Annotated in this window: 61 protein-coding genes (2 of these 61 running past the window's edge); 35 read left to right on the top strand and 26 right to left on the bottom strand. The window is 65.8% G+C overall.

Annotated features, from left to right (window positions below):
* Positions 1 to 375: the 3' portion of an NfeD family protein gene (locus CAL19_RS08770; protein ID WP_026638605.1), read on the top strand. Its footprint begins 57 nt before the window's first position; 375 of the gene's 432 nt are visible here — the last part of the coding sequence; its start codon lies off the left edge, out of view; the stop codon is at positions 373 to 375.
* 35 nt (positions 376 to 410) lie between these two features.
* A complete protein-coding gene (locus CAL19_RS08765) occupies positions 411 to 1,337 on the top strand; it encodes an SPFH domain-containing protein (RefSeq protein ID WP_026638604.1) in 927 nt (308 codons plus the stop codon).
* A gap of 35 nt (positions 1,338 to 1,372) precedes the next feature.
* Here the strand turns inward: CAL19_RS08765 and smpB are convergent, their stop codons facing one another.
* Positions 1,373 to 1,840: an SsrA-binding protein SmpB gene (gene smpB, locus CAL19_RS08760; RefSeq protein WP_026638603.1), complete on the bottom strand. Its 468-nt coding sequence runs from the start codon at positions 1,838 to 1,840 to the stop codon at positions 1,373 to 1,375.
* Between the two features lie 69 nt (positions 1,841 to 1,909).
* Between smpB and CAL19_RS08755 the strand changes: the two genes are divergently transcribed.
* From CAL19_RS08755 to CAL19_RS08725, 7 genes are all read left to right on the top strand, one after another.
* A complete protein-coding gene (locus CAL19_RS08755; protein WP_026638602.1) occupies positions 1,910 to 2,344 on the top strand; it encodes a type II toxin-antitoxin system RatA family toxin in 435 nt (144 codons plus the stop codon).
* Positions 2,334 to 2,675, top strand: coding sequence for an RnfH family protein (locus CAL19_RS08750; RefSeq protein WP_026638601.1), 342 nt, complete (start codon positions 2,334 to 2,336; stop codon positions 2,673 to 2,675). The genes CAL19_RS08755 and CAL19_RS08750 overlap by 11 nt, the downstream gene beginning before the upstream one ends.
* Positions 2,676 to 2,859: 184 nt before the next feature.
* Positions 2,860 to 4,014: an acyl-CoA dehydrogenase family protein gene (locus tag CAL19_RS08745; RefSeq protein ID WP_026638600.1), complete on the top strand. Its 1,155-nt coding sequence runs from the start codon at positions 2,860 to 2,862 to the stop codon at positions 4,012 to 4,014.
* On the top strand, positions 4,011 to 5,186 hold the full coding sequence (locus tag CAL19_RS08740; RefSeq protein WP_026638599.1) for an enoyl-CoA hydratase/isomerase family protein: 1,176 nt from the start codon (positions 4,011 to 4,013) through the stop codon (positions 5,184 to 5,186). The genes CAL19_RS08745 and CAL19_RS08740 overlap by 4 nt, the downstream gene beginning before the upstream one ends.
* A gap of 78 nt (positions 5,187 to 5,264) precedes the next feature.
* Entirely contained in the window at positions 5,265 to 6,155 is an 891-nt protein-coding gene (mmsB, locus tag CAL19_RS08735; protein ID WP_026638598.1) for a 3-hydroxyisobutyrate dehydrogenase, read from the top strand.
* Positions 6,152 to 6,586, top strand: a complete 435-nt coding sequence (locus tag CAL19_RS08730; protein WP_026638597.1) for a PaaI family thioesterase — start codon at positions 6,152 to 6,154, stop codon at positions 6,584 to 6,586. The genes mmsB and CAL19_RS08730 overlap by 4 nt, the downstream gene beginning before the upstream one ends.
* Positions 6,587 to 6,622: 36 nt before the next feature.
* Positions 6,623 to 7,312, top strand: coding sequence for a VIT1/CCC1 transporter family protein (locus CAL19_RS08725; RefSeq protein ID WP_026638596.1), 690 nt, complete (start codon positions 6,623 to 6,625; stop codon positions 7,310 to 7,312).
* Between the two features lie 14 nt (positions 7,313 to 7,326).
* On the opposite strand, the gene CAL19_RS08720 is transcribed toward CAL19_RS08725, so the two are convergent.
* Complete coding sequence (locus CAL19_RS08720; RefSeq protein ID WP_094796758.1) at positions 7,327 to 8,343, bottom strand: YgfZ/GcvT domain-containing protein; 1,017 nt, start codon at positions 8,341 to 8,343, stop codon at positions 7,327 to 7,329.
* A gap of 155 nt (positions 8,344 to 8,498) precedes the next feature.
* On the opposite strand from CAL19_RS08720, the gene mltG reads away from it, so the two are divergent.
* From mltG to CAL19_RS08695, 5 genes are all read left to right on the top strand, one after another.
* Positions 8,499 to 9,506, top strand: a complete 1,008-nt coding sequence (mltG, locus tag CAL19_RS08715) for an endolytic transglycosylase MltG (protein ID WP_038852010.1) — start codon at positions 8,499 to 8,501, stop codon at positions 9,504 to 9,506.
* A complete protein-coding gene (gene tmk / locus CAL19_RS08710; RefSeq protein ID WP_094796579.1) occupies positions 9,506 to 10,129 on the top strand; it encodes a dTMP kinase in 624 nt (207 codons plus the stop codon). The genes mltG and tmk overlap by 1 nt, the downstream gene beginning before the upstream one ends.
* The gene (gene holB, locus CAL19_RS08705) at positions 10,126 to 11,178 is read left to right on the top strand and encodes a DNA polymerase III subunit delta' (protein WP_094796578.1); all 1,053 of its coding nucleotides are present in this window, start codon (positions 10,126 to 10,128) and stop codon (positions 11,176 to 11,178) included. The genes tmk and holB overlap by 4 nt, the downstream gene beginning before the upstream one ends.
* Before the next feature lie 51 nt (positions 11,179 to 11,229).
* Complete coding sequence (locus tag CAL19_RS08700; protein WP_026638591.1) at positions 11,230 to 12,000, top strand: TatD family hydrolase; 771 nt, start codon at positions 11,230 to 11,232, stop codon at positions 11,998 to 12,000.
* Positions 12,001 to 12,071: 71 nt separating this feature from the next.
* Positions 12,072 to 12,917, top strand: coding sequence for an ankyrin repeat domain-containing protein (locus tag CAL19_RS08695; RefSeq protein WP_094796757.1), 846 nt, complete (start codon positions 12,072 to 12,074; stop codon positions 12,915 to 12,917).
* A gap of 59 nt (positions 12,918 to 12,976) precedes the next feature.
* Here CAL19_RS08695 and CAL19_RS08690 read toward each other — a convergent pair whose 3' ends face one another.
* The gene (locus tag CAL19_RS08690; protein ID WP_026638589.1) at positions 12,977 to 13,654 is read right to left on the bottom strand and encodes a hypothetical protein; all 678 of its coding nucleotides are present in this window, start codon (positions 13,652 to 13,654) and stop codon (positions 12,977 to 12,979) included.
* A 425-nt stretch (positions 13,655 to 14,079) separates the two neighbouring features.
* Here CAL19_RS08690 and CAL19_RS08685 point away from each other — a divergent pair, with 425 nt between their 5' ends.
* Positions 14,080 to 15,369 carry a Glu/Leu/Phe/Val family dehydrogenase gene (locus CAL19_RS08685; RefSeq protein WP_094796577.1) on the top strand — a complete coding sequence of 430 codons (1,290 nt, stop codon included), beginning with the start codon at positions 14,080 to 14,082 and terminating at the stop codon, positions 15,367 to 15,369.
* A gap of 54 nt (positions 15,370 to 15,423) precedes the next feature.
* Here CAL19_RS08685 and CAL19_RS08680 read toward each other — a convergent pair whose 3' ends face one another.
* From CAL19_RS08680 to CAL19_RS08655, 6 genes are all read right to left on the bottom strand, one after another.
* Complete coding sequence (locus CAL19_RS08680) at positions 15,424 to 16,251, bottom strand: DUF3298 domain-containing protein (protein WP_094796576.1); 828 nt, start codon at positions 16,249 to 16,251, stop codon at positions 15,424 to 15,426.
* Entirely contained in the window at positions 16,251 to 17,030 is a 780-nt protein-coding gene (locus CAL19_RS08675) for a lipoate--protein ligase family protein (protein ID WP_094796575.1), read from the bottom strand. The genes CAL19_RS08680 and CAL19_RS08675 overlap by 1 nt, the downstream gene beginning before the upstream one ends.
* Positions 17,027 to 17,302, bottom strand: coding sequence for a lipoate protein ligase C-terminal domain-containing protein (locus CAL19_RS08670; protein WP_038852006.1), 276 nt, complete (start codon positions 17,300 to 17,302; stop codon positions 17,027 to 17,029). Before CAL19_RS08670 ends, CAL19_RS08675 begins: the two co-directional genes overlap by 4 nt.
* A gap of 17 nt (positions 17,303 to 17,319) precedes the next feature.
* Complete coding sequence (locus CAL19_RS08665) at positions 17,320 to 17,793, bottom strand: GNAT family N-acetyltransferase (protein ID WP_094796574.1); 474 nt, start codon at positions 17,791 to 17,793, stop codon at positions 17,320 to 17,322.
* Between the two features lie 33 nt (positions 17,794 to 17,826).
* Positions 17,827 to 18,525 (bottom strand): glutathione binding-like protein, encoded by a 699-nt coding sequence (locus CAL19_RS08660; RefSeq protein ID WP_026638583.1) that lies wholly within the window; start codon positions 18,523 to 18,525, stop codon positions 17,827 to 17,829.
* Positions 18,526 to 18,645: 120 nt separating this feature from the next.
* The gene (locus CAL19_RS08655; protein ID WP_094796573.1) at positions 18,646 to 19,563 is read right to left on the bottom strand and encodes a DMT family transporter; all 918 of its coding nucleotides are present in this window, start codon (positions 19,561 to 19,563) and stop codon (positions 18,646 to 18,648) included.
* A 131-nt stretch (positions 19,564 to 19,694) separates the two neighbouring features.
* Here CAL19_RS08655 and CAL19_RS08650 point away from each other — a divergent pair, with 131 nt between their 5' ends.
* A complete protein-coding gene (locus CAL19_RS08650; RefSeq protein WP_094796572.1) occupies positions 19,695 to 20,168 on the top strand; it encodes an Lrp/AsnC family transcriptional regulator in 474 nt (157 codons plus the stop codon).
* A 15-nt stretch (positions 20,169 to 20,183) separates the two neighbouring features.
* Here CAL19_RS08650 and CAL19_RS08645 read toward each other — a convergent pair whose 3' ends face one another.
* From CAL19_RS08645 to CAL19_RS08635, 3 genes are all read right to left on the bottom strand, one after another.
* A complete protein-coding gene (locus CAL19_RS08645; RefSeq protein ID WP_026638581.1) occupies positions 20,184 to 20,675 on the bottom strand; it encodes a glutathione peroxidase in 492 nt (163 codons plus the stop codon).
* A 73-nt stretch (positions 20,676 to 20,748) separates the two neighbouring features.
* The gene (locus CAL19_RS08640) at positions 20,749 to 21,942 is read right to left on the bottom strand and encodes a DUF1501 domain-containing protein (protein WP_094796756.1); all 1,194 of its coding nucleotides are present in this window, start codon (positions 21,940 to 21,942) and stop codon (positions 20,749 to 20,751) included.
* Positions 21,943 to 21,961: 19 nt separating this feature from the next.
* Entirely contained in the window at positions 21,962 to 23,509 is a 1,548-nt protein-coding gene (locus tag CAL19_RS08635; protein ID WP_249276279.1) for a DUF1800 domain-containing protein, read from the bottom strand.
* A 148-nt stretch (positions 23,510 to 23,657) separates the two neighbouring features.
* Between CAL19_RS08635 and CAL19_RS08630 the strand changes: the two genes are divergently transcribed.
* From CAL19_RS08630 to arsC, 3 genes are all read left to right on the top strand, one after another.
* A complete protein-coding gene (locus CAL19_RS08630) occupies positions 23,658 to 23,984 on the top strand; it encodes a tetratricopeptide repeat protein (RefSeq protein WP_094796570.1) in 327 nt (108 codons plus the stop codon).
* A 106-nt stretch (positions 23,985 to 24,090) separates the two neighbouring features.
* Positions 24,091 to 25,527: a CoA transferase gene (locus tag CAL19_RS08625; protein ID WP_094796569.1), complete on the top strand. Its 1,437-nt coding sequence runs from the start codon at positions 24,091 to 24,093 to the stop codon at positions 25,525 to 25,527.
* Between the two features lie 63 nt (positions 25,528 to 25,590).
* Positions 25,591 to 25,953, top strand: a complete 363-nt coding sequence (arsC, locus tag CAL19_RS08620; RefSeq protein ID WP_094796568.1) for an arsenate reductase (glutaredoxin) — start codon at positions 25,591 to 25,593, stop codon at positions 25,951 to 25,953.
* A 19-nt stretch (positions 25,954 to 25,972) separates the two neighbouring features.
* Here the strand turns inward: arsC and CAL19_RS08615 are convergent, their stop codons facing one another.
* Both CAL19_RS08615 and CAL19_RS08610 read right to left on the bottom strand, forming a co-directional pair.
* Entirely contained in the window at positions 25,973 to 26,527 is a 555-nt protein-coding gene (locus tag CAL19_RS08615) for a peroxiredoxin (RefSeq protein WP_094796567.1), read from the bottom strand.
* Between the two features lie 144 nt (positions 26,528 to 26,671).
* Entirely contained in the window at positions 26,672 to 27,076 is a 405-nt protein-coding gene (locus CAL19_RS08610) for a DoxX family protein (RefSeq protein ID WP_026638574.1), read from the bottom strand.
* 206 nt (positions 27,077 to 27,282) lie between these two features.
* Between CAL19_RS08610 and CAL19_RS08605 the strand changes: the two genes are divergently transcribed.
* Positions 27,283 to 28,341: a M4 family metallopeptidase gene (locus tag CAL19_RS08605; protein WP_094796566.1), complete on the top strand. Its 1,059-nt coding sequence runs from the start codon at positions 27,283 to 27,285 to the stop codon at positions 28,339 to 28,341.
* Positions 28,338 to 28,649, top strand: a complete 312-nt coding sequence (locus tag CAL19_RS08600) for a protealysin inhibitor emfourin (protein WP_094796565.1) — start codon at positions 28,338 to 28,340, stop codon at positions 28,647 to 28,649. Before CAL19_RS08605 ends, CAL19_RS08600 begins: the two co-directional genes overlap by 4 nt.
* Before the next feature lie 18 nt (positions 28,650 to 28,667).
* Here CAL19_RS08600 and CAL19_RS08595 read toward each other — a convergent pair whose 3' ends face one another.
* From CAL19_RS08595 to CAL19_RS08570, 6 genes are all read right to left on the bottom strand, one after another.
* A complete protein-coding gene (locus tag CAL19_RS08595; RefSeq protein WP_026638571.1) occupies positions 28,668 to 29,093 on the bottom strand; it encodes a universal stress protein in 426 nt (141 codons plus the stop codon).
* An 89-nt stretch (positions 29,094 to 29,182) separates the two neighbouring features.
* The gene (locus CAL19_RS08590; RefSeq protein ID WP_094796564.1) at positions 29,183 to 30,202 is read right to left on the bottom strand and encodes an XdhC family protein; all 1,020 of its coding nucleotides are present in this window, start codon (positions 30,200 to 30,202) and stop codon (positions 29,183 to 29,185) included.
* Positions 30,199 to 30,810, bottom strand: coding sequence for a nucleotidyltransferase family protein (locus tag CAL19_RS08585; RefSeq protein WP_249276278.1), 612 nt, complete (start codon positions 30,808 to 30,810; stop codon positions 30,199 to 30,201). The genes CAL19_RS08590 and CAL19_RS08585 overlap by 4 nt, the downstream gene beginning before the upstream one ends.
* Before the next feature lie 129 nt (positions 30,811 to 30,939).
* On the bottom strand, positions 30,940 to 31,857 hold the full coding sequence (locus tag CAL19_RS08580) for a DUF72 domain-containing protein (protein ID WP_094796562.1): 918 nt from the start codon (positions 31,855 to 31,857) through the stop codon (positions 30,940 to 30,942).
* Positions 31,858 to 31,904: 47 nt separating this feature from the next.
* Positions 31,905 to 34,241, bottom strand: a complete 2,337-nt coding sequence (locus CAL19_RS08575) for a cytochrome P450/oxidoreductase (protein ID WP_094796561.1) — start codon at positions 34,239 to 34,241, stop codon at positions 31,905 to 31,907.
* A 12-nt stretch (positions 34,242 to 34,253) separates the two neighbouring features.
* Positions 34,254 to 35,213: a Bug family tripartite tricarboxylate transporter substrate binding protein gene (locus CAL19_RS08570; protein ID WP_249276290.1), complete on the bottom strand. Its 960-nt coding sequence runs from the start codon at positions 35,211 to 35,213 to the stop codon at positions 34,254 to 34,256.
* A gap of 144 nt (positions 35,214 to 35,357) precedes the next feature.
* On the opposite strand from CAL19_RS08570, the gene CAL19_RS08565 reads away from it, so the two are divergent.
* From CAL19_RS08565 to CAL19_RS08535, 7 genes are all read left to right on the top strand, one after another.
* Positions 35,358 to 36,209 (top strand): IclR family transcriptional regulator, encoded by an 852-nt coding sequence (locus CAL19_RS08565; RefSeq protein ID WP_094796755.1) that lies wholly within the window; start codon positions 35,358 to 35,360, stop codon positions 36,207 to 36,209.
* Positions 36,210 to 36,344: 135 nt separating this feature from the next.
* Positions 36,345 to 37,343, top strand: a complete 999-nt coding sequence (gene dctP, locus CAL19_RS08560) for a TRAP transporter substrate-binding protein DctP (protein WP_094796559.1) — start codon at positions 36,345 to 36,347, stop codon at positions 37,341 to 37,343.
* Between the two features lie 2 nt (positions 37,344 to 37,345).
* Positions 37,346 to 37,957: a TRAP transporter small permease gene (locus CAL19_RS08555; RefSeq protein WP_094796558.1), complete on the top strand. Its 612-nt coding sequence runs from the start codon at positions 37,346 to 37,348 to the stop codon at positions 37,955 to 37,957.
* A 36-nt stretch (positions 37,958 to 37,993) separates the two neighbouring features.
* Positions 37,994 to 39,298 (top strand): TRAP transporter large permease, encoded by a 1,305-nt coding sequence (locus tag CAL19_RS08550; protein ID WP_094796557.1) that lies wholly within the window; start codon positions 37,994 to 37,996, stop codon positions 39,296 to 39,298.
* Positions 39,299 to 39,316: 18 nt separating this feature from the next.
* Positions 39,317 to 40,237 carry an SMP-30/gluconolactonase/LRE family protein gene (locus CAL19_RS08545; RefSeq protein ID WP_094796556.1) on the top strand — a complete coding sequence of 307 codons (921 nt, stop codon included), beginning with the start codon at positions 39,317 to 39,319 and terminating at the stop codon, positions 40,235 to 40,237.
* Between the two features lie 45 nt (positions 40,238 to 40,282).
* On the top strand, positions 40,283 to 41,098 hold the full coding sequence (locus tag CAL19_RS08540; protein ID WP_094796555.1) for an IclR family transcriptional regulator: 816 nt from the start codon (positions 40,283 to 40,285) through the stop codon (positions 41,096 to 41,098).
* Positions 41,099 to 41,180: 82 nt separating this feature from the next.
* A complete protein-coding gene (locus CAL19_RS08535; protein ID WP_170941511.1) occupies positions 41,181 to 42,386 on the top strand; it encodes an alpha-hydroxy acid oxidase in 1,206 nt (401 codons plus the stop codon).
* Between the two features lie 137 nt (positions 42,387 to 42,523).
* Here the strand turns inward: CAL19_RS08535 and CAL19_RS08530 are convergent, their stop codons facing one another.
* Genes CAL19_RS08530 through CAL19_RS08520 form a run of 3 tightly spaced genes read right to left on the bottom strand, consistent with a single transcriptional unit; the run spans position 42,524 to position 46,404 of the window.
* Positions 42,524 to 44,635: a TonB-dependent receptor family protein gene (locus tag CAL19_RS08530; RefSeq protein WP_432759135.1), complete on the bottom strand. Its 2,112-nt coding sequence runs from the start codon at positions 44,633 to 44,635 to the stop codon at positions 42,524 to 42,526.
* Positions 44,636 to 44,644: 9 nt separating this feature from the next.
* The gene (locus tag CAL19_RS08525) at positions 44,645 to 45,979 is read right to left on the bottom strand and encodes a PQQ-dependent sugar dehydrogenase (protein ID WP_094796554.1); all 1,335 of its coding nucleotides are present in this window, start codon (positions 45,977 to 45,979) and stop codon (positions 44,645 to 44,647) included.
* A complete protein-coding gene (locus CAL19_RS08520; RefSeq protein WP_094796553.1) occupies positions 45,976 to 46,404 on the bottom strand; it encodes a DUF2231 domain-containing protein in 429 nt (142 codons plus the stop codon). Before CAL19_RS08520 ends, CAL19_RS08525 begins: the two co-directional genes overlap by 4 nt.
* Positions 46,405 to 46,553: 149 nt before the next feature.
* Here CAL19_RS08520 and CAL19_RS08515 point away from each other — a divergent pair, with 149 nt between their 5' ends.
* Positions 46,554 to 46,790 (top strand): hypothetical protein, encoded by a 237-nt coding sequence (locus CAL19_RS08515; protein WP_026638554.1) that lies wholly within the window; start codon positions 46,554 to 46,556, stop codon positions 46,788 to 46,790.
* 100 nt (positions 46,791 to 46,890) lie between these two features.
* On the top strand, positions 46,891 to 47,535 hold the full coding sequence (locus tag CAL19_RS08510; RefSeq protein ID WP_094796552.1) for a glutathione S-transferase family protein: 645 nt from the start codon (positions 46,891 to 46,893) through the stop codon (positions 47,533 to 47,535).
* Positions 47,536 to 47,582: 47 nt separating this feature from the next.
* Here CAL19_RS08510 and CAL19_RS08505 read toward each other — a convergent pair whose 3' ends face one another.
* Positions 47,583 to 48,770 (bottom strand): zinc-dependent alcohol dehydrogenase, encoded by a 1,188-nt coding sequence (locus CAL19_RS08505; protein WP_094796551.1) that lies wholly within the window; start codon positions 48,768 to 48,770, stop codon positions 47,583 to 47,585.
* 11 nt (positions 48,771 to 48,781) lie between these two features.
* A complete protein-coding gene (locus CAL19_RS08500) occupies positions 48,782 to 49,666 on the bottom strand; it encodes an SRPBCC family protein (RefSeq protein WP_212589894.1) in 885 nt (294 codons plus the stop codon).
* A 107-nt stretch (positions 49,667 to 49,773) separates the two neighbouring features.
* On the opposite strand from CAL19_RS08500, the gene CAL19_RS08495 reads away from it, so the two are divergent.
* The 5 genes from CAL19_RS08495 to CAL19_RS08475 all read left to right on the top strand — a co-directional run bounded on the left by CAL19_RS08495 (position 49,774) and on the right by CAL19_RS08475 (position 53,579).
* On the top strand, positions 49,774 to 50,949 hold the full coding sequence (locus tag CAL19_RS08495; protein ID WP_094796550.1) for a hypothetical protein: 1,176 nt from the start codon (positions 49,774 to 49,776) through the stop codon (positions 50,947 to 50,949).
* 35 nt (positions 50,950 to 50,984) lie between these two features.
* A complete protein-coding gene (locus CAL19_RS08490) occupies positions 50,985 to 51,683 on the top strand; it encodes a ferritin-like domain-containing protein (protein WP_249276277.1) in 699 nt (232 codons plus the stop codon).
* 95 nt (positions 51,684 to 51,778) lie between these two features.
* A complete protein-coding gene (locus tag CAL19_RS08485; protein WP_094796548.1) occupies positions 51,779 to 52,063 on the top strand; it encodes a hypothetical protein in 285 nt (94 codons plus the stop codon).
* Positions 52,060 to 52,884, top strand: a complete 825-nt coding sequence (locus CAL19_RS08480) for a DUF2243 domain-containing protein (protein ID WP_094796547.1) — start codon at positions 52,060 to 52,062, stop codon at positions 52,882 to 52,884. Before CAL19_RS08485 ends, CAL19_RS08480 begins: the two co-directional genes overlap by 4 nt.
* 119 nt (positions 52,885 to 53,003) lie before the next feature.
* Positions 53,004 to 53,579 carry a YSC84-related protein gene (locus CAL19_RS08475; RefSeq protein ID WP_094796546.1) on the top strand — a complete coding sequence of 192 codons (576 nt, stop codon included), beginning with the start codon at positions 53,004 to 53,006 and terminating at the stop codon, positions 53,577 to 53,579.
* A 214-nt stretch (positions 53,580 to 53,793) separates the two neighbouring features.
* Here CAL19_RS08475 and CAL19_RS08470 read toward each other — a convergent pair whose 3' ends face one another.
* Positions 53,794 to 54,428, bottom strand: partial view of an aldo/keto reductase gene (locus CAL19_RS08470; RefSeq protein ID WP_094796545.1) — the 3' portion only. 280 nt of this gene lie beyond the right edge of the window; 635 of the gene's 915 nt are visible here — the last part of the coding sequence; the start codon falls outside the window, past its right edge — the gene reads right to left on this strand; the stop codon is at positions 53,794 to 53,796.

Raw genomic sequence — 54,428 nt, 5'->3', positions numbered from 1 at the left:
ACCTTCTACCTGCTGCTGGTTGCCTTGGGGCTGGTCGGGGGCGGCATTGCCGCGTGGCTGGCCGCGGGCTTCGAATGGCAGCTGGCCGCGTGCGCGCTGGTAGCGCTGCTGGGGCTGCTGGTGTTGCGCCGCGCCGGCGTCTTGAAAAAGCGCGAGGTCAACGCTGCGCGCAACGCCGATGTCAACATGGATATCGGCCAGACCGTACAAGTAGAAGCCTGGTCCGACGCCGGGGCGGCCCGGGTGTGGTATCGCGGCGCGCACTGGCAGGCCGAACTGGCCGCCGGCCACCCGCGCATGGCGGGCGCCCATGTCATCGCCGAAGTGCGCGGCAATTGCCTGGTGCTGGCGCCCAAGAGCGCGGCGCATGGCTGACATGCTTATTCACTACCACCCAGGGAACTTCCATGATGTTTGACACTTCCACCATCACCCTGATCGTACTGGTCATCCTGGCCTTGCTGGTCATCATCAAGGCCATTGCCATCGTTCCGCAGCAACATGCCTGGGTGGTCGAGCGCCTGGGCAAATTCGATCGGGTGCTCTCGCCCGGCGCGGGCTTTGTCATCCCGTTCATCGAGCGGGTGTCGTACAAGCACTCGCTGAAGGAAATTCCGCTGGATGTGCCCAGCCAGGTCTGCATCACCCGCGACAACACCCAGCTGCAGGTCGACGGCGTGCTGTATTTCCAGGTAACCGACGCCATGCGCGCATCGTACGGGTCGTCCAACTATATTTCGGCCATTACCCAGCTGGCCCAGACCACGCTGCGTTCGGTGATCGGCAAAATGGAACTCGACCGCACGTTCGAAGAACGCGAGTTCATCAACAGCACCATCGTCAGCGCGCTGGACGAGGCCGCCCTGAATTGGGGCGTGAAGGTGTTGCGCTACGAAATCAAGGATCTGACTCCGCCCAACGAAATCCTGCGCGCCATGCAGGCGCAGATCACGGCCGAGCGCGAAAAGCGGGCGCTTATCGCCGCTTCGGAAGGCCGTCGCCAGGAGCAGATCAACATCGCTACCGGCGAACGGGAAGCCGCCATCGCGCGCTCCGAAGGCGAAAAGCAGGCGCAGATCAACCAGGCGCAGGGCGAGGCAGCGGCCGTGCTGGCCATTGCCGAAGCGACGGCCAAGGCCATCACGCAGGTCGGCGAGGCCGTGCGCCAGCCGGGTGGCATGGAAGCGGTGAACCTGCAGGTGGCCGAACGCTACGTGGATGCGTTCAGCAATGTGGCCAAGGAAGGCAATACGCTGATCCTGCCGTCGAACCTGGCAGACGTGGGCGGGTTGATCGCCTCGGCCATGACGATCGTGAAGTCCGGCAAGACGGCCTGACAGGCCGGACGCGCCAGGCGGGCCCAGGGGCCCGCCTAGTCGCCCTTGCGCGCATTGCGCGTGTCGTGCTTCATCATGCGTTCTTTCTCGCGCTGCCAGTCTTTTTCGCGCGCCGTGTCGCGCTTGTCGTACAGTTTCTTGCCGCGGCCCAGCGCGAAATCAAGCTTGATGCGCCCATTCTTGTAGTGCAGGTTCAGCGGCACCAGGGTATAGCCGCGTTGCTCGACCTTGCCGATCAGCTTGCTGATTTCTTCGGCCTTGAGCAGCAGCTTGCGCGTGCGCATGGCGTCGGGGTGGATGTGCGTGGACGCGGTCGGCAATGGGCTGACATGCATGCCCAGCAGATAGAGTTCGCCGTCGCGCACGATGACGTAGCTTTCTTTCAGTTGCACGCGGCCTTCGCGGATCGCCTTGACTTCCCAGCCCTGCAGAACCAGGCCGGCTTCGTAGCGGTCTTCGATGAAATAGTCGTGCGAGGCCTTGCGGTTGTCGATGATGCTCATGAGGCGGAAAATCCGGAGGTAGCGGCGCTACCGGTAAAATCTGATCATTCTAGCCATTTGCGATAGCCGATGCACAAAGTACAGCGATCCGTCCTGGTTCCCTACAGCGCCGCGCAGATGTTCGATCTGGTGGCCGACGTGGAGAAGTATCCCGAATTCATGCCCTGGTGCGGCGGCGCCGAGGTGCAGTCGCGCACCGAGCACGGCATGCAGGCATCGATCCAGATCAGTTTTGCCGGCATGAAGCAGCGGTTCACCACGCGCAACACGCACAATTATCCCGAGCGCATCGAGCTCGAACTGGTCGACGGCCCGTTTTCGATGCTGGTGGGGCACTGGGAGTTCCATGCCCTGGCCCCGGACGCCTGCAAGGTGCTGTTCACTCTGGAATACGCCTTTTCCAACCGGGCGCTCGAGATGGTGGTGGGGCCGGTTTTCAACCGCATTGCCACGAGCTTCATCGATTCGTTCACCAAGCGGGCGCAGGCAGTGTATGGCGAATGAAGCGGGCACGCTGCAGGTGTGCGTATGCTTTGCCGAATCTGCAACCTCGGCATGGCAGCGCACGGTGCGCCTGCCGGCTTCGGCCACGGCCGCCGACGCGGTGCGCGCCAGCGGGTTTGCAACCCAGTACCCTGGCCGCGATGCCTGGGAGCACGGGGTGGGAATCTACGGCAAGTCCTGCCAGCCCGGCACGCCGCTGTCTGACGGCGATCGCCTGGAAATCTACCGGCCCCTGACCTTCGACCCCAAGATATCGCGCCGGCGCCGCGCCGAGCACCGGCGCGCCAAGGCGGCGCGACAGGGGCGCGAGCGCCCCCCAGGGCTGCTCTAGCCCGCCGGCCGGCCCATGCGGGCTCCATTGTCGCCGGCCTGACAAAATCCGCCTGCCCATCGGGCGTAATATCAGGTTCAAAAGGTTTACGTTTACGTTAACGTCATGCAAAATCGGCGCTTGACCGGCGTGGCGGCCCACAAGGCAGCCACGGCGCATCAAGACCGATCAACAGGAGACAACCGTGGATCTGGAACTGACCGACGAGCAGCAGGCCTTCGCCCAGGCCGCGCGCGATTTCGCCGAAGGAGAGCTCGCGCCCCATGCGGCGCACTGGGACGCCGAAGGCATTTTTCCGCGCGAAGCCCTGGGGCGCGCGGGCGAACTGGGGTTCTGCGCCATCTATGCCGCCGAAGACATCGGCGGGTTGGGGCTGCCCAGGCTGGACGCCACCCTGGTGTTCGAGGAAATGGCCGCCGTCGACCCTTCGACCACGGCATTCCTCACCATTCACAATATGGCCACCTGGATGATCGGCCAATGGGCCACGCCCGCCGTGCGCGAAGCGTGGGGGCCATTGCTGGCCAGCGGGCAGAAGCTGGCTTCGTATTGTCTGACCGAGCCGGGGGCGGGCTCGGACGCCGGATCGCTGGCCACCCGCGCGGAGCTCGATGGCGGCGAATATGTGCTGAACGGCGCCAAGGCTTTTATTTCGGGCGGCGGCGATACGGACTTGCTGGTCGTCATGGCGCGCACGGGAGCCGGCGGGCCGGGCGGCGTCAGCGCGTTCGCGGTGCCGGCCGACAGCCCGGGAATCAGCTACGGTCGTAAAGAAGAAAAAATGGGGTGGAACAGCCAGTCGACCCGACCCATCACTTTCGAGAACGTCCGGGTGCCGGCCGAAAACCTGCTGGGCCGGGAAGGCGAAGGCTTCAAGATCGCCATGAAAGGCCTGGATGGCGGCCGCATCAACATCGGCACATGTTCGGTGGGGGCGGCACAGGGCGCGCTGGATGCCGCGCGGCGCTATATGCACGAGCGCAGCCAGTTCGGACGGCGGCTGGCCGAGTTCCAGGCCCTGCAGTTCAAGCTGGCCGACATGGCCACGCATCTGGTCGCCGCGCGCCAGATGGTGCGGCTGGCAGCCTGCAAGCTCGACGCCGGTTCGCCCGACGCCGGCACCTACTGCGCGATGGCCAAGCGCTTTGCCACCGACATGGGGTTCCAGATCTGCCTTGATGCGCAGCAGATCCACGGCGGCTATGGGTACTTGCGCGACTATCCTCTGGAGCGCCTGGTGCGCGATACTCGGGTTCACCAGATACTCGAGGGCACCAACGAAATCATGCGTGTCATCGTGGCCCGTCAATTGCTCGAAAAGGGAGCCGATATCAGATGAACCCGCCGGTGCTGTTCGAAGAAAAGGCCGCGTCCAACGGTATGCGCGTGGGCATTGCGACGCTGAACGCGCCGCAGACGCTCAACGGGTTGTCGCTCGAAATGGTCGATCTGCTTGCCGAGCGCCTGGATGTATGGGCGCGCGACGCCGGGCTGGCCATTGTGGTGCTGCAGGGGGCGGGCGACAAGGCATTCAGCGCCGGCGGCGACCTGCATGGCCTGTATCGCAGCATGCAGCAGCATCGCGGGCAGGGCGCCTGGGCCAACCGGCTGGCGCGCGATTTCTTCGAACGCGAATATCGCCTGGACTACCGCATTCATACCTACCCCAAGCCGCTGCTGTGCTGGGGGCATGGCATCGTGATGGGCGGCGGCGTGGGGCTCATGATGGGAGCCAGCCATCGCGTGGTCAGCGAAACATCGCGCATCGCCATGCCCGAAATTTCCATCGGCCTGTTTCCCGACGTAGGGGGAAGCTGGCTGCTCAACCGCATGCCGGGTCGCACGGGCCTGTTCCTGGCCCTGACGGGCGCGCACCTGAACACCTCCGATGCCTTCTACGCGGGGGTGGCCGATTTCCGCCTCGATTCGGCAGACTGGCCGCGTTTCATGCAAACCCTGCTCGACACCCCATGGGCAGGCCAGGCCGGCGGGCCCGGCAATGGCGCACCGCCGCCGCGCTCCATCAACGATGGGCTGTTGCGTCGCGCGCTGCTGGCGCACGAGCCGCCCGCGCCCCTGCCGCCGGGGCCGCTGCGCCAGCATGCCTTCCAGATCAACAGCCTGTGCAGCGGCAACGACCTGGGCGCCATCCACCAGGCCATCGCGGCCCTTGAAGAACATGCCGATCCCTGGCTGGCACGCGCGGCGGCCACCATGCTGGCCGGCTCTCCCGGTTCGGCGCGGCTGGCTTTTACCCTGCAGCAGCGCACCCGCCTGTGCTCGCTGGCCGACGTGTTTCGCACCGAGTACATCGCCGCGCTGGCTTGCGCGGCCCATGGCGATTTCGCCGAAGGCATACGGGCCCTGCTTATCGATAAAGACAAGCAGCCCAAATGGAATCCGGCCACCCTTGACGACGCGAGCGAAGCCTGGGTGCAGCGCTTTTTCGAGCCGCCCTGGCCCGAAGGCGAGCCGCATCCGCTTGCCGATCTCGGGCCGCCCGAAAACTGACTGCCTCGGCCCCGCGCCCGGTTCAGGCGCCCGGCCGGGCATTACCGTTGTCATCAATAAAAACCAAGGAGACCCAACATGAGCAGTATCGCGTTCATCGGCCTGGGCAACATGGGCGCGCCCATGGCGCACAACCTGATCAAGGCCGGCCATCAACTCACCGTATTCGATCTGGTGCCGCAGGCCGTGCAGGGCCTGGCGGCGGCGGGCGCGCGCGCCGCAGCCGACGCAACCGAGGCCGTCAAGGGCGCCGAAGTCGTGGTAACCATGCTGCCGGCCAGCAAGCATGTCGAAGCGCTCTATCTTGCCGACGACCTGCTTGCCGCCATCGATGCCGCCGCGCTCGTCATCGACTGCAGCACCATCGCGCCAGATTCCGCCCGCAAGGTGGCGGCGGCCGCCAAGGCCCGCGGGCTGGCCATGATAGACGCGCCGGTGTCCGGCGGAACGGGCGGCGCAGTGGCCGGCACGCTGACCTTCATCGTCGGCGGCGAAGCCGACGCGCTGCAACGCGCAATGCCCGTGTTGCAATGCATGGGCAAGAACATCTTCCATGCGGGGGCGGCCGGGGCAGGGCAGGTTGCCAAGATCTGCAACAACATGCTGCTCGGCATCCTGATGGCAGGCACGTCCGAGGCCCTGGCGCTGGGTGTGGCCAATGGCCTGGATCCCAAAGTGTTGTCCGACATCATTGCAAAAAGCTCGGGGCGCAACTGGGCCACCGAGCTCTACAATCCGTGGCCGGGCGTCATGGATCATGCGCCGGCATCCAAGGGCTATGCGGGTGGGTTTGGCGTGGATCTCATGCTCAAGGACCTGGGCCTGGCGGCAGAATCCGCCCTGTCCACGCGCTCGTCTATTCCGCTGGGCGAACTGGCGCGCAACCTGTATTCATTGCATAGCGCGGCGGGCACTGGCAAGCTCGATTTCTCCAGTATCGTGAAGCTCTACACGGACAAGGCCGCATGAACGCCGCCGCAGTTGCCGAGGCGGCCCAACGGGTGCGCAGCAGTTTCGCCCGCCAGACCGTCATGTCGGCATTCGGCGCAACGCTGGCCCGCGTCGAACCGGGGCAGGTGGATATCGAACTTGCCTACCAGCCCCAGCTTTGCCAGCAGAACGGCTACCTGCATGCCGGCATTTCCACCACCATCGCCGACACTGCGGGCGGGTACGCGGCACTGACCCTGTTCGAACCGGGCGAAGACGTACTGACCTCGGAATTCAAGATGAACTTCCTGGCCCCCGCCGACGGCGAACGCTTCGTGGCCAGCGGCCGCGTCGTCAAGCCCGGCAGACGCCTGAGCATTTGCCAGGTCGAGGTGCGCGCTTATCGAGACGACGAGCCCACGCTCTGCCTGATCGGGCTGATGACGGCCGTGCGTGTGGCGCCGCGTTAAGATTGCGGCTCGCCCACTCTGTTTCTTTCGCCGCACATGCCCGCCAAAGAGCATCACCGCATTTTCCGCTCAGGATGGCTGCGCGCGGCCGTGCTGGGCGCCAACGACGGCATCGTGTCCACGGCCAGCCTTATTGCGGGCGTGGCGGCGGCGGGCGCTTCTCACCAGGCTGTGCTGACCTCCGGGTTGGCCGGGCTGGTGGCGGGCGCGCTTTCCATGGCGGCGGGCGAATACGTATCCGTGCGAACGCAAGCCGACACCGAGGCCGCCGACCTGCGGCTGGAACAACGCGCGCTTACGGGCAATTCGGCCCAGGAACTGCAAGAACTCGCCGATATCTATGTCGGCCGCGGCGTGGCGCCCGCGCTTGCCCGGCAGGTGGCCGAACAGCTTACCCGTCACGATGCGCTTGACGCCCACGCCCGCGACGAACTCGGCATCCTGATGCATAACCGGGCGCGTCCGGTGCAGGCGGCTCTGGCGTCTGCCATATCGTTTGCCAGCGGCGCGGCGCTGCCTCTGGTCACGGCGGTTTTTACACCCGTGGAGCAGGCCGTCGGGGTGGTCACCGCGACGTCGGTGGCGTCGCTGGCGCTGCTGGGCGCAATGGCAGCGCATGCAGGCGGCGCCCCCGTGCTGCCCGCCGCGCTACGCGTCACGCTACTGGGCGCGGCCGCCATGCTGCTGACCGCCGGTATCGGCGCATTGTTCGGCGTGGCGGTATAGCGCGCCGCCGGCGTTCAGTCGCCTGGCCCTTCCATCAAGGCGTACGGCAACGGCGCTACGGCGATATGCGGGCCGTCGGGGCTGCCGATGCGCAGTTCGCCCGCGGCAAGCGCCGACAGGGCAATTTCGAACAACACGCCGTCGCGCGATGCATCGATGACTCGCCCGCACGGCTCTTGCGGCTGGCCTGCGTCGTAGATGTCTGTGCCGGGCGCAGGGGCATCCCCCTGGCTGGCCAGGCGGCCATAGGCGGCCCGACGCTTCACCGTGCCCCGGTAATGGCTGCGCGCCACCACCTCTTGGCCGGGATAGCAGCCCTTGGTAAAGTTCACCCCCCCGATGAGGTCGAGGTTCAGCGTCTGAGGTATGAACAGGTCTTGCGTAGCCGCGCTGATCCAGGGCAGGCCGGCAGCCAGGTCGGCGCTGCGCCACTGGTCCGGGTCGCACGCGGCGAATTCGTTTGCCAGGCCGGCAGCCTGCGCCCGCGCGAGTTGCTCGTCGCTCGCGATCCACCACCAGCGCGGGGCCGCGCCCGCAGACGGCGCCGCAATCCAGGTGCCGCTGGGCAGTTCGACGCGCTGCCAGGGTGTAACGGGCAGATCGCCGCCCAGGGCGGCCTGCAGGGCGGGCAGGGCCGCCGGTTCGCACCGTACGCCCGCGGCATGCAGCGGGGCGATGGCCAGCTTGGCCTTGGCCCGCAGTACAAACATCGACAGGCGCTTGACCAGGGCATCGGCCAGATCGCGCCGCACCAGGGCGTACGCGCGGCTGGCATCGGGTGCGGCGGCTGCATCCACGGCGGGCTGGGCAAGCCAGAGCACCATCGTGGCCAACAGCCGTCCCTTGGCGGTGCAATAGCCTGCCAGCCGCGCGGTGTCGGGCGGCAGGCTGGCGACGTCCTGGGTCAGTTGGCCGTGCAGGAACGGCAGGGCGTCTTCGCCCGATGCAGACACGACGGCATAGTCGGGCAAGGGGGCGCACAGGACCGAACCATCGGACTGAGTAGCGATCAAACTGAAAAATGCATGCATGGCAGGAATGTGGCAGCGAAGGCGGGGCGCCGACAGGGTGCCCGCAGATATGTCGATGATACCCGCGGCGGCCGGCCTTCGGGCGCAATTCCGGGTGCGCGACAGGGCCGGCAAGGCCTGCCGACTCCGCCATATCCATTAAACTGCGCACACTTATGAAAAAGCTCTACGTCTATTTTCTGGTTGCCTGCCTGGCCGTGACGCTGCTGGCCGCCGCCGCGGCCGCCGGTGCGTGGTTCTGGGTAAAGCGGCCGCTGGACCTGCCAGCCGAACGGATCGAGTTCATCGTGCCTGCCGGCAGTACGCCGCGCGCCGTCGCGCGCGCCATGAACGACGCCGGCATTCCGGTGTGGCAAGATGGCTTTGCATGGCTGGCACGACTTTCCGAACGAGACAAGCTGATCCAGGCGGGCGGATACGAGGCGCGCGCCGGGGACAGCCCCTGGACGCTGCTCGATCGGCTGGCGCGCGGCGACATGGTGCAGCGCCAGCTTACGTTCGTGGAAGGGTGGACATTCGCGCAGTTCCGCCAGGCGCTGCGCGCCCATCCCGATGTGAAGCAGACCCTGGGCGATATCAGCGACGCCGAACTGATGGCCAGGCTGGGATCGCCGTACAAGGCGCCCGAAGGGCTGTTTTTTCCCGATACATATGTGTTTACGCCCGGCACGACCGACCTGGATCTTCTGCGCCGCGCCTACCAATTGCAGCAGCAGGTGCTGGGCGAAGTCTGGGCGCAGCGCCAGCCCGGCCTGCCGCTCGACACGCCATACCAGGCGCTGATCCTCGCGTCTATCATTGAGAAAGAAACCGGGCATGGGCCTGAACGCACGCGTGTTGCCGGTGTGTTCGTGAACCGGCTCAGGCTGGGCATGATGCTGCAGACCGACCCGACAGTGATCTACGGCATGGGCGAACGCTACCAGGGGCGGATAAGGCGGGCCGACCTGCAGACCGACACCCCGTGGAACACCTATACGCGCGCAGGCCTTCCCCCCACGCCGATTGCGGCGGCAGGGCGTGCGGCGTTGCTCGCGGCGGTGCAGCCCGAACGGCACAAGTACCTGTATTTCGTATCGCGCGGCAACGGCACCAGCGAGTTTTCAGCCAACCTGGCCGAACATAACCGCAACGTGGCGCGCTACATCCTGGGGCGTAACTGATGAACCCACGCGGACGTTTCATTACGCTGGAAGGCGTGGACGGCGCCGGCAAGAGCACACATGCCGCCTGGCTGGCCGACACACTGCGCGCCTGGGGCTACACCGTGGTCGCCACGCGCGAACCGGGCGGCACCCCGCTGGGCGAGACGCTGCGCGGGCTGGTGCTGTCCGAATCCATGAGCCTGGACACCGAGACGCTTCTGATGTTCGCGGCGCGCTGCGAGCACCTGGCCCAAGTGATCGAGCCTGCCCTGGCGCGGGGCGACTGGGTGGTATGCGACCGCTATACCGACGCCACCTATGCCTACCAGGGCGGCGGCCGGCAGCTGGGCGCGGAACGCGTGGCCGTGCTCGAACAATGGATGCGCCCGGCGCTGCAGCCGGACCGCACCTGGTTGTTCGACGTACCCCTTGAGCTCGCGCGCGCGCGCCTGGCCGATGCGCGCCAGCCAGATCGTTTCGAGCGCGAAGCCGCCGAGTTCTTCGAACGCACCCGCGCCGCCTACCATGCCCGCGCGGCGGCGCATCCCGGGCGCATACGGATAGTGGATTCCAGCCGGCCGGTGGAACAGGTGCGTGCCCAACTGCACGCAGAGCTGCGCGCCCTGACCGAGACCGCATGAGCACCGCCGCCTTTCTGCCCTGGCAGCACGACATTGCCCGCTCCTGGCTGGCCGGACGCGAGCGCTTCGCCCACGCCTGGCTCATTCACGGCATGGGCGGCATCGGCAAGCTCGATTTTGCGCTTGCGGCGGCCGCCAGCCTGCTGTGCGAATCGCCGCGCGACCTCCTGGCCTGCGGCGCCTGTCCCGCCTGCAGGTGGGTGGCCGGCGGCAACCATCCCGACTTGCGCCGCATCCGCCCCGAGGCGATCGCCTTGCAAGAGGGCGCCGAGGCCGCGGAAAGCGGCGACGAAACCGAGCCGGCCACCGGCACGGCCGCTAAAAGGCAGCCTTCCCGGGAAATCCGCATCGACCAGATCCGCGCACTGGAATCGTGGTTCAACACGGCCACGCACCGCGGCGGCTGGCGCGTGGCGCTGCTTTATCCGGCGCACGCCCTGAACGTCATTTCGGCCAATGCCTTGCTGAAGGTGCTGGAAGAACCGCCGCCGCACACGGTATTCCTGCTGGTCGCCGACGCGCCCGACCGCCTGCTGCCCACGCTGGTGTCACGCTGCCGCCGCCTGCCTCTGCCGGCGCCCGGGCCGCAAGAATCGCTGCAATGGCTGCAGGAACAAGGCGTCGAACCGGCCGCCGACTGGCTCGCCGCCGCCGGTGGCGCTCCGCTGGCCGCACTGCGGCGAGCTCGCGCAAGCGAACAGGCCTGTCCCGATTGGCTTGCCCAGCTGATCAAGCCGCTGGCGCAAGGCCAGGCGCCCGATATAGGGACGCTGTCCGAGTCGCTGGAGAAGGTGGCCGCGCCTGATTGGCTGGATGCGCTGCAGCGCCTGTACACCGACCTGGTGCTGGCACAGGCCAAGGCGCCTGTGCGGTATTTTCCATCCCTGGCCGCGCCGGTGGCGAAAGTCTCCGCCAGCGCCGACGCGGTGCGCCTGGCCGACACCGCGCGCTGGCTCACGCAGCAGCGCCGGCTGGCCACGCACCCGCTCAATGCCAAGCTGCTCGCACATGCGACGCTGCAGCGCGTGGTGCTATCCTGCCAAGGATAGGCGCGCGGCTGGCCCACGCCGGGCTCCTGAAAACTGAGTAACTGCCACTCCATGTACGTCGATTCACACTGCCATCTGAACTTTCCCGAGCTCGCGCAGGAATTGCCCGATATTCTTCAGCGCATGGCGGACAACCAGGTCACCCACGCGTTGGTCGTCAGCGTTGATCTGCCCGACTGGCCCGGCCTGATCGAACTGGTGCAGCCTCACCGGAACCTGTGGGCCTCGGTGGGGGTGCATCCCGACTACGAAGCGACTTCCGATCCCACCGAAGCCGAACTGCTGCAGTTGTCGCATCATCCCAAAGTGGTGGCCATCGGTGAAACCGGACTGGATTATTACCGCCTGAGCGAGCCGCTGGATTGGCAGCGCGAGCGCTTCCGCCGCCATATCCGCGTGGCGCGGCAGGCGAACCTGCCGCTCATCATTCACACCCGGGACTCGGTGGCCGACACATTGCAGATCCTGCGGGAAGAGAATGCCGCGCAAGTAGGGGGCGTGATGCATTGCTTTACCGAATCGTGGGAAATGGCGCAGGCTGCCATGGATCTGAACTTTCACATATCGCTGTCGGGCATCGTCACCTTCAAGAACGCGGCGGTCGTGCACGAGGTGGCCGCCAAGATGCCGCTGGATCGGCTGTTGATCGAGACCGATTCTCCGTACCTGGCGCCGGTGCCATTTCGCGGCAAGCGCAATGACCCATCAAAAGTCATCCACGTCGCGCAAAAGATCGCCGACCTGCAGGGCCGGGATGTATCGGAAGTGGCGCACGCGTCTACTGAAAATTTCTTTAAATTATTCAATAAGATAGACCGGTAGTCTAAAGTTATTTATTTAAAGTCGAATATCTAGAGTGCTTTATTTAAAGTAATTTCTCAAAAATGGTCGCCATGCCTGTGTCCTGCATAAAAGATTCCTGGTTTCGCCCGCTGGCTGCCGTGTGCCTGGCCGCAGGCCTGGCATGGGGTGCGGCCGCCCCTGTGGCGGCCGCCGAGGCGCCGCCCAACTTCTGGGTGTATGTACACAACGACAAAGCGGCCGACCTGCGCGAGCTGCTGGCCCAGGGGGCAGACCCCAACGTGCGCTACAAAAATGGCCAGCCCGCGCTGATGCGCGCCGTGGTAGACGGCGCCTGGCAGGTGTTCGACCTGTTGGCGACAGACCCCCGCACCGACCTCGAGGCGGTGAACCCGGCCAACGAAACGGCCTTGATGTACCTGGCCGTGGCGGGGCAGACGGATCGGGCGCGCGCGCTTATTGCGCGCGGCGCGCAGGTGAACCGGCTGGGCTGGACGCCGCTGCACTATGCGGCCTCCAAGGGGCATGTGGATACCGCCAGACTGCTGTTGCAGCACAAGGCCATGGTCAACGCGCCTTCGCCCGACGGAACGACGCCGCTCATGATGGCAGCGCTATCGGGCAGCCGCGAGATGGTGCAGGTACTGCTGGATGCGGGTGGCGACGTGACGACGCGCAATCTGAAGGGCCAGAACGCCGCCGACTGGGCGCGTCAGGGCAAGGCAGGCAAGCTGGCCGACGAACTCACGGAACTGATCGCTGCCGCGCAGGCGCGCCGGGAAGCGCTGCGGTCCGGCGAGAACCCGTCTTCGGCGCCCGCGGCGCCTGCCGCGCAACCCGCGCAGCCCGCCCAGGCCCCGCGCCCGGCGGCGCAAGCATCCGACGATGACGCGCCGTCGCTGTCGGGCGTGTCGGGGGTTCGTTTGAACAAATACTGAGCCACGCCGCCCCGGCCGGCGGCCGGGCTCGTTGGGCGCATGCAGGTGCGGGGCGCGCGTCAGCCCAGCAACAGGGGGAATTCCCGTTCGGCCGTCGCGGGCAGGGGGGTCATCGGCCCGTTTGCGGTTTCCAGCACATAGCCCGCGCTGATCACCAGCGCCGCCGACTGGCCGTGACGCACGTCGGGCAGTTGCCAACTCGCGCTGCCCAGGGGCGTGGGCGCATCGGCAGAGGGGGCGAGCGTTGTGTCCTGGGCCAGGGGCTGGATGTCGCCGCACTCGCCGTCGATCTTGAGCCGTGCGGTGGCAAAGAAGCGCGGCGAGCCCGCCAGCGCGGCCGAATGCCGCCCGGCAGCCGACACCGAAATCGTGCGGCCCCGTACGGCATATTCGCCTGTCAGGAAATAAGAACCGACCACCGGCCCGTTACGGGTAGACAGATAGGCCAGCTGGCGCAGGTTGAAGGGGTATGCGCCTTCGACAAATCCGGCGGGTTCTCCCAGGCGTGCAGCCAGCACCTTGCCAGAGGCGATCAGGCCGGCGACGTGGCGGGCCGCGTCGTCCAGGCTGCGGGGCTGCGCAGCCGAATACTCCGGCTCGACGGCATGGCACAGCTTCATGAGGGCCAGGCGATTGCCATCATCGCTCAGGAAGTCGCGCAGCATTGATTCGGTGCCGGCCCGGTCGGCGGCGCGCCCGGGGGCGCGGCCGCCTTGGGGATACCGGGGCGTCAGCATCAGAACTTCGCTCGAGTGCCGCAATACGACGGATGGGGAATGCAAGCCAATCGACATAAAAGCCTCGCGCAAAAACAGGGCGCCCGCAACGGCGCAGAAAGCCGGTTCATTCTATCGATGTGACTATTGCAGGATCGGCTCCGTCGGCAACACTATGTAAAGCATTGCGGTGGCCCGCGGGCGGTAAGTTAGCCTAAGGTGTCGAGGCGGCGTGCAAGGTTTTGAGCCCGCAGCGGCTTCTGCCGCTGTGACGTGTTGCAACGACTGTATTGCAGCCCCACGTCGTCATGGCTTGCGCCGGCGATCCGCACGGTATGAGCGGGCGCACTATCATTCGTCCCCATTATATTTTTTTGTTATTTAATGGGGACAGCGATGGTTTTGGTGGCTACAATTAAATCAGTCCTAGCCTGGAGACTCTGCTCATGTCCGATAAGCCCACCCATGCATTGCCGTCGTATCTGGATGCCGCACATGTAGGCCCTTGGGGTATCTACCTTCAACAAGTCGACCGCGTCACCCCCTACCTGGGGTCGCTGGCACGTTGGGTAGAAACCTTGAAGCGGCCCAAGCGCGCCCTGATCGTCGATGTGCCTATCGAACTGGACAACGGCAGCGTTGCCCACTTTGAAGGGTACCGGGTGCAGCACAACACATCGCGCGGGCCGGGCAAGGGAGGGGTGCGGTTTCACCAGGACGTCACGCTGTCCGAGGTCATGGCCCTGGCCGCCTGGATGTCGATCAAGAATGCCGCGGTGAACCTGCCCTATGGCGGCGCCAAGGGGGGCATCCGGGTCGACCCGCGCCAGCTCTCGATGGCCGAGCTTGAACGCATGACGCGCCGCTATACCTCGGAAATCGGCGTCATCATCGGCCCCACCAAGGATATTCCCGCGCCCGACGTGAACACCAACGCGCAGACGATGGCGTGGATGATGGACACGTACTCGATGAACGAAGGCTCCACTTCCACCGGCGTGGTCACCGGCAAGCCGATATCGCTTGGCGGAAGCCTGGGCCGGGTCGAGGCTACCGGACGCGGCGTGTACGTCACCGCGTGCGAAGCGGCACGGGACCGCAACATCGACGTTTCGCAAGCCACTGTCATCGTGCAGGGCTTCGGTAACGTGGGTGGCACGGCGGCCCGCCTGTTCCATGAAACCGGGGCCAAGGTTATTGCGGTGCAAGACCATACGGGCACGGTATACAACGCCGCGGGCTTGGACGTGCACAAGCTGTTGTCGCATGTGTCGCAAAAGGGCGGTGTGGCCGGTTTCAGCGGCGGCGAGGCCCTGGACAACGCGCAGTTCTGGGAACTGGAAACCGATTTCCTCATTCCGGCCGCTCTGGAAGGGCAGATCAACGAGTCCAATGCGCACAAGGTGCGCGCCAAGATCGTGGTCGAGGGGGCCAACGGCCCCACCACGCCCGAGGCCGACGATATTCTCAACGACAACGGCGTATATGTGGTGCCCGATGTGCTGGCCAACGCCGGCGGCGTGACGGTCAGCTATTTCGAGTGGGTGCAGGACTTCTCGAGCTTTTTCTGGAGCGAAGAGGAAATCAACCACCGCCTCGAGCGCCTGATGCGCGAAGCCTATTCGGCCGTATCGCAGATGGCCAAGGAACATAAGGTGACGCTGCGCACCGCGGCGTTCATCGTGGCTTGCACGCGCATTCTGCAGGCGCGTCAGGTACGCGGGCTGTACCCCTGAGGCCGCCGCCAAGGCCGTGGGGGTTCGGGCCGGCGCCTTCGGGCGCCGGTTTTTTCATGCCGCCGGCATGAATTCGGGCCGCAGCACGCCGTGCAGTTCACTGTAGGGGATCAGCAATTCGGGCTGGCCATGCGAATACGGTGCGATGGAATAGGCGTCGTACTTGATGACCATGCCTTCGGGGGTAAGCGCGAAATTATCGCTTTCCTGGAACGGCCACATGCGGTTGTAGGTTTGCGGATCGCGCTGCGCGTCTTCGTTGCGGGTGAGCCAGGCGGCGTGAGCCCGGCGCAAGGCCTCGACGTATGCGGTCCGGCCGCCGGGCAGCAGGGCTTCGTCCAGCGCCAGCACGCGGTTCTGGTCGCGCTGCCAGTTCAGGTATTGCGTGGCAGGTATCCCGTGCGCCGCGCCCGTCAAATATTGTCCGGTGTGCAGTTCGAGCGCGATGATGTTGCCGCTGACGGCCTTGACGCTTGCCTTGAAGATTGTGCTGTCGCGCGACTGGGCGGTTTGCCAGAAGTATTGCGCATACTCGGCCAGGGTGCCGTAGGGCCGCGGCCGGTCGGGATCCACACCCGTCATGTAGGCCAGCACGTGGTCGACCAGTTCGGTCAGCCTGGGAATGTCCGGAAAGGCGACGCTGTCGATCTCGATACGCGGACACTGGCCTTCGCAGCCGGGCCTGGTGCCCTGCCATTGGATCTTCTCGACAGCAAGCCCGGCGACTTGCGCTTCGGTCTTGGCGGGTTGCGGCGTGGCGGATGGCAGGCTGATTGTGTCGGCCGGCGCGCTGGCGCAGCCGGCCAGCACTGCGAGCGCGGCGCCGGCCAGGCCGGCGCGGGCGTGCGTCAGGGCGCGGAATAACGGGAAGTGGCGTTGCATCAAGGTACCAGGGCTGTCCATTCGGGGGTCGAGAATTTTTCGCGGGCCTGCAGGCGCGCTTGTTCCAGCGTGCTTGCGTCCAACTGCACGGGTTGCAGCGTCGCCAGGCTGCCGAACGTCTGCAACATGCGTTCGATGATGGCATCGCGCGCCAGGCCGGTTTGGGTGCGCAGCGGATCGACCCGCTTCTTGGCGCTGGTGGTGCCCTTGTCTGACAGTTTTTCGCGTCCGATGCGCAGCACCTGCACCATTTTGTCGGCGTCGATGTCGTACGACATGGTGACATGGTGCAGCACCGCGCCGCTGCGGCGCGCCTGAGCTGCGCCGCCGATCTTGCCGCCTTCCGAGGTTATGTCGTTCAGCGGCTGGTACCAGGCCTTGATGCCCAGATCATGCAGCGCACGTATTACCCAGCCGTCGAGGAATTCGTACGACTGCTGGAAGGTCAGGCCCTGCACCAGCGCCTGGGGCACGCTGAGCGAATAGGTGATGGTGTTGCCGGGTTCCACGAACATCGCGCCGCCGCCGCTGACCCGGCGCACCACGGTGACGCCGTGTCGCCTTGCGCCGTCGGGGTCGACCTCGTTTTTCAGCGACTGGAAGCGCCCGATAATCACGGCCGGCTCGGACCATTCCCAGATGCGCAGCGTGGGCGGGCGCAGGCCCGCGCCCACCTCGTCGGTTATGACGGCGTCCAGTGCCATGTGCAGCGCGGGGGGCTGCGGGCCTTCGTGGACCAGCTGCCATGAATAGTCGTTCCAGTGGGTACGGGTGCTCATGCAAGGGCTCTGCGGATGGTGACGGCCACGGCCTGGGGCGTGAAGCCGAAAAGTTCGGCCTCGGCAGGCAGGCCATCTTGTACGGCCCGTGCAAGGCGGGCTTCGTCGGCGTCGGCGGGCAGGCCTTCCAGCGCCTGGTTGATGAGATCGAGCGCGTCGGGGGGCTCGAGGAAAAAATCGCCGCTCAGGCGTACGTTGGCCAGCTTGCCGTTCTGGACATCAAGATCGACGACCACCAGCTTGCCGCCAGGAACTTTGTATTCTCCGTGCATTGACGTAAGACTCCGGATCAGCCCGCCAGTTCCAGCTTCATGCCTTCATGGGTGGCGGCAAAGCCAAGCGATTCGTAGAAGCGCCGCGCCTCGGCGCGCTTTTTGTCGGTAGTGAGCTGGACCAGGCCGCAACCGCGGTCGCGGCACACCTGGATGGCCCACTGGAACATCGCGCGGCCGGTGCCGGCGCCACGTTCGGCCGCCGCCACGCGCACGCTTTCGATCTGCCCGCGCCACATGCCGCGCCGCGACAAGCCCGGTATGAAGCTGAGCTGCAGGCAGCCCACCACGCGGCCGTCGCGTTCGGCAACCGCCAGCAGCTGGTTGGCGTCGCGCTCGATGGCCGCGTAGGCTTGCACATAGCAGTCGCTGGCCGGCATGGCGGGGTCTTCGCGCCGGTTTCCCAGCACGTCGTCGGCCAGCAGCGCGACGATGGCGTCCAGATCGGTGGGGCGTGCGGGCCGGAATTGCAAGCCAGTATCGGTACTCATGCAGGAACGACGGGTTATTGCAGACAGGCAAGCTTAGCGCACTTGCTGCGATGTCTGGCCGAACAGGATGCGGCGCGATTCTTCGGTGTGTACCGAAGGCGCGGTGTTGATTTCCGCGGCCTTTTCATACGCGCGCCTGGTGGCCGGCCGGGCCTCGATGGCGTGAAACCAGCGTTTGAGATGCGGAAAATCATCCAGGTTCTGCCCCTGGCGTTCGTGCGGGACGATCCACGGGTAAGCCGCCATGTCCGCGATCGAATAATCGCCCGCCACAAACTCGCGATCGGCCAGGCGCTTGTTCAGCACGCCATACAGACGGTTGGTTTCATTGACGTAGCGATCGATGGCGTAGGGAATGCGTTCGGGCGCGTACACCGAGAAATGGTGGTTCTGGCCCGCCATCGGCCCCAGGCCGCCCATCTGCCAGAACAGCCATTGCAAGGTGTCGGCCCGGCCGCGCATATCCCGCGCAATGAATTGGCCTGTTTTGTCTGCCAGATAGAGCAGGATGGCGCCCGACTCGAACAGCGACACCGGCTCGCCGCCATCGGCCGGCTGCCGGTCCACAATGGCGGGTATGCGATTGTTGGGCGCAATGGCCAGGAAATGCGGCTGGAATTGTTCGCCTTTGCTGATGTTGACGGGGTGGATCCGGTACGGCAGGCCGGTTTCCTCCAGAAACATGGTGATCTTGTGACCGTTGGGCGTAGTCCAGTAATAGAGATCGATCATTGAGCGGTTCCTTGCTATGCCGTCGCGGCTGGCGGCGTCAGGTGGGCTGTCCATGATAGCGGGCCGGGGTTGCGGCATGCCGCAAGCCCCGGCCGGCAACGGGGGTATGCGGGGGCGCCCTCAGGCCGCGTCCGCCGGGCGCGCGCAGGCGGACCGGCCTGGCGCCGCCGGGCCCCAGTTCATGCTGACGCCGGCCGCGGCCACCAGTATCAAGCCCACGCCGGCCATCTGCAGCCAGGCCATGCGCTGGCCGTAGAGCGCGTAATCCAGGATGATGGCCGTCGCCGGGTAGATAAAGGCCAGCGCCGCGACCGAGGTGGTCGGCAATTTCTGGATGGCCGAGTACAGCAGAATGTAGGTCAGGGTGGTGTGCACCAGCCCGATGGCTACCAGTGCTCCCCATTCGGCCGGTTCCCCAGGCAGCGCGCTCCAGTCTGCCATAGGCAGCAACAGCAGCGCGCCCAGGCTGACCTGCACCAGCGCCAGCACGTGGGGAGCAATATGCCTGAGCCGCTTCACAATGATGGACGTCACCGCGTACAGCGCTCCGGCGCCCAGCGCGAGCCCCAGTCCGGTCAGGTAGCTGCCGGCCTGGGCAAGGTCTGCGGACTCGATGCGCAGCACCAGCACCAGCCCGCCGAACGCGACCGCCGACCAGCTGAGCTTGCCCAGGCCGGGGCGTTCGCCCAGGAAGATCGCGCCAAGCGCGATCAGGAAAAACGGCTGGAAGTTGTACACCGCGGTGGCCAGAGATATCGAGGCGAGCGGGTACGCCGCGAACAGCAACACCCAGTTCAAGACGATTGCCACGCCGGCCAGCAGGGTCCAGCCGAAAGTGGCCGGCGTAAAAATGCCCGGGCGCAGCAGGCCGCGCGCCAGGCAGTACACCAACAGCCCTACGGCGCCGAACACGCAACGCAGGAACACCACGTTCCAGGCGCTTTGCCCCGACTCCAGCACAAAGACTCCCACGGTGCCCGATATTCCCATGGCAGCGGCCATCTGGACCAGGCCGCCGCGTTCACTGTTTGGCTTCATTGCAGTTCTCCCGCTGGGGCATCGATGAGCGATGCCGGCAAGAAAAATTATCCCAGGCCAATGCGCGGCGTAATATAACTATCGTATTGAATGTTCGCCGAGAAACCTTTTTTTATTAGGGAAATAATCGCATGAGCCTAACAAGCGAAAATGCCGTCCTGGATGGCATCGATCGCCGCCTGCTCGAGATGCTGGCGGCCAATGCACGCGTCACCACCGCGCAGCTGGCGCGGCAGGTAGGCATGTCGCCGCCCAGTGTGGCCGACCGCGTGCGCAGGCTCGAAGAGGCCGGCATCCTGCGCGGATATACGGTAGACGTAGACCCTGTCGCGTTGGGCTATACGCTGACGGCCATTGTGCGCATACGCCCGCTGCCCGGGCAGTTGCGCAAGGTAGAAAAGCTGATCGCGGGCATCGGCCAGTTTGTCGAATGCGACAAGGTGACGGGCGACGACTGTTTCATTGCCCGGTTGCTGCTGCAGTCGATTTCGCAACTCGACGCGGTGCTGGACCGCATCAACGAATGTGCGCAGACCAATACCGCCATCGTCAAGGCCACCACCGTGCGGCGGCGTTTGCCGCCGCTGCAGGGGCAGCGCGCATAGCGCCCGCGATGGCGGTCAGGTGGAAGCGTCGCAGGCCCGCACGATGTCGTCCTTCAGAGCCGCCGGCTTGTCAGTGGGCGCATAGCGCCTGATGACACGCCCGTCGCGCCCCACCAGGAACTTGGTGAAGTTCCACTTGATGGCTTCCGTGCCCAGCACGCCCGGCTTTTCCCCCTTGAGCCAGCGGAACAGCGGGTGGGCATGGGCGCCATTGACTTCGACCTTGGCGAACATCGGAAACGTCACGCCGTACTCGCGACTGCAGAATTCGCCGATGGTCGCCTCGTCGCCGGGCTCCTGGTTGCCGAACTGGTTGCAGGGAAAGCCCAGCACGGTGAGGCCCGACGCGCGATAGTCCCGGTACAGTGCCTCGAGGCCGGCGTATTGCGGCGTAAAGCCGCATTTCGACGCCACGTTCACCACCAGCAGCACCTGTCCGCGATAGATCTCCAGGGGCTGCTCGTTGCCGCCCAGGTCGGTGGCCGAAAATTCGTAGATAGTGCTCATGGGCGTACCTCTGTTATAGGAAAGCCGCTGCTGCGGTGGGCGCTGCGCCAGTGTAATGCGCGAGTAGGGCCGCTTAAACCAATTGCAGGTCTTGTGGTTCGACACCCGGAAAGACTTCTTGCAGGCGGCGGCCGTCCAGGCCATACAGGCGCGCGAACAGGCCGGCGAACACGGCGCGATAGTCGTTCAGGACGGGGTAGTCACGGTCCTGGTGCAGCGTGTCGGGGCGTACTTCTACCTGGTTTCCGGCCACGCGGCCGCCGCGCACGCCGCCGCCCAGTACCCAATACACGGTTCCATGCCCATGGTCGGTGCCCTTGCTGCCATTTTCGCGGAACGTGCGACCGAACTCGCTGATGACCACCACCGTGGTGTCGCGCCAGGCAGGGCCCATCGCGGCCTTGTAAGAAACCAGGGCGCGGCCGAGCTGCCCCAGCTTGCTGGCGAGCGTGCCCTGTACGCCGCCTTGGGCCACGTGAGTATCCCATCCCCCAACGTCCAGAAAGCCCAGGTTGTAGCGCTCGGCCATCAGGCGGCCCACGCGCGTCGCCTCGCGTTCAAGCTGGCTGCCCGGAATGGCTTTGCCATTGGCCTGTTGCATTTCTTGTTCGAGTTCGCGGCGCGCGATGGCGCTCAGTTCGATGCCTTCATTCACCGCTGCGCTGAACTCGGTATCGCGGTACATCTGGCCGATGGCCTCGGTGCGGCTTGCACCCAATATCTGACGGCCCGTCCGGCCTGCCAGATCGATGTTCGGCACTGGAAGCGCACCACGCCAGATCTGCGGCACGTCCGTCGTAAATGACACAGGGCGCGTCGTATCCCTGCCCAGCGTCTCTGCCAGGCGATTCAGAAATCCATTGCGGTAGCGGTTGCGGGGGGCAGCGGGTTGGCCCAGCTCAATGGCGTTCTGTGTGGCGAAATGGCTGCGACTGAGGTCGTCGGTGCCGGCGAAAGGAATGAAGGCCAGCTCGCGCGCCTTGTACAACGGCGCCAGCGTGGCTTGCATGGCAGGATGCAGGCCCCAGCCGTCGGTCAGCGCCAGCGCGGCGTCGGCGTCATCGCCCGGTCGCGGGATGGCGATAGTGGGCCGGGATTCATAGTAAAAGTCGCTCGAAACCGGTATGAGCAGGCTGCTGCTGTCGTACGCGCCGCGCATGAACACGACCAGCAGCCGGGGCGCGCCTTGCGGCGCGGCGAACAGGTGGGTGCCAAGCAAGGCCAGAGGAGCGCTTGCTGCGAATTTGAGCAGGTCTCGTCGTTGCATCATCGTATCCGGCGCAGGCCTATCTGCGCATGAATTCAGGGGAAGCCAGCAGGTAAGTGTTGGCGTCTTGTATCGTCCGAGCTGACTCGATGGCCTGCCGCGTGGCGGGCGATAGTGCTTCGTAGCGCTGTGTGCGTTTATAGATCTCGGGCAGGCTCGGAACAGGAGGCAACTGCACAGGGGGCTTTTGGCCGGCTGCCTGGTAGAAGCGCCCTGGCGCCACGATCACGCGCCGCGCCCAGTCAAAACGGCTTGTAAGTTGGCCCGATCCCGACCATTCGGACTGGGTCAACGGGTAACCGTCAGGCGTAATGCGCCTGTATAGCGGCTGGCCAAGCCGGTTGAGCCATTGATTGGCTGTATCCACGCGCGCCACCGGAGGAAATTCGGCATACGCCAGGCGCAGCGACGAATAGACGTAATGCATCGGGTCTTTGAATTTTCCGGCATCCAATGACGCAATGAACGGCTGCGATGCAAACAGGGTGCGCAAGGTGGCCGCGATATCTCCGTCGCTGGACTGGAATGTCTTGGCCATCGCGGCCACCAGATCGTCGGGAGGGCGGTCAGCCACGAAAAACTGGGCCAGCTTTCGGCTGATGTGGCGCGCCGTTGCCGGATGACGCGCCAGGATATCTATCGCTTCGTCTACTTCGGCAAGACCGGTCCCCGCGATCTTCCGCTGTAGAAACAGCTTGTCTCCGTAGTCGTGAAAGCGTGGGTTGAACAGGAAATTGCCTTCCTGCACGACTTGGCTCCGGAGTTCGGCCGGCACTTTGGGAGGGGTACTGCGATAGTTGACCCCCAGGCCGGTCAGGATACGCGCCAGTTCCTGCACGTCTTTTTGTGAGTAGCCGCCGTCCACGCCCAGCGTGTGCAGTTCCATCAGCTCGCGCGCATAGTTTTCGTTGATACGGCCGGCGCGGTTGTAATGGTTATCCAGATACAACAGCATGGACGGAGAACGGACGGTCGCGGCCAGCAGGTCGTGAAACCTGCCCAGGGCGTGTGGCCGTACCGCGCGGTCTTCATAGTCGGCCAGCGCAACCCCGACGTGGCCCTTGGGGGCGTACATGTTGAAGTGGTTCATCCAGAACCAGGTCATTTGCTCGTGCAGCTGGTTCGACGAATACAGAGCGCGCCAGGTGGTGCGCCGTGCGGTGTCTGCAGCGCGAGTGCTGGCGATCGCCTGCATCCGCCGGCGCATCGCCGTCTTTTCGGGGCCATCAGGCATATCTCGCAGCAACTGCCGGTATTCGCTGATCTTGGCGAATGCCGCCGACGCGCTCTGTTGCGAAATCGTCAGGCGGTCGATGTAGCCTTGTATGGCCCGGGGCAGCTGTGGCGTGGCCGGGGCCGAAAGCTGCGCATCGATATAGCCCTGCGTTCCCAATTTGCGGGCGCGTTCGAACTCAGCTGGCGTAAATCCCCAGGTCAGGCGGTCGACCAGGGCGGGCAGCGCCGCAGGGTCGATGGCGGGCGGGGCCGCCGCGGCGGGCGCTGCCGCCCATGCGGCACACCAGGCCAACGCCGCAGCCCAGTAGATCAGGCGACGAACCGATATCACCGTGTTCCCTCGTAGAAAGCGTTGCTGCGTACATGCCGCAGCAGCATTGCTGTTCAGACTATCATGGGCCAGGCAATGGCCTATCGGCCTTGATACGCCCTGACACAGTTGGTTCAGTCTTGCTGTGAGGCGGGGCAGGAGAGGAAACATGCATGATTTGGTAGATCGGCTGCAGGCCATGCTGGCCAAAGGCCAGGACAACTTGCTTTTGCGTTTCTCGCTGGGCAAAGCTTATGCCGAGCGGGAAGAGTTCGACACCGCGGCCATGCATCTGCGCGCCGCGCTCGAGTTCGATCCGAGCTACTCCGTGGCCTGGAAATGGCTGGGCAAGGCCTTGCAGGGGCAGGGCGATGTCGATGGCGCCCGCGCAGCGTGGCAATCGGGCATTGACGCGGCCAGCGCGCGCGGCGACCAGCAGGTGGTGAAAGAGCTGCAGGTGTTTCTCAAGCGGCTGGACAAGGCGGCAAACCGGTGAACCCGCCCGGATGGAGACCCGGGCCGGCGCCGGCGGTTCGTTGTTGACGCGCGGGCCGGCCGGTTATGTAATCGCCGGGAGTCAGGCGCAGCGAGATGGAAGACCGATGGACGATGCACCGCAGTACACCGACGGCCAGGCGTGGCACAGCAAGACCGGCCGGGATGCCCTGCAGGGGCTTTGGCGCCTGCTGGATATGCCCGACGAAGCGATGGACTACATCGATCTTTCCGGTGGCGAGCCGGCGCTGCCGTCGTCGTTCGCAGTGGGCGTGGCCGCGCAGGCCAGCATGGCGGCCGCCGCGCTGGCCGCGGCAGAACTGTGGCATTTGCGGGGTGGCAGGCGGCAGCGGGTGGCCGTGGACATGCTGCATGCCGCGCATGAATGCCGCAGCTATTTCACACTGGATGGCGTGGCGCCCGATGTGCACGACAAGCTTACCGGTGTGTATCGGTGCGGCGACGGCGGATGGGTGCGCATCCATGCCAACTTCGCGCATCACCGGGACGGGGCGCTGGCCTTGCTTGGCCTGCCCGCCGGGCCGGCCACCGGGCGCGAGCAGGTCGAGCAGGCATTGTCAAAGTGGCGGGCGCTCGATTTCGAGGACCGCGCCGCCGAGGCCGGCCTGGTGGTCTCTGCCATGCGCACCTTCGAACAATGGGACCGTCACCCGCAGGGGCTGGCCCTGGCCGGACAGCCGCCCGTCACTATCGAGCGCATCGGGCACGCCGACCCGCGCCCCTTGCCCCGCTACGGGCACGACGCCCGTCCGCTCAAAGACATACGGGTGCTCGACCTGACGCGCATCATCGCAGGGCCTGTGTGCGGGCGGGCCCTGGCCGCATATGGCGCGGACGTCATGCTGATCAACTCGCCCCGCCTGCCCAATATCGACACCATTGCCGAGACCAGCCGGGGCAAGCTGTCGGTGCACGCCGATCTCGAAACCGCCGATGGCCGCATCGCGCTGGCCAACCTGCTGCGCAGCGCGCATATTTTCGTGCAAGGGTATCGGCCCGGCGCCATGCCATCGCTGGGCTTTGGCCCGGAAGAAGCGGCGCGCATGCGGCCGGGCATCGTATATGTGTCGCTGTCCGCCTACGGCAATAGCGGCCCGTGGGCGGGGCGGCGCGGCTTCGATTCGCTGGTGCAGACCGCCACCGGTTTCAACCATGCCGAAGGCCTGGCGGCCGGTGTTTGCGCGCCTCGGCCCATGCCTCTGCAGATCCTGGACCACGCATCCGGTTACCTGATGGCCTACGGCGCCCAGGCGGCGCTGGCGCGCCAGGCCACGGAAGGAGGCTCGTGGCACGTGCGGGTATCGCTGGCACAGACGGCGGGGTGGCTGCGCTCGCTGGGCCGCGTACCGGGCGGCCTGCAGATCGCCACGCCTCCCATCGACGGCTTCCTGGAGCAGGAAACGTCCGGCTTCGGCCAATTGGCTGCGGTGCGGCATGCCGCGCAGTTTTCCCTGACGCCGGCGCGCTGGGCGCGGCCGTCGATGCCGCCCGGATCGCACCCCACGGTGTGGCCCTTCAGCTAGGGTTCGCCGCCTGCCTGCGGGCCGCTGAATTGGGTAGACTGTTGGTTTGGCATAGGAGCTCGTATGTCTGCGACCATTTATCACAATCCCAGGTGCAGCACGTCGCGCAACGTGTTGCAAATGATCCGCGATGCCGGCATCGAACCCACTGTTATCGAATACCTGAAATCGCCGCCGTCGCGCCAGACTCTGGCTGGCCTTATCCAGCAGTCGGGGCTGACAGTGCGCGAAGCGGTGCGCACCAAAGAATCGCTTTACCAGGAACTGGGGCTGGACGCCGAAGGGGTATCCGACAGCGATTTGCTGGACGCCATGGCCGACAACCCCATTCTCATCAACCGGCCGTTCGTGGTCACCGAACAGGGCGCACGCCTGTGCCGCCCCGCCGAGCGCGTGCTCGAAATCCTGCCTGGCGCAACGCGCTGATTGCGCTGGCCCAGCCGCCCTAGCGGCGGCTGGCGGGGTGGGCTGCGCGCCAGTCGCGCAGCGCCTGCAGCGTATTGCCTACATGGCGGTCGGGGCTCATGTCTGTGTAGGCGTAAAGAATCCTGCTGTCCGGCGTGATCACGTACGACACCCGCTTGGCATATTCCGGCCGCCTGTCGTGTACGGCGTCATAAGCCTTCATGACCGTCCGGTCTTCGTCGGCAGCTACCGCGAATTTGCCGCGGCATTCGCTTACCGAGAACTTCTTCAGAGTGTCGATATCGTCGGCCGACACGCCGATGACGGTTGCCCCCAGCGACTTGTACTCGTCTACGGCTTCGGCAAAATTGCGCGCCTCGATTGTGCAGCCCTGCGTGAATGCCGCCGGATAGAAATACAGCACCACCGGTCCGCGGGCCAGCGCCTGGCTGAGCGTAAAGGTGTAGGCTTGCCCGCCCAGCGAGGCCGGGACGGTAAAGTCGGGGGCCCGGGCGCCCGCCGGCAATTCGGCGTGCGCGGCGCTGGCGACGGACAGGCCCAGCGTCAGCGCCAGCAAGGCAATAACAGGCTTCATGGTGGTTTCCCGGGTACGTGGCCGCGGCGCCGCTCATTGGCAGCGGCGCTCATGTTCCTCATGCTAGCACCGCCTGGCCGGCTGCGAACCAAGAAAAAGGGCCCGTCTGTGCGGGCCCATGCTTGCGGATGCCGATGCGCGGCGTCAGTTCCAGCGGCCGCCCGGGCTCGCGAGGCTGAAGCGCCCGGCGCCCATGAAGGCCACCGCCAGCCCGCTGAACAGGAACATGCCTTGCAGTTCCAGGGCCCAGCCGCCTTGCGGGGTCATGCTGAACAACTGCCCCATGTGCGCCAGGAAGATCGCAAATACCATGTTGATGGCGATCAGCAGGCCGCCAATGCGGCTATAGATGCCCAGTATCACCAGCAGCGGCGCGATAACCTCGCCGATATAGGCGCCATAGGCCACGAAGCCCGGCAACCCGTGCGACGACAGCATGCCGGATATGCCACCCACGCCCCCCGACAATTTCGCCAGGCCGTGCAACAGCACCAGGATGCCCACGCTCAGGCGCAGGATGAGCTTGCCGGTATCGTCAGATTTCATCATGGAAAATTCTCTTGTGTTTGTTGATGGGCCGCGGCAGCTGGCCGCAGTGGCGCAGGGGCTTATTCGCGGGCGCAGTCATTATTGCAAATCTTCCATGAATGGCAATAGGCGGGGCAGGACAGCGTCGAGCCGCCCGGGACCCGTCGTGCGTCTTTTCTGCTAAGGTCGTAGCAAGGCCGGTGGGCCGGCCTGAAGGAGGCCTGTTCATGTCCAAAGTCATGTCCGACCCCTGGTGCTCCGGCGTGATTCCGCCTTATATGCTGGATCGCCTGGCGCGGCACGCCAGTCCGCGGGTGCGCCAACGCGCGCTGGCCACGCTGCACATCGACCGGCAGGAGCGCAGCTTGCGCCCCACGCGGGCGACGCTGCTGGCCCAGCGTCAGGCGCCGGGCGCCGCGTTGCACCCGCCAGGCCAGGTTCAGCGCGCCGTCTACAGCGCAGCCCACGGTACCGCGCTGCCAGGCCAGCTGGTGCGAACAGAAGGGCAGCCGCCCAGCGGCGACCTTGCGGCAGACGAGGCATACGCGCACCTGGGCGCTACGTACGAGTTCTTCTGGAAGGTATACCGGCGCCACTCCATCGACAACGCGGGCCTGCCCCTGGTGGGCACCGTGCATTACGGCGAAGACTACGACAACGCGTTCTGGAACGGCACGCAGATGGTGTTTGGCGACGGCGACGGCGAAATATTCAACCGCTTTACGGTGGCCGTGGAAATCGTGGGCCACGAGCTCGCCCATGGCGTGATCGACCACGAGGCAGCCCTGCAATACCAGGGCCAGTCGGGGGCGCTGAATGAATCCCTGTCGGATGTGTTCGGCGTGCTGGTCAAGCAATACCAGGCCGGCCAGCGGGCGGACCAGGCCGACTGGCTGGTCGGCGCCGGCCTGTTCACGCAGGCGGTCAATGCCAAGGCGTTGCGCTCGATGGCCCAGCCCGGCTCGGCCTACGATGACCCGGCGCTGGGCAAGGACCCGCAACCCGCGCATATGCGCGACTATGTACATACATCCGACGACAACGGCGGCGTGCATATCAACTCGGGCATTCCCAACCGGGCGTTCTACCTGGCGGCCACTGCCCTGGGCGGCCCGGCCTGGGAACGTGCGGGCCGCGTCTGGTATGACGTCCTGCGCGACAGGCGCCTGGGCGCCCAGGCCGACTTCGCCACCTTTGCCCGGTTGACGGTGGATGCCGCGAGCGCCGACGCCGCAACCCGCCAGGCTGTCAGCGACGCCTGGCGCCAGGTGGGGGTGCTGCCGTGATCGAATTGCCGCCGCTGTCAGAGGCGACCTGGGTGCGTGTGTCGCGGCAGGGCGGCATCGCCTATATACCCGCACGCGCCGCGCCGCGCGATTTCGATTTGCGGCAATGCCCGGAAGACTTGCGGCGCGAAGTGTGCCAGGCGCTGCAGCAGGCCGCGCCGCTGGCAGGCCCGGAAGATGCGCCGGGGGGCGACCAGCGCTATTTCCGCATAGAGATCGAGTTTGTCGGCCGCGCGCCCGGCGTGCAGTTTCAGGTGCCCGAGGCCCGGGCGCCTGATGGGTTGGTGCGGCTGTGGAAGCGCGGCTAGCGCGCGGGCAAGGCGCGTTTATTTCACCAGGGTGACCGGCACCGGGGCCAGCGCGATGACCTTGTGGGCCACCGAACCCAGCAACAGCCCGGGCAGGGCGCTGAGTCCGCGCGTGCCCATGACGATATGGTCGCAGGCGTGCGACCGCGCATAATCGGCAATGACTTGCGCCGACTGGCCGGCCTGTACGGTCACATGCAGGGCCAGGCCCGATTGTTCGGCGATTTTTCGTGCTTCGTCCAGCGCCTTGGCGCCTTCTTCGTTGTAGTAGTCGTGGACTTCCTGCTTGCTCAGGAACATGCGTGCGTGGCCCGACAGGATGGGCAGCGGGGCGTTGAGCAAATGCAGTTCGGCGTCGGCATGCTGGCCTGCCATGGTGATGGCGGTTTTCAATGCACGCAGGGCGCAATCGGAACCATCGATGGGAACAAGGATCTTGAACATGGCAGCTCCGTATAGGATGAATGCAATTGGGAATTGCTAATCCAGCATAGCGAATCGTCTCAATGGGCGCTTGATATAAATCAAAAGTTTCAAGCCGAAGGGCCGGTCTCGATACGCGGACTGTCGCCGGACAGGCTGCCGGTGTCCAGGTAGGACGATGCCTGCGCGGTACCCAGCGAGTTGCGCACCCATACCAGCTCAGCGGCCACGGCGACGGCAATTTCGGCCGGCGTGCGGCTGGCGATGCGCAGCCCCACCGGCCCGTGCAGGCGCGCAATGTGCGCATCGTCGAGGTCGAACTGGCGCAGGCGTTCGCGGCGCTTGGCCTGGTTGGCGCGCGAACCCAGGGCGCCAACATAGAAGGCCGGCGACTTGAGGGCCTCGAGCAGGGCCATGTCGTCGAGCTTGGGGTCGTGGGTCAGGGCGACGATGGCGGTGCGGGCGTCCACGCCGATTTCGAGCACGGCATCGTCGGGCATGCTGGTAAGCAGGGTGCAGTGCGGCACATCCCACTCGGCGTGCACTTCTTCGCGCGGATCGCACACCAGGACGCGGAAGTCGAGCATCGTGGCGATGCCGCCGAGCGCGCGTGCGGTCTGATTGGCGCCGATGATCAGCAGCCGCCATTGCGGCCCGTAGACAGCGCGCAGGATCCGGCCGTCGAAATCCGGGCCGTCGGCTGGATCGGCTGCCGTCACCGAGCAGGCGCCGGTGTGCAGATCCAGCGTGCGCGCGACCAGTCGCTGGGCGTCGATGGCCGCCAGCACAGGAGCCAGCCATTGCGCGCCGTCCAGCGGTTCGACGACCAGGCGCAGCGTGCCGCCGCAAGGCAGGCCAAAGCGGGCCGCCTCGTCGCTGGTGACGCCGTAGGTGACGCGCTCGGGCTTGTCGGGAAGCTGCCCGGCCCGGGCGCGGTTGGAAAGATCGTCTTCCACGCAACCGCCGGATACCGAGCCAGCCATGCGCCCATCGGCCCGCAGCGCCATCAGAGCGCCTGCCTGCCGCGGGGCTGAGCCCCAGGTCTGGGCCACGGTAGCCAGGTGCACTTTGTGGCCCTGGGCTATCCAGTCGCGCGCCTGGCGCAGTACGTCCATATCGAGGGGATTCATGAGCTTGAGTCTCCTGTGAGCAGGTCTTGGGGGACGTCGATATCCATCAGGATGCCGGGGTCATCGCAGTTGATTTCAAGCGCGCCGTGGCGCGCCACCAGGGCCCGGGCGCCAGAATCGCCTTCGAGCCCAGCGAGTTCGTGCAGGAAGGCGGCGCCAAATACCACGGGGTGGCCGCGCCTGCCCTGGTATGCGGGCGCCACGATGCGATCCGGGCCGGCGTGTTGCAGCAGCTGGTGCAGCGTGCTGGCGCGTACCCAGGGCATGTCGGCCAGCGCGACGACGCAGCCGGGCAGTTGGCCGCCAGGAGCCGGGCGGGCCAGCAAATGGCGGGCGGCGGCGGCCAGAGAGATGCCCATGCCGCGCGGCGGGGGCGGCGCCTGCAGAAGGGAGCAGCCCAGGCGCGACAGCATGGTGGCGAGTTCCGGCGGCTGGCCGCCTACCACCGCGATCGTATCGGGCAAGACGGAAAGCAAGGTGGACGCACTGGCCTGCGCCACCGCGCGGCCATCGAGCAGCGCGGCGAGCAGCTTGTGGGCGCCGTCGCCGTCGTGCGGGCGCGCAGCGCGGAATCGCGAGCCTTCGCCGGCCGCGAGCAATACCCCCACGCAATAATGTGCTGCCACCTGACCGGCCCTGTTCCATCGCACCCGAACGTTCGAGAATAGGCCCGCGCACAGGACACCGTCAACCCGGCTGCCGGCCAGCGGGCACGGGCGTCGGGCCGCCATGCCGCGCTATTGCGGTGGCGCCACAGGCCTCAGGGGCAGGTTCAGCAGACCCGCGAGGGTGCGCGCGTCCCTCGGCGCCTTGACCTTGATGTCGTTGTCGAAATAGCAATAGATGTCGCGCGGGCCGTAGGCGCGCCCGGGGCGCGGCCCGGCGCGCCGCGCATCACGCGGCTCTTTGCCGTGCGACCAGGCGCGGATGCGGCTGGCCCAGCGCTTCAATGCTTCATCGGTATAGCCGCTGGCGTACAGTTCCTTGTCGCCGTGCAGCCGCAGATACGCGAAGTCGGCGGTGGGGTCTTCCAGCAGCGGCCATTTGCCGGCGGTATCGGCGGTGACCAGTGCGACGTTATGGGCGCGCAGCATCTGCACGAACTCCGGGCAGGCGAAACTCTCGTGGCGGATCTCGACGGCGTGGCGCACCGGGCGGCGCGGGCCGGGATCCAGCGCGGCACGCCCGGCCATGCGCTCGTCGTGCCGCGCCGCCAGCCGTGCCGCCGCGTCGGTGTCGGCCGGCAGCAGCGACAGGAAATGCTCGAAACGCTCCGGGTCGAATGGCATCGACGGCGGAAACTGCCACAGTATCGGGCCCAGTTTTTCCTGCAGTTCGAACAGGCCCGAGGCCAGGAAATTCGCCAGGGGTGTATCGATATCTCGCAGCCGCAACCGGTGGGTGATGTAGCGCGTGCCCTTGACGCTGAACATGAACCCGCCAGGCGTGGCGTCGCGCCAGCGCGCGAACCACTCCGGCCGCTGCAGCGAATAGAACGTGCCGTTGATCTCGATAGTGGGCACCTGATGCGAGGCGTACGTGAGTTCCTGCGCTTGCGGCAGGTCGTCGGGATAGAAAGTGCCGCGCCAGGGCGCATAGCGCCAGCCGGAAATACCTATCCGGATGGCGCTGGGGTGTGCGGACGGTCGGGTCATGGCGTGACCCGCCAGCAAGAATCGGGCCGCCTCCGGCGGCCCCGCGCCTACAGTTCGAGCACGATCTTCTTGCCCGCCGCGCGCGAACAACACGACATCATCTTCGAGTTGGAGGCCCGTTCGCCGCGGGTAAGCACCACATCGCGATGATCGACGTCGCCGGCAAGCACGCGGACCTCGCACGAGCCGCACAGGCCTTCTTCGCAGTCGCTCTGGACATCGATATTGGCGGCGCGCAGCGCCGCCAGCAGCGTCTGGTCCGCCGCCACGTGGACGACCAGGCCCGAGTCCCTGAGTTCTGCGTCGAACGCGTGCTCGCGGGACGGATCCAGTTTGCCGGCCGAGGAATGAAAATGCTCGACACGCAGCGCGTCTTCCGGCCAGCCGCGATCGGCACAGGCGGTGGCCAGCGCATCCAGCATGCGTTGCGGCCCGCATGCGTAGATCTGGGCATCGGCGGGCGCGCGTTCCAGCAGGGCACGGAAGTCGTTGCGCCGCTGCTCGTCCGATACATAGACATGCAGACGGTCGCCATGCAGGCCGGCCAGCTCGTCCAGCATCGCCATGCCGGCGCGTGTACGGCCGCTGTAGTGCAGCTGGTAGTCGATGCCTTGTTCGCGGGCTGCGCGCGCCATGGCGCTGATAGGCGTAATGCCAATGCCGCCCGCCACCAACAGCACATGCCGGGCGTCGGGGTCGAGCCGGAAATGGTTGCGGGGGCCGCGGATGCGCAGCCTGTCGCCAGGCCGGACATGGCTGTGCACCCATTGCGAACCGCCGCGTCCCGCCGGTTCGCGCAGCACGGCTATTTCGAAACTGGTGCTGTCGGCAGGATCGCCACACAGGGAATACTGCCGCGACATGCCGGTGTCGCCGCATTCGATGTCGATATGCGCGCCGGGCGCCCAGCGCGGCAGGGGTGACCCATCCAGGCTGGCCAGGCGCAGCCGCACGATGTCGCGGCAGGCGGGTTCTACGTGTTGCACCACCACGGTACGCGTGATGGCATGGACGGTGGGTTCGCCGATGCGCGCCGGGTGCTGTATGTGCAGCAATTCCGGGCGTTGACGTTCGGGGTTGAGCGCCGGGTTCCATTCCACCCACAGGTGCTCCGGGCCTCGGAACGAGGTGTTGGGCAGGTAGGTGAACTGCTGTTCGGCGAGCCGCATGTGCGGCAGCCGCCGCGTGAACTCCTGCAGAAAGATCTGCATCTCCATGCGGGCCAGGTTCTTGCCCATGCATTGATGCGCGCCGTAGCCGAAGGTGAGCTGGTCAGTGGCGTTCTCGCGCCGGATGTCGAACAGGTCGGCGTCGGCAAAGTGCCGTTCGTCATGGTTGGCCGACGAGGACACAATGAGCAGCCTGGCGCCTGCCGGAATCTTCACGCCGGAAATTTCCACGTCTTTGGTGGCCAGCCGCCGCCATGCCGCCACCGATCCGTTGTGACGCAGGCATTCCTCTACGGCATTGGGAATCAGGCCCGGGTCTTCGCAGATGTCGCGCCAGGCCTGGGGGTGCTGCAGCAGCAGCTTCATGGCGTTGGCCGACGCGTTGGCGGTGGTTTCATGGGCGGCCACGATGCCCGCCATCATCATCGAATGCAGATATGAGTCCGTGACGATATCCGGATGCTCTTTCTGCTTGCGTATGCCGTACTGCATCCATCCGGGGCCCGACGGATCGCGCCGCATTTTCTCGAGCACCTTGCCGGCGAACTGCCAGAAGTTGCCCACGGCGTGCGCCACCGCCACCTGTTCCTCCGGCCTGGGGCGGCCCCACGTGTTCACGGTGTGCGCAATGGAGTATTTGCGCAGCATGTCCATGTCTTCTTCGGGCACGCCCAGGAAGTGCAGGGCCACGGTCAGCGGAACTTCCCAAAGAATCTGGTCGACCAGGTCGGCGCGGCCGTCATCGATGAAGCGGTCGACATACTCGCGCGTCAGGCGCCGCACCAACGGTTCGTGATGCTTGAGCGCGGCGGGCGTAAAGGGTTCCATCAGCACGCGCCGCCGCGGCATGTGCGCGGGTTCGTCTTCGTTGACCAGCGTGCGGTTCATCGCATAGCCGTACGATTCCAGCACGGCATTGGCCTCGGGGCCCGTAGGGGTGATTTTTTCCAGGGCGATCGACGGGCTGAAGGTCAGGTTGTCGCGGAAGATCGCCTTGATGTCGTCATAGCGCGTCACGACCCAGTAGCCCAGCCTGGGGCTGTAGAACACCGGCTCCTGTTCCCGCGCCCAGCGCAGGTATTCGGGCGGGTCCTGTTGATAGGCATCGCCAAAAGGGTCGAACTCCGCGGCGCGCGGACTGACGGGGCAGCCCGCGCCGGACGCGGTGTGGTCGATGGGGCAGCCCGAAGGGCGAGCCGTTTCGATCGGGGTCATGACGGGCGAACCTCAGTCCAGCTTGATGTTCAGGTCCTGGATCAGCTTGTGCCAGCGGGCGCGTTCCCGTTGCAGCAGGGCGTTGAACTCTGCCGGGGTGTCGCCCACGGGCTCTATGCCGAAATCCACCAGGCGCTTATTGACGGCGGGGTCGTTGATCGTCGCCACCAATTGCTTGTTCAGGGCGTCAATGACTGCCGGCGCTGTCTTGGCGGGCACCACCAGCCCCACCAGGGCGGCGGCCTCGACATTCTTGTAGCCCAGCTCGGCAAAGGTGGGCACATCGGGCAGCTGGGGCAGGCGGGTGGGGTTGGCCACCGCCAGGGGGCGCACCTTGCCTGCCTTGATAAAGCCGGCCCCGGCGGCCATGTCCACCATCATCGCGGGCACCTGGCCCGCGGCCAGGTCGCTCAGCGCCGGGGCGGCGCCCCGATACGGCACGTGCACCATGTTATTCAGGCCGGTCTCGACCTTGAACAGCTCCATGGCCAGGTGGTGCGGGCTGCCAGCCCCGGCCGAAGCGAAGTTCATGCCGCTTTGCTTGCCGCGCGCCTCATCGATGAAGGCCTTGACGTCGGTGGCCTTGCTGGCCGGGCCCACCACCAGAATCATGGGGAACTTGCCCATCAGGGACACGGGCGCCAGGTCTTGGGCCGGGTTGTACGACAGCTGCTTGTAGAGCACCGGGTTGAATACCAGCGTGCCGTTGTCGGCCGACAGCATGGTGTAGCCATCGGGCGCCGCGCGCGCGGTGTCGGACGCACCGATAGCCGTGTTGCCGCCCGGCTTGTTGTCCACCACGACGGGTTGGCCGATGCGCTCCGACAGCGCCTGCCCGATGGTGCGGGCCAGGAAATCAGAGCCGCCGCCGGCGGCATAGGGCACGATCCAGCGCAGCGGCTTGCTGGGGTAATCCTGGGCGGCTGCGCCGGCAGGCGCCAGCATCGGCAGGGCTAGCAGCCCGATGGTCATCAGGGTCTTGCGCAGGGACATAGTCTCTCTCCAGAGGGATGCGCGGCGGGGCGCGGTTCTTATTCTTGCGTAAATCATATACGCTATGCGTAAATGAATAAATGCGACGCGCCCGAGTGTTTTCCCTATCCCTGGATTGCCTATATGCCTAGCAAAACCCCCAAGCCGCGCGCGCCGTCGGCCGCCGCAAGCCCCGCACCCGACCGCCGCCAGCGCGTGCAGGCGGTGGAAACCGGCATGGCGGTACTCAAGGGTCTCGCCCGGCTGGGCGGGCGCGCCACACTGACGGCGCTGGCAGCCCATGTGCAGGAAAGCCCGGCCAAGGTGCACCGCTACCTGGCCAGCCTGATCGAACAAGAGCTGGTCCAGCAGGATGCCGTTACACAGCAGTACTACCTGGGCCTGCAGACGCTGCTGCTGGGCGTTGCGGCGATGCGCCAGGCCGACCCCATCCGCCTGGCCGAACCTGCACTGGCGCGCCTGCGCGAATCGCTCGAAGTGACATGCTTTCTTGCCGTCATGGGCAATAAGGGGCCCACCATTGTGCGGTTCGAAGAGCCCGGCCTGCCGGTGACCTTGAACGTGCGGGTAGGGTCGGTGATGCCGTTGCTTTGGTCGGCCACGGGCCGGGTGTTTCTGGCGCAACTCGATGAGCCGGCGGTTCTGGCGCGCGCCCGGGCGGAACTGGACGCCGCGCAGCCCGAACAGCGCGCGCTGCTCGACAGCGCAGACCCCATCGGCACATTGCGCCGCGCCGTGCGCTCCGCGGGATGCGCCACGGTTCGCGACACCAACCTCAAGGGCATCAGCGCGGTGGCGGCGCCAGTGGCCGATTACACGGGCCGTACATGTGCGGTGCTGACGGCGCTGGGCGCGACCGGTGGTTTCGATGCATCGGCCGACGGGCCCATTGCGGCGGCGGTGCGCCGCGAAGCACGCGCCATCAGCACGCTGCTGGGCCATCAGGCCGATGCGCCTGCATCCGACGGCGCGTGAGCGAGCGGTTTAAAGTTCAATATATGAAACCTCGGTAGATACGCCTCCTTCCTCTGGCTGCACATCAGGCCTAACGTACCTGCAACCCGCATTCGCCCGGCGAACGCGCGGCAGATAACAACAGAGGAGAGAGACATGGTCGTATCCGACGGTTTCCTGCGGCGTGCAGGAGCGGTTTGCCTGGTGGCCTGCATGGCTCTGCTGGCGTATCCGGCCCAGGCGAAAGAGCGCTGGCGCGCATACACCTATAACGCGGTATCCACGGTGACAGCCGCCAAAGGCCTGAAGGGCCTGCTCGACGCCATCCAGGAAGAAACGGGGGGCGAACTGAGCATCCGCCTGAACCTGGGCGGCACCATACCGATAGCGGCGACCAACATTACGCAGGCCGTGTCCGACAACATCGTGCAGATGGGCGACGACGCCTTTTTCCTGGGCAGCGTGCCGGTGGGCGGAATTGTGCGGCTGCCCTTGTTCCTGCCCACGCGCGCGCAGTTCGAGCAGGCCTGGGGCATCGAAGAAAAATACCTGCGCGAGGAGTACGCCAAGAAGAACATTACGCTGCTTGGCCGTTATATCTTCCCCGAGAACGTGTTCTGGTCCAAGAAGAAGCTGACGTCGCTTGCCGACATCGCCGGACAGAAGATCCGTGTCATTTCGCCTGAGCAGGCCGAGTTCATCAAGCTGCTGGGCGGCATCCCGGTAACCCTGGGTACGTCCGAAGTGGCCGCGGCCATCGACCGTGGCGTCATCGACGGCGTGCTGACGGCCAGTTCTGGATACGGCTACGTATGGCGCGACCTGCTGACGCACAGCTACCGCATGAATGTCAGCTTCATCGATTCGCTGATTCTCGTGAATACGGACGCCTGGCAGGCGTTGAGCGCGGACACGCGCGCCAAAGTCCAGGCCCTGGTCGATGAACACACGCGCCGCACCACCGACGCCATGGCAGCCGAAGATGCAGACCTGACCCGCAAGCTGGCGGCAGAAGGAATGGTGATCACGGAGCCCAGCGCGGCCGAACTGGCTGAGGCCGAGCAGCGCATCAAGCCGTACTGGACGCAGTGGGGCCAGGAGCGGCCTGCTGTGCAGGAAGCCTTGCGGGAAGTTCGCCAGGCAGTGGGGCGCTGACCATGACGCCGGGCGATCAACTCATATATGGCGAGCCGCCTCGGGTCTTGCCGGATCCGGCGTGCCCGCAGCCTGATGCCGGGCAACCGCTTGCGGACCCCGCGGCCGGCCCGGACGGGGACGCGTTCAGCCCGCCCGAGGGCATCACGGCGCGTTGGGGCCGATGGGCCGCCCAGGTGCTTGTGGTCGGGCTGGTGCTGTTGATGGGCGCGGAGATGGTGGTGCGCTCCGCCTTTGGCTGGTCGATCCAGTTCAGCAACGAGCTGGGCGGCTATGCGCTGGTGGCCATTACCTTTCTGTCGCTTGCCTCGGGCCAGCTGCTGCATGCCTACCACAGCGTGCATTTCGTCGAAAAGCGCCTTGGCCCGCGCGGGCGGGCGCGCCTGCGCCTGTTTTTCGACCTGCTGGCCACGGCGGTCACGCTGGTGCTGTTTGTGGAGCTGGCGCGGTTCGAGTGGCTGAGCTGGAAGTCTGGCGACGTGGCTGCCACAACCCTGATGACGCCGCTGTGGATACCCCGGCTGGCCATGCCATTGGGCACGCTGGCCCTGTTGTGGGCGCTGTTGCGCGTGCTGGCGGGCGACGTGCGGCGCCTGCGGGCGCTGCCGCGCTGAGCTCGCTTTCTCTCGGTTCTGATAGCGGAGGACGCCATGGGTGGCGAATACCTGATCGTCTTGATTTTTGCGCTTTTCATCGGCCTGCTGGCCACCGGCCTGGCGGTGCCGTATGCCATCCTGCTGCCGGGTGTGCTTTACCTGTACCTGGAAGGCGGCATAGGCGCGCTGCATGGGCTCGGCATAACGACCTGGGGCAGCATGGACGCCTACACACTGACTGCCATCCCGCTGTTTGTGCTGATGGCCGAGGTGCTGCAGGGCAGTGGAGTGGGCATGCGCATGTACGGCGGGCTGTCGCGGCTGGTGCGCCGCATACCGGGCGGGCTGCTGCAGACCAATATCGCGGGATGCGCCGTATTCGCCGCCGTGAGCGGCTCCAGCATAGCCACTGCCGCCTCGATCGGGCAGGTGGCGCTGCCCGAACTGAAGGCGCGCAAATACGACGCCCGGCTTGCCACCGGCTCGCTGGCCGCGGGCGGCACGCTGGGCATACTGATACCCCCGTCCATCGCCATGATTGTGTACGCCACTTTTACCGAAACGTCGGTGGCCAAGCTGTTCATGGCGGGAGTCGTGCCCGGTATTGTGCTGACCTTGATGTTCATGTTGTATGTGGCGATCAAGGCAATGGCGCACCCCGAAATCGCGCCTGCCGAGACGGGCAGGCTGACATGGCAGATGGTGCTGCATTCCCTGGTGGACATCGTTCCGGTGCTGTTGCTTATCCTGGGCATCATGGGGGCCATCTATACCGGCATTGCCACGCCCACAGAGGCGGCAGCGGCCGGATGCCTGCTGGCCGTGGCGATCGCTGCCCTCTACGGAGACCTCTCCTGGGCCGAGTTCGCGGCCAGCCTGAAGCGGTCCACGCTGATGGTCAGCAATATCCTGTTCATCACGTACGCGGCTTTTGTTTTTTCGTACGCCATGAGTTATGCGGGGGTGGGCGAGGCGCTGACGGAATTCATCGTCGACATGAACCTGAGCAAGACGGGCTTTTTCATCGCATTGCTCATCCTGTTCACTGCACTGGGCGCGCTGGTCGAAAGCCTGGGCATGATCGTGATCACGGTGCCGCTCCTGTACCCGCTGCTGGCCACTTATGGCATCGACCCCGTGTGGTTCGGCGTGGTGGTGGTGCTGTTCATTGAAATGGGCCAGATCACGCCGCCTATCGGCATCAACCTGTTCGTCATCCAGAGTATCGCGCGCGGAAATCTGTCGGACGTGGTGGTGGGCACCATCCCGTTTCACCTGCTGATGTTCCTGCTGTTGCTGATGCTGGTGGTCTGGCCCGAACTGGCGCTCTGGCTACCCAACCATATTTCTGGCAATTGACCCTACACAGGAGACACCATGTACGCAGCGCCGGAGCAACTGCAAGCTGAAGTATTCGCACGTATTCCCGAACATTACCTGGTGCGCGGCCGTGCCAGCGACTGGGCGCGCACGCAGCTGCATGGGGCGGCGGCGCCGGTGTTCCTGGAAGGCCCGTCCTTCGACCGCCAGGGCAACCTGTGGGTGGTGGACATTCCGTGGGGCCGGATCTTCCGCATCGATCCGCAGGGCAGGGTAGAGCTGGCGGCCGAATACGATGGCGAACCCAACGGCCTGAAGTTCCATCCGGACGGCCGCGCCTTCATTACCGACTATCGCAACGGGCTGATGGTGATGGATCCGGCCACGGGCCGCGTGGAGTCGTACCTGGAACGGGCGCGGCTGGAGCGTTTCAAGGGGTGCAACGACCTGTTCTTCGCTGCGAACGGCGATCTGTACTTCACCGACCAGGGGCAGTCGGGCCTGCACGATCCCGGCGGGCGGCTATACCGCCTGCGGGCCGGCGGGCAACTGGACATTGTGCTGCAAGGCATCCCCAGCCCCAATGGACTGGTGATGAATCTGGATGAAACCGCGATCTATCTGGCCGTGACGCGGGCCAACGCCATCTGGCGCGTGCCGCTGATGGAAGATGGCACGGCAACGAAAGTCGGGGTATATATTCAGATGTCTGGCGGAGGCGGGCCGGATGGCATTGCGCTGGACGCCGAAGGCGGCCTGGCGGTGTGCCATGTGGGCTTTGGCGCGGTATGGGTGTTCAGCCCGCGCGGCGAGCCCCGGTATCGCATCGATGCGCCCGAAGGGTTGTACACCACCAATTGCGCCTATGGCGGCCCCGACGGACGCACGCTGTACATGATCGAATCGCGCACCGGCTGCGTGTTTACCGCAAGGCTGCCGGTCAAGGGAAAAACAATGTATTCGCACGTGCCCGCCTGACACAGAAGCGGGCGGCACGCGGAAAGAGGGGAGAGGAACAGCAGCATGGATCTCGAACACCTGGCACTGGAACTGCCTGTCCAGACCGCACCCGATCGCACCGGCACGCAGAGCCTGGGGCGCGGCATCAAGCTGATGCGCATGATCGCCACGCGCCCCGACTTCGGCTGGCGCCTGTCCGACCTGGCGGCCGCCTGTAAGCAGGACAAGGGCACCGTGCATCGCATGCTGGCGTGCCTGGTGGAAGAAAGGCTGGTGGTACAGCGCCCGGTCGACCGGCGTTACTTGCCGGGCCCCCTGATGTACGAGCTGGGCCTGGCGCTGCCTGCGCGCGTGCAGTTCCAGCGCCGCGCCGAATCGCTGCTGCAATCGTTCACGCGGCGCATGGGAGGCATCGCCTTGCTGCTGTTGCGCAGCGGCAGCGAGTACGTATGCAGTGTCAGGGCCGGAACCCTGCAATTGTCGGGGCTGATGGTGCAGGCGGGAACGCGCCGGCCTCTCTTTACGTCGGTGGGCGGAGTGGCCATTATCCAGACCCTGCCGCCCGAGGAAGCCCGCCAGGTGCTGCTGAGCAACGTCGCGCAGGAAATCGCCGGGCACGGCACCATGCGGCTGCACGGGCTGCAGAAAATGCAGGAACGTTCCGACCGGCATGGCTGGGGCGTCAACCTGGGCGATGTCGTGCAGGGCGTGCATGCGTTTGCCGTGCCGGTTCGATACGCAAGCGGCGGCGCCTTCGCGGCCGTCTGCCTGATCGGCACGCCCGAGCAATATGGCCAGGCCCGCCTGCCGGAATTGCACGAAGCGCTGCTCTCGATAGCGGGCGCCCTGGAGTCCGAAGCGCACAAGTTCAGTATATGAAATAGACGCCGAGGCTCCCGGTGGCGGCGCGCAAAAGCTCGCTTAAGGTTACGGCGTCGCCACTTTCACTAGAGCCAGCGCCGTGAACGTTCAATCCGCCATCAATCTGGAAGACATGCGCCGCATGGCGCGCCGCAAGCTGCCGCGCATCGCCTTTGATTTCATCGATGGCGGCGCGGACGGGGAACTGTGCCTGCAGCGCAACCGCGCCGCCTTCGAGCGCTATTGCCTGGTGCCGCGCTATCTGCGCGACGTTTCCCGGCGCGATCAGTCGGTGGAGCTGTTCGGGCGGCGCTACGCGAGCCCGATCGGCATTTCGCCCACGGGGCTGGCCGGGCTGTTTCGCCCTGATGCCGACCTGATGCTGGCGGCGGCCGCGCGCAGCGCCGATGTGCCGTTCCTGCTGTCCAGCGCCAGCAATGCGGCCTGGGAGGACGCCATCGCCATCGCGCCCGACCACGTATGGTTCCAGATGTATTGCACGCGCGACGAGCATATCAACGACGACCTGGTCCGCCGCGCCCGCGAGGCCCGCACCCGGGTGCTGGTGGTGTCGGTGGATGTGCCGGTCAACTCCAACCGCGAACGCAACCGGCGCAATGGCTTTTCGCGGCCATTCCGCATGACGGCCGGCGTGGTGCTGGAAGCGCTGGGGCATCCGGCCTGGGTGCTGCGCTATCTGCGCACGGGCGGGATTCCCATGATGCAGAACTGGAAACCCTACGCGAAAACGGGCGCCGATGCGGCCAGCGTCGCCGATCTCTATGGCACGTTGACGCCAGCGCCCATGATCACCTGGCGGCACATGCAGCGCATCCGCCAGAACTGGACGGGGCCGCTGGTAATCAAGGGGCTGCTGCATCCCGAAGATGCGCGGCAGGCCGTGCGCCTGGGTGTGGACGGCATCGTGGTCTCGAACCACGGCGGACGCCAGCTCGATGCCGCGCCCGCGCCGCTGGACATGCTGCCGGCCATCCGCGAGGCCGTGGGCGACCGGATGACGCTGATCCTGGACAGCGGCGTGCGGCGGGGGTCGGATGTGGCCATCGCGCGCGCGCTGGGCGCGTCGTCGACAATTTTCGGCAGGCCGACACTGTATGCGGTAGCCGCGGGCGGCCAGGCCGGCGCCGAGCGGGCACTGCAGATCGTGCGCAACGAGCTGGACATGGTAATGACGCAGATCGGTTGCGAGTCGTACCAGGAGCTGGACGGCAGCTATCTGTGGGCCGCCGGCCACGGCATGAGCCAGCCGCAGGGCGAGTACGCGCGCCGGCTGGCATCCGCCTGAAGCCCTGACGTCCGTCCGGGTGTTGTTCGCATAATGTGTATTATGTAAAGTGACTATGATGCGGGGCTCATCCCGGCGGCATGGTCGTATTGGCTCTGTGGCCTGCTCCCCGCGTTCCAGCGGTGCGCGCCGCGGCGCTAGAACGCATACGACGCCATCAGCCCTGCGCTCCAGTTCCTGCCGGCGGCCGGTTCGAAGTACCGGCCGTTTCCTTCGTTGACGATCACCGAGCCGATGTACTCGCGATCGAACAGGTTGTCCACGCGGGCGTACGCATCCCACGTCCACGCCTCGCGCTGCCAGCGATAGCCGGCGGACACGGCCGCCACGAAGTAGCTGGCCGCCGCGTCGCTGTTGGCGTCGTCCACATATACCTTGCCCATATAGCGGCCTTCCAGCCCGGCCCGCCACCCCTGGGGCGGATTCCATTGCACGGCGCCGTAGAGCATCTGCCGGGCGATGCCGGGAATGCGGTTGCCGGCCCGGATGTCGGAGCCGGCAATGTCATCGCGATACCGCGCATCGATCCAGGTATAGGCAAGACTGCCCTGCCAGTCGCGCGCAAGCTGCCCGCTCCAGCCCAGTTCCAGCCCGTTTCGGCGCGTACGCCCGCCGTTGCGATATGAGGTTCGGCCGTTGATGCTGCCCGCCGAGACAATTTCGTTGCGGGTATCGGTATGGAACAGCGCAGCGGAAAACAGGCCGTCGGCCAGCTCTGTCTTGTAGCCGAGTTCGTAGTTATTGCTGATGGCAGGTTCCAGGCCCAGGTTCAACCCGGCCAGGCCGTCCGGGCGGTACGACACCTCGTTGGTCGTGGGCGTTTCAAACCCCTGGCCATACGACACGTACACCGAGCTCGACGGCGTGGGCGCATAGCGCAGCGATGCCGCCGGCAAGGCGCGGCGATAGCTGGCCCTGCCGCTGTCATCAGCGTTTCCGGGCTGCACGTAGTCATCGTCCGAATCCAGGCGTACGGTGCTGTACCGCAGCCCTGCGTCCGCTGTCCAGCGCGGCGCGAAGTTCCACGAAGCCTGCAGGTAGGGATCCAGGTTATAGACGCGGTTCGTTTCGTCGCGGCGCAGGCGCCCTTTTACGCCCAGCTCGGTGGGCGCGAGCGCCGGGCCGGTGAAGTTCTCGTAGCCTTTGCGATCTTCGTGCAGGCTGTCGTATGCCAGGCCCCCTACCAGCGTCAGCGGCTTGCCGGCCATCGCCAGGCGCGAAGTCCAGCGCAGGTCCACGCCGCCGTACTGGCGTTGCAGGCCTATGACGCCGCCCGCCTGCCCGGGGTTGAGCTGGACAGCAGGCGGTATCGACAGATACTGCGTCATGTCCCGCTGGCCGAAGTACGCCATGGCGCGCAGTTCGTGGTCCGCGCCGACCTGTCTTTCATACAGCAGGCCGCCCTGCGTCTGTCGCACACTCTTGCGGGTGTTGTACTGGCTCGCCTGCGGCGTGGCCTGGCGCGGATCCTGCTCGTACTGGTCGCGCGTCAGGCCCAGCGGATCCTGCGCTTTTACATCGACGCTGTTGACGATGACGGTCAGCCGGCTGTCATCGTCAAGCTGCATGCCGAGCTTGGCGTTGCCCAGGTTCTTGCGTGCGGCGCTGTGGTCGCGATAACCATCGGTGGTAAGCCGGTTGGCGCTGAGCACGTAATCCAGAGCATCGGTCGCCCCGCTGGCCTTGACGCCGTAGTGATACGTGGCATAGCTGCCCGCGGAGACCGCCGCCTGCATGCGGGGCGGCCGTTCGCCGTCTTCGGTGAATACCTGCACGACGCCGCCCGACGAATTGCCGTACAACGCGGAAAACGGGCCGCGCAGCACTTCGACGCGCGCCACCGACGCAATATCGATGTTGGACGTCTGGCCTTGCCCGTCCGGCATCGTGGCGGGTATGCCGTCGACATACAGGCGCACGCCGCGCACGCCGAACGTGGACCGTGCGCCGAATCCACGCATCGACAGCTGCAGATCCTGCGCGTAGTTCTGGCGGTCTTGTATCTGCAGACCGGGCACGCTGCCCAGCCCCTGGGCCAGGCTGATGCCGGGCGAGTTCCAGCGCAGTTCGTCGCCAGGCACCATGTTCACCGACGCAGGTGTGTCCAGCACAGACGTGCTGTAGTGGATGCTGGTGACGATGACCGGCTCAAGCATCGGCGCGGCGTCGGGTGCCGGCGCCGCGCGCGGCCCTGCCAGGGGCGCAATCGCGCCCAGCGTCGACAACAGGCCAATGACGGCGCAGCGCAAGGCCGGCGCCTACTGGACGCGGGCCGCGGCCGCGTGCCGCGCGCTTGCCGCTGTCGGCCGCTCCGTGGGCGTCACCCGCCATATCGTGTTCGACAAGTCGTCGGCCACGATCAGCGCGCCTTGCGGGTCCACCGTTACGCCCACGGGGCGGCCGCGCGTGGTGCCGTCGCTATCGCGAAAGCCCGCCACGAAGTCTATGGGCGTGCCCGACGGCCGGCCGTCCTGGAACGGTACGAACACGACCTTGTAGCCCACGGGTTCGCTGCGATTCCAGCTGCCATGCTCACCGACGAAAACACCGTCGGTGAACTGGCCGCCCATGGCCTGGTTCGAAAAGGCGACGCCCAGCGCGGCCACGTGCGCGCCCAGCGCGTAGTCCGGCTTGACCGCCGCGGCGACTTTATCGGGATCCTGCGGGCGGACGCGGTCGTCCACATTCTGGCCCCAGTAGCTATAGGGCCAGCCGTAGAAGGCGCCTTCCTGGACGGCCGTAAGGTAGTCGGGCACCAGGTCGCCGCCGATCTCGTCGCGTTCGTTCACGACCGCCCACAGCTGGCCCGTGCCCGGCTGTATGGCCAGTGCCGTGGGGTTGCGCAGCCCGGTGGCGTAGGTCTTGTATTCGCCGGTGCGGGCGTTGATGCGCCATATGCGGGCACGGTCGGCTTCCGCGGTCATGCCGCGTTCGGTGATGTTGCTGTTGGACCCGATGCCGACATACAGATATTGCCCGTCCGCGCTTGCGGCCAGCGCCTTGGTCCAGTGGTGGTTTATCTCGGACGGCAGCGGAGTTACCGTTTCGGGCGGCCCGCTGGCCTTGGTTTGCCCCGGCTGGTAGTCGAAGCGCACCAGCGCGTCCTGGTTGGCCACATAAAGGTCATTGCCCACCAGCGCCAGCCCGTACGGCGCGTTCAGCCCTTCGGCGAAAGTGGACTGTTCGTACGTGCCGTCGCCGTCGGGGTCGCTGAGCAGGGTGAGCCGGTTGCCGCCCTTTACCGAACTGGTGCCCTTGGCCTTGATAATGCCCGCGATCACGTCTTTGGGCTTGAGTTTGGCGGCATAGCCTCCCCTGCCCTCGGCCACCAGGATGTCGCCGTTGGGAAGCAGCAGCGTCTGGCGCGGAATCTTCAGATCTGTGGCAATGGCGGTAATGGTGTACCCATCCGGCACGGTGGGCTTTTTGCCGTCCCACGGCGCGGGCTCGGCGATCACCATGTCGGGCAGCAGCCCCTGCCGGGGTGCAGGCAGTTCGGGATCCGGTCCCACCTGCGACGGTCCGATCTGCGCGTGGCATAGGCCTGCGGCGGCAATGAGCGGCACGAATGCGAAGATGCGTCGTGTGATCATGCGGCACCTCGGATGTGCGGGGTGCGAAAGCCCAGCCACAGAGCGGCGCAGGCCAGTATGGTGGCAACGGCCGACAGCACCAGGCCGGTCGGCATGCTGCCCCAGGCGTCGCGCGCATGAATCAGCGCGCTGAAAAAACCCACGACCCAGGTCACGATCAGTACCACGGCGTACGGAACGATGCCGCGTGCGCGTTGGCTGGCCATGAACAGCCCGGCAATCGCAAAGGCCAGCGCCACGCCTGCGAACACCAGGGCCCCGGCCAGCAGCCATGAGGCAAAGTTGTTCCACTGGATCTGGAAAGTATTGGCATAGGCAAGATCCGCCAGGGTTGCGCCCAGAAACAAGGGCAGCATGCCGGCCAGGAACAAGGCATGCAGCGGATGCACCGTAAGTACATAGCGTGGTTCGACGATCAGGGGCACGAGGCAGTCTCCTTTCTGGCGGCGCCGGCGGCGGGTCGCCTGCCGGCAGCAAGAACGGTGCCCGCCCATCGTATCGCGCCCTTCGCGGGCCCGTGAATTGCGGGGCTGGCCGCGCAACCCCCCGCCAATCTGCGATCAAGGAGGCCAAGATGGCAAAGTGTGATTCCTGCGGCAACGAATACGACAAGAGTTTCGAAATCAGAATATCCGGAAAAACTTACACGTTCGATAGTTTCGAGTGCGCGATCCGCACGGTAGCGCCGGTGTGCGAGCATTGCGACGTGCGCATTATCGGCCATGGCCTGGAGCGTGAAGGACGCATGTTCTGCTGCGCGCATTGCGCCAGCGAGCAAGGCGTGCCCGAACTGCGCGACCGGTCCGGGTGAGCGTTTCGCGGGGCCGGAAAGTCTGCTACAAACACGTCCAGCGGGCGGCGCGCCAAGCTGCGCACGGCCCCCCTGCCCCTTTCCCGGAGACCCTGGCCAGATGAAGCTCTATTACTATCCCGGCAACGCCAGCATGGCGCCACACTGTCTGCTTGAAGAAATCGGGCAGCCATTCGAGCTATCGCTGGTAGACCGGGCGCGCAATGCGCACAAGGCGCCCGATTACCTGGGGCTGAACCCCAATGGGCTGATACCCGTGCTGGCCGATGGCGATCTCGTGCTCTACGAATCGGCCGCAATCTGCCTGCATCTGGCCGACCGCTATCCGGATGCCCGCCTTGCGCCGGCCCTGGGCACGGACGCGCGCGCGCAATGCTACAAATGGCTGATGTGGTGCACGAACACGGTGCAGGCCACTGCCCTGCTCTACTTCTATCCCGAGCGGTGGGTCCAAGCCGGCAACACCGAAGGCGCGGCGCAGGTCAAGGCGCATGCCGAAACGAAGATCAACGGTCTGCTGGACCAGATCGACAACCACCTGGCGGGCGTCGAAGGCCCCTGGTTCCTGGGTGAGCAATACTCCGTGCTGGACCCTTACGTGATGATGCTGTGCCGCTGGACGCGCGGGTTTCCCCGGCCGGCGCGCGACTTGCCGCATATCGGGCCCTACCTGCAGCGCGTGCTGGCCCGGCCCGCCGTACAGCGCGCATTGCAAACCGAAGGCCTGGCGCCGCCCGTGGTGTAGGGCGGCAGCGTACGTGGCGGCCGCCCGCCGGGCAGGCGCGCCACGTTTCACCCGACGGCGATCATCTCCGGCATGAAGACCGCCCGCAGGCAGTTATCCTGCTTGTGCTTGAACATGGCATAGCCTTCGGCGCCCTGGTCCAGCGACATGGGGTGCGTCAGCAAGAACGACGGATCGAGCCGGCCTTCGCGGATGTGCTCGAATAACTGCGGCACATAGCGCTGCCCCGCCTGCTGGCCGGAACGCACCGTCAACGCCTTGTTCACGATGGCGCCCATGGGGAATTTATCCATGAAGCCGCCGTACACGCCCATGACCGACACCGTGCCGCCCTTGCGGCAGGCGCGTATGGCCTGGCGGAGCGCGACGCCGCGGTCGTTGTGCATGAAGGTTTGCTGCTTGACGTAGTCGTACCAGTACTGGGGGCCGTCGCCATGGGCCTCCATGCCGACACAGTCGATGCAGCGATCGGGCCCGCGGCCGCCGGTCATTTCCAGCAGGGCCTCATGCACGTCGGTTTCATCGTAGTTGATCACTTCGGCCTTGCAACGGGCGCTGGCCAGCCGCAGCCGTTCGGGCAGGCGATCGATGGCGATCACGCGCTCTGCGCCCATCAGGTAGGCCGAGCAGATGGCCATCAGCCCCACCCCGCCGCAGCCCCATACGGCCACGATGTCGCCCGGTTCGATGGCGGCGAGGTCCGCGCCCATATAGCCCGTGGGCACGGCGTCCGATACGAACACGGCCTGATCGTCGCGCACGCCGTCGGGTATCTTGAAAGCGTTGACCTCGCCGTACGGCACCCGTATGTATTCGGCATGGCTGCCGGCGTAACCGCCGAACGCGTGGCTGTACCCAAGGATGCCGGCGCAGGCATGGCCGTACGCCAGTTCAGTCATGTGGGGTTTGGCGTTGGTGTTGTCGCAGCACGAGAATGCCTGGCGCAGGCAGTGCTCGCATGCGCCGCACGCCAGGATGGATACCACCACCACCCTGTCGCCCTTCTGCAGTGCCGTGACGGCGCTGCCCGTGTCGACGATTTCGCCCAGGAACTCATGGCCCAGCACATCGCCGGGCTTGAGCGCGGGCACGTAGCCACTGATCAGGTGCAGATCGGAACCGCACACGGAAGACATGCCTACCTTGACCAGAATATCCCTGGGGTTCAGGATCGCCGGGTCGGGGATCCGTTCTATGCCCAGTTCGTTGGTGCCCTGCCAGCAAAGCGCGCGCATCTGAAATCTCCCTATTGTGGGCGCGACTGCGCCACGGTGGTTTCGCCGGTTTCCATCAATTGTTTCAGCCGCCGGAGGTCGTCAGCCATCTGGTTATGCGGCGTCTCGGGCAGCAGCATGCGGCTGGCCAGCCGGCCCGCATGGCCGTATGGGGGCTGATAGGCGATTTCGGCTCGCACTTCGGTGCCGCGGTTGCCCGGCGCATCGCGAAATTCCACCCACCCTGCGTTGGGCACGTCCGCGTCGGCTTCCGATTCCCAGGCGATACGCTCGTTCTCGCGATCGTCGGTCACGTACGAGATCCATTGAACGGTTCGGCCCATGGGGGCCTTCACCGTCCAGCAGGAACGCTGCGGGCTCAGCACGTCAATGCGCCGCACATGTTTCATGAAGGCCGGCAAGTTGGTGAAGTCGCGCCAGAAGCGGTAGAGCTCATCGCGCGGCCGGCCGATGGTGACGGCGTACTCCGTTACGGTGGCGGCGTGCCATCCCCGCGAGCCGGCCACCTGTCGTTCATAGGGCGAAGACTGCACGGCGCGCTTGACCAGGCTATGTCCCGTGGCGGCGCGGCAGAACAGGCCCAGCGCGGTGGCGGTGGCCAATGTGGCGCCGGCGCCGCGATGCCGCGATCCCCATGCCAACAGAAGCAGGCCTGCCATCCCTGACACGATGCGGCCGCCGGGCGTTACATTCGCACCTTTTTCGCGCCTGGCGTGGGCCGGCGCATCATTGATCCACCCGTTGCGTGACGCGACGCCGGATGCGTCTGCGTCAAAAGTGGCGTTGTCCGGCCAGTTGGTCTCGCCCATAGCGGCTCCTGTGTGTGAGAGTTCGGCCGCTTGCGTGGGGGTCGCCACGCTGCGGCGGATGGCTGCCGCAAACGCAGCAATCGTCATGCCGGCCGCGTCGTGGCGTCGGCATGCGACATCAAGCCGCGCGCGTACCTTCCCGTTGGCCGCAGGAACGGGGATTGCTTGCCAAGCGGCTTTTCGGGAGGCCACCTATGGGCACTATCAACAACCTTTGGGACAACGCCGGCGTGCCGCTGGACCGCCAGCGCTTTACCTGGCGCGACATGGTCGGCAAGCCGATCAGCAAATTGGACGATGACGCGTTTACCCGTATCCGCATCATTCTGCTCAACGGGCTGGAAACCGATGCGTTGCGGCTCAAACACATTGCCGCGCGCTTCAATGGCCCGCTGCGCGTGCCGCTGGCCCAGCTGCGACGCGTGGAGCAGCATCAGGCCACCATGATCAACTGGCTGCTTTCCGCCGATCATTCGCCCCTGGAAACCACCATTGCGTACGAGCAGGTCGCCATCGAGGTGACGGCGGCCGTCGCCCAGGCCGAGCCCGACCCCTACCAGGCGCAGGGCTATCGCTTCGGGCTGCTTGAAGATTTTGACCACCTGTATCGCTACAGCGCCATGCTGGACCGCCTGGAAGGCAAGGACGCCAACAACATCCTGCAGGGGTACACCGATATCGTGCCGGGCCGCCCCACGGTCGACGAGCACCGCGCGCCGGAAGACGATGTCAGGCGCAGCTATCAGCGCGAGCAGGCCAGCCTGCTGACCAAGATGCACGCCACGCTGATCACCGCGGCCGAATACCAGACTCACGACTACTACATGAACATCGGGCCCCTGTTTGCCGACCCGTTGGCGCGACGGCTGTACGCAGAAATCGCGTCGGTCGAAGAGCAGCATGTGACGCAGTACGGCTCATTGCAAGACCCCGAAGAATCCTTACTGGAAAAGCTGCTGATCCACGAGGCGACCGAGGTCTATACGTACTACAGCTGTGTGGAGCAGGAAACCAACCCCAGGATCAAGGCGATCTGGGAACGTTTCCTGGACTACGAGCTGGGCCACCTGGCGGTGGTGAAATCGCTGTTCAAACAGCATGAACGGCGCGACCCGGAGGAAGTACTGGGCACGGTGATCCCCGCTACGCTGAGTTTCGCGCCGCAGCGCGACTTCATCCGCACCGTGCTGGCCAATGAAGTATCGCTGCGCACCAATGGCACCGCCTACGTGCCGGCGGACCAGGAAAGCGAGGCCTCGATCGAGATGCGCCGCACCCTGAACGCCGCAGGCTCGCCCAGCAGCATCGTATCGGCGGGCTATCAATGGACTCCGGGCACCGAGCTCAATCGCCCCGGCAACCGACCCTGATCGAGGACGTTATGGAAAACACTGTGAAAACTGGCATGAATCGCACCGGCATGCAGATGGCGCCGCTACAGGGGCCCACGCAAGTCAAGTTCGCGGCCCAGCAAGGCCCTGCGCCCGGCGGGCCCGAAGCGGCGCTTGCCGAACGCGTCGCATACGCCCGTGAGGCCGACCGCGTGGGCTCGGTGCCGATTCCGGGAACCGGCAAGGGCCTCGTGACCACGGCCGCCAGCAAAATCACCGGCAACAACCCCGAGGTGCTGATCGACAAGCTGGGCCAGCGCCTGGCCTACGAACGGTCGGGCACCCGCCTGTATGAGGCGGCGTTAGTCAAGGTGCAAGACGATCTGGACGAGCGCATGACGCAATTGCGTGTGGACCTGATGGCGATCCGCAACGAGGAAGAGGCTCACTTCCATATGCTGGCCGAAGTGATTGAAAGCCTGGGCGCCGATCCTACCGCCCAGACCCCGGGGGCAGATGTCAGCGGCGTGGCGGCCATGGGGCTCATCCAGGTGATCACCGACCCGCGCACCTCTGTGCCGCAGTGCCTGGAGGCGCTGCTGACCGCGGAACTCACGGACCATGCGTCGTGGGAATTGCTGGTCGACCTGGCCCAGCAGCAGGGGCACGACGACATGGCGGCGCGATTCACCGATGCCTTGACGGCCGAGGCGCGCCACACGGCCGTCATCCAGCAATGGCTGCGGGATTGCCTGGCCCGCGAAGCCACCTGAGGACGAACGGCCTGGCGGCATTCCCGGGTGGTCGGGAATGCCGTCGCGTTTGCCCGAATATGAATTTCCGTTCGCCTTTGCATGAGGAACCCCGCATGAGCCCCACCCGCCCCCCAGATCGTCCCGATGCCGCTGATAGCGACCACGGCGTTGAACCATCCACCGAAAGCCAGACCGATATTGCACATCGCGTGCAGCAAGGTATCAGCGATGCCAACAAGCGCGACCACCGCAAGGATGACGCGCCGCCCGACCGTCGCAAATCCGGCCAGTACGACGGCAATCCCAACCCCGAGCCGGCTGCCGAAGACGGGGTGTCCAGGCCTGCCGACGACACGCCGGCCGTGCTGCCGACGCGGTCGGGCCCGCGCGAGCCATGAAAGAGCCAGCCCAGGGCCATGACACCGCCGCGCGGCGCAGCCCCGCCTGGGGCGGTTACCTGTTGGGCTTCGGCATGGGCGGCTTCTTTGATGGCATCCTGCTGCACCAGGTCCTGCAGTGGCACCATCTGCTGTCGGCATACCAGGCCGGCCCTTTGGGGGATCTGCGCGTGCAGGTCATGGCAGACGGCATCTTCCATGTGCTGATGTATGTCGTGGCCATGGCCGGGCTATGGGTGTTGTACCGCGCGCGGCGCGCGGGGCCGCCATCCCGCCGGAGGCTGCTGGCCGCGTTTCTGGTCGGATTCGGCATATGGCATGTCGTGGACGCCGTACTGTCTCACTGGCTTGCCGGCATACACCGGATCCGCATGGACGTTCCAAACCCCCTGCCCTGGGATCTGGGCTGGCTGTTGGTCTTCGGACTGCTCCCGCTGTTTGCCGGGCTGTGGTTGCGGCGCCGCGCCGATCCGCCCGGCGGCGGGCAAGGTGGCGGCCATGGTATGGCCCTGCTGCTTGCCGCGGCCGTAGTGACGGCGGCAGTGTTCAACCTGGTGCCGCTGCGCAAGGCGCCTGCCGATGCGACGGTTGTGGTGTTGCGCCCCGGCGCCGCGGCAGCCGGGCTTTTTACGGCGCTTGACGACACGGGCGCAGCGATAATCTGGGCCGATGCGGGCGGCGGCGTGTGGGTATTGCATGGTGTGCCGCTCGGCCAGCGCCTGTCGCTGTATGGCGCGGGTGCCATGTATGTCAGCGGCGGCGCCGTTCCCGCCGGCTGCGCGGCATGGTTGACGCCACAGGTCGCACAGGCGCCCACTTAGACGCGCGCCGACGGATCAGGAGCCGGCCGGATGGGAAGTGATAATTGACAACCGCCCTGCGACTACCGATACTCACCGGGACTTTCGCGCGCCAGTCCGCGCATCTTCCGGAGACAACAATGCAGAACAAGAGTATCGGTATGCTGGCGCGGTCCGCGCTATTGGCCGCAACGCTGCTCGGCGGCGCCGCAACCGCCTGGATGCCAGCCGCGACGGCGGCCACGGCCGCCGAGATTTCGCGCGATGCCACACAGGCCTTGAAAGAACTGACCCAGCAAGAACCCAAGGCCCGCACGCTGGCCGAGAAGGCCACGGCCGTACTGGTGTTTCCCAAGATCGTGAAGGCGGGCATGCTGATCGGCGGCGAAGGCGGCGAAGGCGCGCTGATCAAGAATGGCGCCGTACAGGGTTACTACAACCTCGGCGCCGTGTCATTCGGCCTGCAGGCAGGCATCCAGACGTTCGGCTACGCCCTGTTCTTCATGAACGAGCAGGCACTGCAATACCTTGACCGCAGCGACGGCTGGTCCATCGGCGCCGGCCCGTCCGTGGTCGTCGTGGACAAGGGCATTGCCGCCAGCCTGACCAGCACGACGCTCACGCAAGACGTGTATGCCATTCCGTTCGGCCAGAAAGGCCTGATGGCGGGCGTGGGGCTGGAAGGCTCGAAAATCACGCGCATCAATCCCAACTGAGTTCCGCACGGCCCGGCGTCCGCGAGGCGTGCGGCTGCTCAAGGGTGTCTGACACCTTCGGAGTCAGACACCGTGCCACCGCCCGGTGCATCAATCCTAGCTGAGCTCCGCACGGCCCCGGCGTCCGCGACGGCCTGGGTGTCTGACTCCGAAGACACCGCCCTGATGAAGGCACGTCCGATGGTGCGGGATACTCGCCAGGCACCTTGCGCATTTACAAAAACAGCGACTGCAGCGATTGGCGCTGTTGCGGCGTCAGGATGGGCCCGTGGCCCGCGAGCAGGTTGTCGCTTTGCCGATCCGGCCGGCTGGTGGCCGGAATGACTGCGGTGACGGCCGGATGGCTGAGCGCAAACCGCAGGAACGCCTGCGCCCACGACGTGATCCCCGCCGCGGCCGCCCACGGCGGCAGGGGCTTGCCGGCGACCTGCCGGAACAGGCGTCCGTCGTCGAATGCGCGGTTGACCAGCACCGCCACCCCCATCTGCTGGGCCATCGGGAACAAGCGGGATTCGGCTGCCGTGGAAATCACCGAATAGTTGATCTGCAGAAAATCGGGCTTGCCCTCTTGCACTGCCGCGGCGAGCTCGTCATGCCCGCCTTCGTGGTAATGCGTCAGGCCCGAGTAGCGTACCCTGCCCTGCGCCTTGAGTTCGTTGATCAGGGCAAGTTGCGTGCGCCAGTCGATCAGGTTGTGCACCTGCAGCAGCTCGATGTGTGTGGTTTTCAGGCGCTGCAACGATTGCTCGAACTGCGCCAGCCCGGCATCGCGGCCCGTCGCGCCGATCTTGGTGCAAATGAACGCGCGTTCGCGCAATCCGAGCTCGGCCAGCAGGTCGCCCAGCACTG

It is taken from the genome of Bordetella genomosp. 7 (genome assembly GCF_002261265.1).
Classification (GTDB): Bacteria; Pseudomonadota; Gammaproteobacteria; order Burkholderiales; family Burkholderiaceae_B; genus Bordetella_A.
Note: the sequence above shows the minus strand (reverse complement) of the source record. Positions and strands in the feature narration are given on the sequence as shown.

Coding starts and splice junctions, on each gene's coding strand:
- CAL19_RS08765 (WP_026638604.1), top strand. CDS start 411: ATGTTTGACACTTCCACCATCACCCTGATCGTACTGGTCATCCTGGCC.
- smpB (WP_026638603.1), bottom strand. CDS start 1,840: ATGAGCATCATCGACAACCGCAAGGCCTCGCACGACTATTTCATCGAA.
- CAL19_RS08755 (WP_026638602.1), top strand. CDS start 1,910: ATGCACAAAGTACAGCGATCCGTCCTGGTTCCCTACAGCGCCGCGCAG.
- CAL19_RS08750 (WP_026638601.1), top strand. CDS start 2,334: ATGGCGAATGAAGCGGGCACGCTGCAGGTGTGCGTATGCTTTGCCGAA.
- CAL19_RS08740 (WP_026638599.1), top strand. CDS start 4,011: ATGAACCCGCCGGTGCTGTTCGAAGAAAAGGCCGCGTCCAACGGTATG.
- mmsB (WP_026638598.1), top strand. CDS start 5,265: ATGAGCAGTATCGCGTTCATCGGCCTGGGCAACATGGGCGCGCCCATG.
- CAL19_RS08730 (WP_026638597.1), top strand. CDS start 6,152: ATGAACGCCGCCGCAGTTGCCGAGGCGGCCCAACGGGTGCGCAGCAGT.
- CAL19_RS08725 (WP_026638596.1), top strand. CDS start 6,623: ATGCCCGCCAAAGAGCATCACCGCATTTTCCGCTCAGGATGGCTGCGC.
- CAL19_RS08720 (WP_094796758.1), bottom strand. CDS start 8,343: ATGCATGCATTTTTCAGTTTGATCGCTACTCAGTCCGATGGTTCGGTC.
- mltG (WP_038852010.1), top strand. CDS start 8,499: ATGAAAAAGCTCTACGTCTATTTTCTGGTTGCCTGCCTGGCCGTGACG.
- tmk (WP_094796579.1), top strand. CDS start 9,506: ATGAACCCACGCGGACGTTTCATTACGCTGGAAGGCGTGGACGGCGCC.
- holB (WP_094796578.1), top strand. CDS start 10,126: ATGAGCACCGCCGCCTTTCTGCCCTGGCAGCACGACATTGCCCGCTCC.
- CAL19_RS08700 (WP_026638591.1), top strand. CDS start 11,230: ATGTACGTCGATTCACACTGCCATCTGAACTTTCCCGAGCTCGCGCAG.
- CAL19_RS08695 (WP_094796757.1), top strand. CDS start 12,072: ATGCCTGTGTCCTGCATAAAAGATTCCTGGTTTCGCCCGCTGGCTGCC.
- CAL19_RS08690 (WP_026638589.1), bottom strand. CDS start 13,654: ATGCTGACGCCCCGGTATCCCCAAGGCGGCCGCGCCCCCGGGCGCGCC.
- CAL19_RS08685 (WP_094796577.1), top strand. CDS start 14,080: ATGTCCGATAAGCCCACCCATGCATTGCCGTCGTATCTGGATGCCGCA.
- CAL19_RS08680 (WP_094796576.1), bottom strand. CDS start 16,251: ATGCAACGCCACTTCCCGTTATTCCGCGCCCTGACGCACGCCCGCGCC.
- CAL19_RS08675 (WP_094796575.1), bottom strand. CDS start 17,030: ATGAGCACCCGTACCCACTGGAACGACTATTCATGGCAGCTGGTCCAC.
- CAL19_RS08670 (WP_038852006.1), bottom strand. CDS start 17,302: ATGCACGGAGAATACAAAGTTCCTGGCGGCAAGCTGGTGGTCGTCGAT.
- CAL19_RS08665 (WP_094796574.1), bottom strand. CDS start 17,793: ATGAGTACCGATACTGGCTTGCAATTCCGGCCCGCACGCCCCACCGAT.
- CAL19_RS08660 (WP_026638583.1), bottom strand. CDS start 18,525: ATGATCGATCTCTATTACTGGACTACGCCCAACGGTCACAAGATCACC.
- CAL19_RS08655 (WP_094796573.1), bottom strand. CDS start 19,563: ATGAAGCCAAACAGTGAACGCGGCGGCCTGGTCCAGATGGCCGCTGCC.
- CAL19_RS08650 (WP_094796572.1), top strand. CDS start 19,695: ATGAGCCTAACAAGCGAAAATGCCGTCCTGGATGGCATCGATCGCCGC.
- CAL19_RS08645 (WP_026638581.1), bottom strand. CDS start 20,675: ATGAGCACTATCTACGAATTTTCGGCCACCGACCTGGGCGGCAACGAG.
- CAL19_RS08640 (WP_094796756.1), bottom strand. CDS start 21,942: ATGCAACGACGAGACCTGCTCAAATTCGCAGCAAGCGCTCCTCTGGCC.
- CAL19_RS08630 (WP_094796570.1), top strand. CDS start 23,658: ATGCATGATTTGGTAGATCGGCTGCAGGCCATGCTGGCCAAAGGCCAG.
- CAL19_RS08625 (WP_094796569.1), top strand. CDS start 24,091: ATGGACGATGCACCGCAGTACACCGACGGCCAGGCGTGGCACAGCAAG.
- arsC (WP_094796568.1), top strand. CDS start 25,591: ATGTCTGCGACCATTTATCACAATCCCAGGTGCAGCACGTCGCGCAAC.
- CAL19_RS08615 (WP_094796567.1), bottom strand. CDS start 26,527: ATGAAGCCTGTTATTGCCTTGCTGGCGCTGACGCTGGGCCTGTCCGTC.
- CAL19_RS08610 (WP_026638574.1), bottom strand. CDS start 27,076: ATGATGAAATCTGACGATACCGGCAAGCTCATCCTGCGCCTGAGCGTG.
- CAL19_RS08605 (WP_094796566.1), top strand. CDS start 27,283: ATGTCCAAAGTCATGTCCGACCCCTGGTGCTCCGGCGTGATTCCGCCT.
- CAL19_RS08595 (WP_026638571.1), bottom strand. CDS start 29,093: ATGTTCAAGATCCTTGTTCCCATCGATGGTTCCGATTGCGCCCTGCGT.
- CAL19_RS08590 (WP_094796564.1), bottom strand. CDS start 30,202: ATGAATCCCCTCGATATGGACGTACTGCGCCAGGCGCGCGACTGGATA.
- CAL19_RS08580 (WP_094796562.1), bottom strand. CDS start 31,857: ATGACCCGACCGTCCGCACACCCCAGCGCCATCCGGATAGGTATTTCC.
- CAL19_RS08575 (WP_094796561.1), bottom strand. CDS start 34,241: ATGACCCCGATCGAAACGGCTCGCCCTTCGGGCTGCCCCATCGACCAC.
- CAL19_RS08570 (WP_249276290.1), bottom strand. CDS start 35,213: ATGACCATCGGGCTGCTAGCCCTGCCGATGCTGGCGCCTGCCGGCGCA.
- CAL19_RS08565 (WP_094796755.1), top strand. CDS start 35,358: ATGCCTAGCAAAACCCCCAAGCCGCGCGCGCCGTCGGCCGCCGCAAGC.
- dctP (WP_094796559.1), top strand. CDS start 36,345: ATGGTCGTATCCGACGGTTTCCTGCGGCGTGCAGGAGCGGTTTGCCTG.
- CAL19_RS08555 (WP_094796558.1), top strand. CDS start 37,346: ATGACGCCGGGCGATCAACTCATATATGGCGAGCCGCCTCGGGTCTTG.
- CAL19_RS08550 (WP_094796557.1), top strand. CDS start 37,994: ATGGGTGGCGAATACCTGATCGTCTTGATTTTTGCGCTTTTCATCGGC.
- CAL19_RS08545 (WP_094796556.1), top strand. CDS start 39,317: ATGTACGCAGCGCCGGAGCAACTGCAAGCTGAAGTATTCGCACGTATT.
- CAL19_RS08540 (WP_094796555.1), top strand. CDS start 40,283: ATGGATCTCGAACACCTGGCACTGGAACTGCCTGTCCAGACCGCACCC.
- CAL19_RS08525 (WP_094796554.1), bottom strand. CDS start 45,979: ATGATCACACGACGCATCTTCGCATTCGTGCCGCTCATTGCCGCCGCA.
- CAL19_RS08515 (WP_026638554.1), top strand. CDS start 46,554: ATGGCAAAGTGTGATTCCTGCGGCAACGAATACGACAAGAGTTTCGAA.
- CAL19_RS08510 (WP_094796552.1), top strand. CDS start 46,891: ATGAAGCTCTATTACTATCCCGGCAACGCCAGCATGGCGCCACACTGT.
- CAL19_RS08505 (WP_094796551.1), bottom strand. CDS start 48,770: ATGCGCGCGCTTTGCTGGCAGGGCACCAACGAACTGGGCATAGAACGG.
- CAL19_RS08500 (WP_212589894.1), bottom strand. CDS start 49,666: ATGACGATTGCTGCGTTTGCGGCAGCCATCCGCCGCAGCGTGGCGACC.
- CAL19_RS08495 (WP_094796550.1), top strand. CDS start 49,774: ATGGGCACTATCAACAACCTTTGGGACAACGCCGGCGTGCCGCTGGAC.
- CAL19_RS08490 (WP_249276277.1), top strand. CDS start 50,985: ATGAATCGCACCGGCATGCAGATGGCGCCGCTACAGGGGCCCACGCAA.
- CAL19_RS08485 (WP_094796548.1), top strand. CDS start 51,779: ATGAGCCCCACCCGCCCCCCAGATCGTCCCGATGCCGCTGATAGCGAC.
- CAL19_RS08480 (WP_094796547.1), top strand. CDS start 52,060: ATGAAAGAGCCAGCCCAGGGCCATGACACCGCCGCGCGGCGCAGCCCC.
- CAL19_RS08475 (WP_094796546.1), top strand. CDS start 53,004: ATGCAGAACAAGAGTATCGGTATGCTGGCGCGGTCCGCGCTATTGGCC.